This is a genomic window from Niabella aquatica (assembly GCF_054779315.1).
In genome coordinates this window covers 232,990-290,660 of record NZ_BAAGYM010000038.1, presented here as the reverse complement: position 1 = coordinate 290,660, position 57,671 = coordinate 232,990, and the positions used below count along the sequence as shown (strand labels likewise).

The 57,671-nt window shown below is 42.6% G+C and carries 48 protein-coding genes, 1 tRNA gene and 1 riboswitch (2 of these 50 only partly in view); of the genes, 32 read left to right on the top strand and 17 right to left on the bottom strand.

Annotated features, from left to right (window positions below; translation table 11 throughout):
• Positions 1 to 370 carry the 5' portion of a hypothetical protein gene (locus ACYVBM_RS20905; RefSeq protein WP_460687648.1) on the bottom strand. It extends 218 nt beyond the left edge of the window, so the window shows 370 of its 588 coding nt (coding positions 1-370); it begins with the start codon at positions 368 to 370; its stop codon lies off the left edge, out of view.
• Between the two features lie 609 nt (positions 371 to 979).
• Between ACYVBM_RS20905 and ACYVBM_RS20900 the strand changes: the two genes are divergently transcribed.
• On the top strand, positions 980 to 1,351 hold the full coding sequence (locus ACYVBM_RS20900) for a DUF488 domain-containing protein (protein ID WP_460687647.1): 372 nt from the start codon (positions 980 to 982) through the stop codon (positions 1,349 to 1,351).
• Positions 1,352 to 2,572: a trans-sulfuration enzyme family protein gene (locus ACYVBM_RS20895; RefSeq protein ID WP_460687646.1), complete on the top strand. Its 1,221-nt coding sequence runs from the start codon at positions 1,352 to 1,354 to the stop codon at positions 2,570 to 2,572.
• Positions 2,573 to 2,650: 78 nt separating this feature from the next.
• Here ACYVBM_RS20895 and trxA read toward each other — a convergent pair whose 3' ends face one another.
• The 3 genes from trxA to ACYVBM_RS20880 form a co-directional block, all read right to left on the bottom strand.
• Complete coding sequence (gene trxA, locus ACYVBM_RS20890; protein ID WP_460687645.1) at positions 2,651 to 2,971, bottom strand: thioredoxin; 321 nt, start codon at positions 2,969 to 2,971, stop codon at positions 2,651 to 2,653.
• Between the two features lie 164 nt (positions 2,972 to 3,135).
• Positions 3,136 to 4,392, bottom strand: a complete 1,257-nt coding sequence (locus ACYVBM_RS20885; protein WP_460687644.1) for a nucleoside permease — start codon at positions 4,390 to 4,392, stop codon at positions 3,136 to 3,138.
• Between the two features lie 124 nt (positions 4,393 to 4,516).
• A complete protein-coding gene (locus ACYVBM_RS20880; protein WP_460687643.1) occupies positions 4,517 to 5,797 on the bottom strand; it encodes a MutS-related protein in 1,281 nt (426 codons plus the stop codon).
• Positions 5,798 to 5,912: 115 nt separating this feature from the next.
• On the opposite strand from ACYVBM_RS20880, the gene ACYVBM_RS20875 reads away from it, so the two are divergent.
• The 3 genes from ACYVBM_RS20875 to ACYVBM_RS20865 all read left to right on the top strand — a co-directional run bounded on the left by ACYVBM_RS20875 (position 5,913) and on the right by ACYVBM_RS20865 (position 8,041).
• On the top strand, positions 5,913 to 6,251 hold the full coding sequence (locus tag ACYVBM_RS20875; RefSeq protein ID WP_460687642.1) for a hypothetical protein: 339 nt from the start codon (positions 5,913 to 5,915) through the stop codon (positions 6,249 to 6,251).
• Between the two features lie 138 nt (positions 6,252 to 6,389).
• Entirely contained in the window at positions 6,390 to 7,529 is a 1,140-nt protein-coding gene (gene mqnE / locus ACYVBM_RS20870) for an aminofutalosine synthase MqnE (RefSeq protein ID WP_460687641.1), read from the top strand.
• Positions 7,530 to 7,612: 83 nt separating this feature from the next.
• Entirely contained in the window at positions 7,613 to 8,041 is a 429-nt protein-coding gene (locus tag ACYVBM_RS20865; RefSeq protein ID WP_460687640.1) for a CBS domain-containing protein, read from the top strand.
• Here the strand turns inward: ACYVBM_RS20865 and ACYVBM_RS20860 are convergent.
• The 9 genes from ACYVBM_RS20860 to ACYVBM_RS20820 form a co-directional block, all read right to left on the bottom strand.
• Positions 8,038 to 9,204 (bottom strand): carboxypeptidase-like regulatory domain-containing protein, encoded by a 1,167-nt coding sequence (locus ACYVBM_RS20860; protein WP_460687639.1) that lies wholly within the window; start codon positions 9,202 to 9,204, stop codon positions 8,038 to 8,040. The two genes, ACYVBM_RS20865 and ACYVBM_RS20860, sit on opposite strands and share 4 nt — an antisense overlap.
• A gap of 156 nt (positions 9,205 to 9,360) precedes the next feature.
• Positions 9,361 to 10,065, bottom strand: a complete 705-nt coding sequence (locus ACYVBM_RS20855; protein ID WP_460687638.1) for an alpha/beta fold hydrolase — start codon at positions 10,063 to 10,065, stop codon at positions 9,361 to 9,363.
• A gap of 198 nt (positions 10,066 to 10,263) precedes the next feature.
• On the bottom strand, positions 10,264 to 11,586 hold the full coding sequence (locus ACYVBM_RS20850; RefSeq protein WP_460687637.1) for an aspartate kinase: 1,323 nt from the start codon (positions 11,584 to 11,586) through the stop codon (positions 10,264 to 10,266).
• A gap of 137 nt (positions 11,587 to 11,723) precedes the next feature.
• Complete coding sequence (locus tag ACYVBM_RS20845; RefSeq protein ID WP_460687636.1) at positions 11,724 to 12,809, bottom strand: Ldh family oxidoreductase; 1,086 nt, start codon at positions 12,807 to 12,809, stop codon at positions 11,724 to 11,726.
• A 206-nt stretch (positions 12,810 to 13,015) separates the two neighbouring features.
• The gene (locus ACYVBM_RS20840; RefSeq protein WP_460687635.1) at positions 13,016 to 14,794 is read right to left on the bottom strand and encodes a serine/threonine protein kinase; all 1,779 of its coding nucleotides are present in this window, start codon (positions 14,792 to 14,794) and stop codon (positions 13,016 to 13,018) included.
• A 19-nt stretch (positions 14,795 to 14,813) separates the two neighbouring features.
• Positions 14,814 to 15,671, bottom strand: a complete 858-nt coding sequence (locus ACYVBM_RS20835) for a Stp1/IreP family PP2C-type Ser/Thr phosphatase (RefSeq protein ID WP_460687634.1) — start codon at positions 15,669 to 15,671, stop codon at positions 14,814 to 14,816.
• Between the two features lie 20 nt (positions 15,672 to 15,691).
• The gene (locus ACYVBM_RS20830) at positions 15,692 to 16,345 is read right to left on the bottom strand and encodes a hypothetical protein (RefSeq protein WP_460687633.1); all 654 of its coding nucleotides are present in this window, start codon (positions 16,343 to 16,345) and stop codon (positions 15,692 to 15,694) included.
• A 40-nt stretch (positions 16,346 to 16,385) separates the two neighbouring features.
• Positions 16,386 to 18,074 (bottom strand): FHA domain-containing protein, encoded by a 1,689-nt coding sequence (locus ACYVBM_RS20825; protein WP_460687632.1) that lies wholly within the window; start codon positions 18,072 to 18,074, stop codon positions 16,386 to 16,388.
• Positions 18,075 to 18,659: 585 nt separating this feature from the next.
• The gene (locus ACYVBM_RS20820; RefSeq protein WP_460687631.1) at positions 18,660 to 19,670 is read right to left on the bottom strand and encodes a hypothetical protein; all 1,011 of its coding nucleotides are present in this window, start codon (positions 19,668 to 19,670) and stop codon (positions 18,660 to 18,662) included.
• A gap of 226 nt (positions 19,671 to 19,896) precedes the next feature.
• Between ACYVBM_RS20820 and ACYVBM_RS20815 the strand changes: the two genes are divergently transcribed.
• The 15 genes from ACYVBM_RS20815 (at position 19,897) to ACYVBM_RS20745 (ending at position 37,833) form a co-directional block, all read left to right on the top strand.
• The gene (locus ACYVBM_RS20815; RefSeq protein WP_460687630.1) at positions 19,897 to 21,834 is read left to right on the top strand and encodes a tetratricopeptide repeat-containing sensor histidine kinase; all 1,938 of its coding nucleotides are present in this window, start codon (positions 19,897 to 19,899) and stop codon (positions 21,832 to 21,834) included.
• 177 nt (positions 21,835 to 22,011) lie between these two features.
• Positions 22,012 to 22,677, top strand: coding sequence for a response regulator transcription factor (locus ACYVBM_RS20810; protein ID WP_460687629.1), 666 nt, complete (start codon positions 22,012 to 22,014; stop codon positions 22,675 to 22,677).
• A gap of 188 nt (positions 22,678 to 22,865) precedes the next feature.
• Positions 22,866 to 24,191: a sulfite exporter TauE/SafE family protein gene (locus ACYVBM_RS20805; protein WP_460687628.1), complete on the top strand. Its 1,326-nt coding sequence runs from the start codon at positions 22,866 to 22,868 to the stop codon at positions 24,189 to 24,191.
• Between the two features lie 65 nt (positions 24,192 to 24,256).
• Positions 24,257 to 24,371: riboswitch (SAM riboswitch) on the top strand.
• A 145-nt stretch (positions 24,372 to 24,516) separates the two neighbouring features.
• The gene (locus tag ACYVBM_RS20800) at positions 24,517 to 25,695 is read left to right on the top strand and encodes a trans-sulfuration enzyme family protein (RefSeq protein WP_460687627.1); all 1,179 of its coding nucleotides are present in this window, start codon (positions 24,517 to 24,519) and stop codon (positions 25,693 to 25,695) included.
• A gap of 417 nt (positions 25,696 to 26,112) precedes the next feature.
• A complete protein-coding gene (locus ACYVBM_RS20795; protein WP_460687626.1) occupies positions 26,113 to 29,175 on the top strand; it encodes a SusC/RagA family TonB-linked outer membrane protein in 3,063 nt (1,020 codons plus the stop codon).
• 41 nt (positions 29,176 to 29,216) lie between these two features.
• The gene (locus ACYVBM_RS20790) at positions 29,217 to 30,929 is read left to right on the top strand and encodes a RagB/SusD family nutrient uptake outer membrane protein (RefSeq protein ID WP_460687625.1); all 1,713 of its coding nucleotides are present in this window, start codon (positions 29,217 to 29,219) and stop codon (positions 30,927 to 30,929) included.
• Between the two features lie 89 nt (positions 30,930 to 31,018).
• Complete coding sequence (locus ACYVBM_RS20785; RefSeq protein ID WP_460687624.1) at positions 31,019 to 31,483, top strand: DUF4625 domain-containing protein; 465 nt, start codon at positions 31,019 to 31,021, stop codon at positions 31,481 to 31,483.
• A 12-nt stretch (positions 31,484 to 31,495) separates the two neighbouring features.
• The gene (locus ACYVBM_RS20780; protein WP_460687623.1) at positions 31,496 to 31,981 is read left to right on the top strand and encodes a TlpA family protein disulfide reductase; all 486 of its coding nucleotides are present in this window, start codon (positions 31,496 to 31,498) and stop codon (positions 31,979 to 31,981) included.
• Positions 31,978 to 33,552, top strand: coding sequence for a DUF6029 family protein (locus ACYVBM_RS20775; protein ID WP_460687622.1), 1,575 nt, complete (start codon positions 31,978 to 31,980; stop codon positions 33,550 to 33,552). Before ACYVBM_RS20780 ends, ACYVBM_RS20775 begins: the two co-directional genes overlap by 4 nt.
• An 11-nt stretch (positions 33,553 to 33,563) precedes the next feature.
• Positions 33,564 to 34,418, top strand: a complete 855-nt coding sequence (locus tag ACYVBM_RS20770; protein WP_460687621.1) for an Omp28-related outer membrane protein — start codon at positions 33,564 to 33,566, stop codon at positions 34,416 to 34,418.
• Positions 34,415 to 34,780, top strand: a complete 366-nt coding sequence (locus tag ACYVBM_RS20765; RefSeq protein ID WP_460687620.1) for a hypothetical protein — start codon at positions 34,415 to 34,417, stop codon at positions 34,778 to 34,780. The genes ACYVBM_RS20770 and ACYVBM_RS20765 overlap by 4 nt, the downstream gene beginning before the upstream one ends.
• Positions 34,781 to 34,814: 34 nt before the next feature.
• Positions 34,815 to 35,684 carry a DUF5777 family beta-barrel protein gene (locus ACYVBM_RS20760; RefSeq protein ID WP_460687619.1) on the top strand — a complete coding sequence of 290 codons (870 nt, stop codon included), beginning with the start codon at positions 34,815 to 34,817 and terminating at the stop codon, positions 35,682 to 35,684.
• A 309-nt stretch (positions 35,685 to 35,993) separates the two neighbouring features.
• Complete coding sequence (locus ACYVBM_RS20755; protein WP_460687618.1) at positions 35,994 to 36,860, top strand: phytanoyl-CoA dioxygenase family protein; 867 nt, start codon at positions 35,994 to 35,996, stop codon at positions 36,858 to 36,860.
• A 60-nt stretch (positions 36,861 to 36,920) separates the two neighbouring features.
• Positions 36,921 to 37,754, top strand: coding sequence for an SDR family NAD(P)-dependent oxidoreductase (locus ACYVBM_RS20750; protein WP_460687617.1), 834 nt, complete (start codon positions 36,921 to 36,923; stop codon positions 37,752 to 37,754).
• Positions 37,755 to 37,762: 8 nt separating this feature from the next.
• Positions 37,763 to 37,833 (top strand) — tRNA-Cys (locus ACYVBM_RS20745).
• Positions 37,834 to 38,007: 174 nt separating this feature from the next.
• Here the strand turns inward: ACYVBM_RS20745 and ACYVBM_RS20740 are convergent.
• Positions 38,008 to 39,231, bottom strand: a complete 1,224-nt coding sequence (locus ACYVBM_RS20740) for a sterol desaturase family protein (RefSeq protein WP_460687616.1) — start codon at positions 39,229 to 39,231, stop codon at positions 38,008 to 38,010.
• 318 nt (positions 39,232 to 39,549) lie between these two features.
• On the opposite strand from ACYVBM_RS20740, the gene ACYVBM_RS20735 reads away from it, so the two are divergent.
• From ACYVBM_RS20735 to ACYVBM_RS20715, 5 genes are read left to right on the top strand one after another with little or no spacing between them, the layout of a single operon-like run.
• Positions 39,550 to 39,846: a hypothetical protein gene (locus tag ACYVBM_RS20735; RefSeq protein ID WP_460687615.1), complete on the top strand. Its 297-nt coding sequence runs from the start codon at positions 39,550 to 39,552 to the stop codon at positions 39,844 to 39,846.
• A gap of 22 nt (positions 39,847 to 39,868) precedes the next feature.
• A complete protein-coding gene (cysM, locus tag ACYVBM_RS20730; RefSeq protein ID WP_460687614.1) occupies positions 39,869 to 40,750 on the top strand; it encodes a cysteine synthase CysM in 882 nt (293 codons plus the stop codon).
• 19 nt (positions 40,751 to 40,769) lie between these two features.
• Positions 40,770 to 41,606 carry a serine O-acetyltransferase EpsC gene (gene epsC / locus ACYVBM_RS20725; RefSeq protein ID WP_460687613.1) on the top strand — a complete coding sequence of 279 codons (837 nt, stop codon included), beginning with the start codon at positions 40,770 to 40,772 and terminating at the stop codon, positions 41,604 to 41,606.
• Between the two features lie 47 nt (positions 41,607 to 41,653).
• A complete protein-coding gene (locus ACYVBM_RS20720; RefSeq protein ID WP_460687612.1) occupies positions 41,654 to 42,574 on the top strand; it encodes a family 2A encapsulin nanocompartment shell protein in 921 nt (306 codons plus the stop codon).
• Positions 42,558 to 44,639, top strand: coding sequence for a family 2A encapsulin nanocompartment cargo protein cysteine desulfurase (locus ACYVBM_RS20715; protein ID WP_460687611.1), 2,082 nt, complete (start codon positions 42,558 to 42,560; stop codon positions 44,637 to 44,639). The genes ACYVBM_RS20720 and ACYVBM_RS20715 overlap by 17 nt, the downstream gene beginning before the upstream one ends.
• A 201-nt stretch (positions 44,640 to 44,840) precedes the next feature.
• On the opposite strand, the gene ACYVBM_RS20710 is transcribed toward ACYVBM_RS20715, so the two are convergent.
• Positions 44,841 to 45,707 carry a cupin-like domain-containing protein gene (locus tag ACYVBM_RS20710; protein WP_460687610.1) on the bottom strand — a complete coding sequence of 289 codons (867 nt, stop codon included), beginning with the start codon at positions 45,705 to 45,707 and terminating at the stop codon, positions 44,841 to 44,843.
• Between the two features lie 93 nt (positions 45,708 to 45,800).
• On the opposite strand from ACYVBM_RS20710, the gene ACYVBM_RS20705 reads away from it, so the two are divergent.
• The 6 genes from ACYVBM_RS20705 (at position 45,801) to ACYVBM_RS20680 (ending at position 55,670) form a co-directional block, all read left to right on the top strand.
• The gene (locus ACYVBM_RS20705) at positions 45,801 to 46,259 is read left to right on the top strand and encodes a DUF4395 domain-containing protein (protein WP_460687609.1); all 459 of its coding nucleotides are present in this window, start codon (positions 45,801 to 45,803) and stop codon (positions 46,257 to 46,259) included.
• Positions 46,260 to 46,508: 249 nt separating this feature from the next.
• Complete coding sequence (locus tag ACYVBM_RS20700) at positions 46,509 to 47,768, top strand: YeiH family protein (RefSeq protein ID WP_460687608.1); 1,260 nt, start codon at positions 46,509 to 46,511, stop codon at positions 47,766 to 47,768.
• A 539-nt stretch (positions 47,769 to 48,307) separates the two neighbouring features.
• Positions 48,308 to 51,412 (top strand): SusC/RagA family TonB-linked outer membrane protein, encoded by a 3,105-nt coding sequence (locus ACYVBM_RS20695; RefSeq protein ID WP_460687607.1) that lies wholly within the window; start codon positions 48,308 to 48,310, stop codon positions 51,410 to 51,412.
• A gap of 10 nt (positions 51,413 to 51,422) precedes the next feature.
• Positions 51,423 to 52,817 (top strand): RagB/SusD family nutrient uptake outer membrane protein, encoded by a 1,395-nt coding sequence (locus ACYVBM_RS20690; protein ID WP_460687606.1) that lies wholly within the window; start codon positions 51,423 to 51,425, stop codon positions 52,815 to 52,817.
• 51 nt (positions 52,818 to 52,868) lie between these two features.
• Complete coding sequence (locus tag ACYVBM_RS20685; RefSeq protein ID WP_460687605.1) at positions 52,869 to 54,269, top strand: sulfatase family protein; 1,401 nt, start codon at positions 52,869 to 52,871, stop codon at positions 54,267 to 54,269.
• A gap of 84 nt (positions 54,270 to 54,353) precedes the next feature.
• The gene (locus ACYVBM_RS20680) at positions 54,354 to 55,670 is read left to right on the top strand and encodes a sulfatase family protein (RefSeq protein WP_460687604.1); all 1,317 of its coding nucleotides are present in this window, start codon (positions 54,354 to 54,356) and stop codon (positions 55,668 to 55,670) included.
• A gap of 544 nt (positions 55,671 to 56,214) precedes the next feature.
• On the opposite strand, the gene ACYVBM_RS20675 is transcribed toward ACYVBM_RS20680, so the two are convergent.
• Positions 56,215 to 56,658, bottom strand: coding sequence for a single-stranded DNA-binding protein (locus ACYVBM_RS20675; protein WP_460687603.1), 444 nt, complete (start codon positions 56,656 to 56,658; stop codon positions 56,215 to 56,217).
• Positions 56,659 to 56,798: 140 nt separating this feature from the next.
• Entirely contained in the window at positions 56,799 to 57,293 is a 495-nt protein-coding gene (locus ACYVBM_RS20670; protein ID WP_460687602.1) for a DinB family protein, read from the bottom strand.
• 303 nt (positions 57,294 to 57,596) lie between these two features.
• Between ACYVBM_RS20670 and deoC the strand changes: the two genes are divergently transcribed.
• Positions 57,597 to 57,671: the 5' portion of a deoxyribose-phosphate aldolase gene (deoC, locus tag ACYVBM_RS20665; protein ID WP_460687601.1), read on the top strand. 669 nt of this gene lie beyond the right edge of the window; the window shows 75 of its 744 coding nt (coding positions 1-75); it begins with the start codon at positions 57,597 to 57,599; its stop codon lies off the right edge, out of view.

Sequence of the window (57,671 nt, the reverse complement as noted above, 5' to 3'; positions counted from 1 at the left end):
TAAAAAAACTGCCTGAATTATTTAACGTGGATTTATTATTACGCACACGCTTTTTCAGGTTATAGTATTGACGTATCTCCGTAGAAAATGCAGGCGCAATCACTTGCGTTAAATCATCCGACACTTCATTTATCGGGGTTCCATAGAAAGAAAACCTGCTATCTTTCATAGCAAAACCATAGTTAACGGAAGCCTCGAAATTAATGGAGGTTTGCGAAGCTATAGGTATTTCGTAATTAGCACCAACGCCAAATAGCTGAATACCCGCCTTCCAATTTTTTTTTAAGAGTTGCTGTTGTTGAGCGTTTGCCTGCCCAAATAAAAATACAAAAACAAGACAATAAATGAACAAGTTTTTATTACATAACATATCTCACATTTTATAGTTTATTCAAAAGCCTTATCCATCCGAACACCCTTCCATGTTTCATTATACTTTGCCGCACCAAACAGAAGCGCCCAATATTTTATAAGTATATGCTTTACCTGATATATGCTCCCAAAGATTTTCCCAGTTTATACTACTCACATTTGCCGGATCAATTTTGAAAACAACATAAGTATTCCAATCAAAATTTTTATTTATCATGTCGGTATTAGTCTGTTTGTCTTCATACCTGGCCGTCACTACATTAATCTTATTAGGGTAGATGATCCTGAATGCTTGCTTTCAACAAATGGACGCTGCTCATTACTAATTTCTTCAGTGAAATTTTTTGAACAAGAGGAAATAAGAATACTGCTAAATGACAACGCACAAAGCATTAGCCTGGATCGATAATAAGTGTTTTTTTCATATAAATTTTTAATTTTTAAAAGTTGCAAATGTAGTTTGGTATTACATTATACAGGGAGGGTATTTTTCCCGTATTCCTTACGAAAAACAAAACTACAACTACAGAAAAGTTGTGATTTCCAAAAGTCCTAAAACAATAAAAGATAAAAATATCTTTATTTTTACAGGAGAAAAGTTGTTGTTATGAACCCTGATATTCATATAAAAAGGATATACGAACCGTTCTCAAAGGAGGATGGATTCCGGGTTTTGGTTGACCGCGTATGGCCTAGAGGCATCGCTAAAGCTACAGCCCATTTAGACCTGTGGGCAAAGGAAATGGCCCCCGGTACTCCATTGCGTAAATGGTTCAACCACGATCCGGCAAAGTGGGAAGCTTTTAAAACCAGGTATAAAGCGGAGCTTGACGAAAATGATGCAGTTGAGGCATTCATCCGTGAATGCAGCAAGCACCCGGCTGTTACCTTCTTATACGGAGCCAAAGACACTGAACATAACCAGGCCATAGTACTACAGCAATACATCATTCAAAAAATGAAAAATCAACGTTTCTAAATGAACAGAAATACAATAACAGAAATGGCTACAGCCGCCATACATGGTGTACAGGATGATATAGCAGAACACGCCCATCTTATGCCTATATACGCAACTTCTACGTTCACCTTTGACAGCGCCGAGCAGGGCATGGATCGTTTTTCTGGTAGAGCGCAGGGATTTATTTATTCCAGGTTTGGCAATCCCACCACTTCAGCAGCAGCCCAACTGGTGGCGGCCCTTGAAACACATGGGCTAAAAACAGCAGCGAACGGACCTTTGAAAGCGCATGCCTTCCTTACCTCAAGCGGCCAGGCGGCGCTGGCCACCCTGATGATGAGCCTTGTAAAAACGGGCGATACTATTATCTCTGATCATGCTTTATACGGCGGCACTTATGAGTTCTTCAATAACTTTTTGCCGGCATTTGGAGTGCGCACTGTATTTATAAATATGACCGACCCCAGCGCACTTGAGCAGGCACTGAAAAACAATCCCTCTACCCGGCTCATTCATATTGAAACTCCGGCCAACCCTATCATGCAATGCACCGATATTGAAGAGATATGCCAGATAGCCAAAGAGCACCAGGTAATTGTTTCTATCGATAATACTTTTGCTACGCCCTACTTACAGCAGCCTTTCAGATTCGGGGTCGATTATATATTTCATTCCACCACAAAATTCCTCAATGGGCACGGCAGCGCTATCGGCGGTGTTATTGTTGGCCGCCATATTGATTTTATGCGTACCCAAATGGCAAAAACTTATAAACTACTGGGAGGGAACAGCAATCCTTTCGATGCTTTTATGCTGATGCAGGGCATCAAAACATTAGCCATAAGAATGGACAAACATTGCAGCAATGCCGGGCAGGTTGCCCATTATCTCTCTGCCCATCCTGCTGTAGCTAAGGTGAATTACAACGGCCTGCCCGGCCATCCCGGCTATGCCATATCAAAAAAGCAAATGCGTTCAGCAGGCGCTGTTTTGAGCTTTGAGCTGAAGGGGGGATTCGACCAAAGCAGACAGTTTATCAACAAACTGCAATTATGTGTACGTGCTGTGTCCCTGGGAACAGTCGATACACTGATCTCTCATCCTGCCTCTATGTCGCATAGCGGTATGTTAAAAGAAGAACGGCTGGCGGCAGGGATATCAGACGGACTGATCAGAATGAGTGTAGGGCTGGAAGATATTAACGATATACTGAACGACCTTGGGCAGGCGCTGGGCTAAGAATGACGTCAAAAAACAAAAGCCCCGCAACAATAGCAATGCGCGGGGCCAATAAAACAATAAAACAAAACCGAAATCTTAGTTCAGGTGCGCCTCAATTTTCTTTACAAAATTACCTTTAGGCTGGGCACCCACTAATTTATCTACTACCTGACCGCCTTTAATAAATAAGATGGCAGGTATAGAAGTAATGCCGTAGTCCATAGAAACCTGCGGATTAACATCTACATTCAGTTTACCAATGTTCACTTTGCCGTCGTATTCTTTTGCCAGCTCTTCAATTACCGGGCCTATAGCACGGCAGGGACCGCACCATTCTGCCCAGAAATCTACTATAGTCAGTTTATCTGAGTCCAAAACTTCTGCCTGGAAGTTTGCGTCGTTAAATTCTTTTGCCATTATTAAGATAGTTTAAAAGTTGATAATTTTTACATGAACATGACTTCAAAGTTAAGTCCACAAATCAAATAACAGCAATAGTGACATTTTGTTGTGAAGAAAATGTCAATTCACCGCTCATCTACTGCCAGAATACCGCTAACGGCCGTTGGTAAAAGAAAGATTTAATGAGCAATGGGGCCTGCCAGATCAGGATGGTGTCTATGCCTGAACAATAAACCAAATAATAAAGCCACGATCAGGGCATAAATTGAAAAAATAAGCCATATCCCCTGCCAGTCCTTATTACCATCAGGAAGAATATAATACTTATCTATCATCCATCCGCTTATACGTGCCCCCAGGAAAGCACCGAAACCGTTGGTCATCATCATGAAAAGCCCCTGTGCGCTTGACCGGATATGCTTATCTGTTGTTTGCTCTACAAACAGTGAGCCGGAAACATTGAAAAAATCAAAAGCCATTCCATAAACAATGCAGCTCAAAATAATCATCCATAAACCCGATCCCGGATCTCCGTACGAAAATAACAGGAACCGCAGCACCCAGGCCAGCATACTGATCAGCATTACTTTTTTAATGCCAAACCTTTTTAGGAAGAAAGGGATCGCCAGTATAAATAAGGTTTCAGATATTTGTGAAATAGACATAATAATCGTGCTATGCTTCACTACCAGCGAGTCTGCATATTGCGGGTTCCTGGAAAAATCAGAAAGAAATACATCTCCATACATATTCGTTAACTGCAGGGCCGCTCCTAAAAACATGGAAAATAAAAAAAATATGGCCATCTTATAGTCCCTGAACAGCTTAAAAGCATCCAGGCCCAGTATCTGTACCAGGCTCTTTTTATCGTTCCTGGTCTTAGGAGGCGGGCAGGGAGGTAAGGTAAACGCGTATATACCCAGCAAAAAAGCCCCGGCCGCCGCAATATAAAACTGCGCCGCGCTGGCTTTATTCCCTGTTAAATCTGTTACCCACATCGCTGCAATAAAGCCTATGGTGCCCCATACACGTATAGGAGGGAAAGATTTTACACAGTCGTAATTGCTGTTCTTAAGAATAGTATAAGACAGGGCATTACTCAGGGAAATAGTGGGCATATAAAATATCATAACCATTAGCATGGCATAAAAAAACAAATCGGGATCATTCACCTGTGGCAAATAACACAAACTAATTCCATACAAAATATGCAGCAGCCCATACAGTCTTTCTGCATTTATCCACTTATCTGCGATAATTCCGATAACCGGAGGCATAAAGATCGACGCAATAGCAAGTGTGGAAAACACACTGCCAAATGCGGCCGGCCCCCAGCCTTTTGTCGTAAACCAGTAGTTGGCAATGGTAATAAGCCATGCACCCCATACAAAAAACTGGAAAAAGCTTAAAACAGTCAGTCTGAATCTTATCGACATACGTTTATTTTATTTATTGGCCCTACACCGTACTGCTATGGAACAATTTTGTCCCGATAATTATCGGAACACGCTTCAACATCCGGTAATATTTTAAACAGCCCAACGAATCTAAAGAAAAATATCAAATAAGCTCACCCGTTTCTTTCAGTAATTCATCCAGCCCCACTTTCCGGAATAGTACCTGGCCTACTTTTACATCTGACCAGCCCTCTTTTATTTCATACTTAAATACAGGTGCCCCATGCTCTACTTCACAATCCACATAATAAGCGTTGACCTTTTCTGACTTTACCTGCTCTTTAAGCTGGTGCAGGTGTGTTGAAATAATAAAAAAGGAATTTGTAAATTTTGTTAACCCGTTAATGGTAGTCGTGCTTATTTTGACAGCGTCCTCCATATTCGTTCCTTTAAAAAGCTCATCAAAAACAGCAAAGCAACGTTTACCGGCGGCGGCCTCGGTTACAACATTTTTTAGCCGTATTATCTCGTTCATAAAATGGCTATAGCCGTTTGCAAGGCTGTCATTATGGTTAATGGATAAAGCAATATGATCAAAAAAAGGAACAGCCGCCCTGCCAGCGGGTATCGCGAATCCCAAATGAGCCAGATATATACATATTCCCAGCGATTTAAGAAATGTTGACTTGCCCGACATATTAGGCCCGGTAATAAGAAGTACATTTTTGTCAAGGGAAAAATTGTTCTTAACAGGATCGTTTAATAAAGGATGATAGAGCTGCTCCAGGAAAAATTGTTCTTCTGAAAAAGACGGGAAACTGAAACGGCGCTTTATAACGCTCTGGCTGATGGATAAAAAAGCTTCAAACCTGAAAAGCCGTTTATAGAAACCGGTGATTACTCCTTCATTATATTTTACCGCTATTATTTTTGAAAGGGTTATTATATGTTTTGTGTTCAGCTTGCCCTCCCTGATCAGGGTATCATAAAAATCAAGATTAAACAAAGCAATAAAGCTGCTTATTAAACGGATCTCTTCTTTATAGGCTTCGGGAAAAAAGCGGGTATTTATTTTTTTAAAATAATATAAATCGAGTTTAGAGAATAACAAAACAAACTGTATGACCTTTGTTCTCAAAGTATGTCTTTCTTTTTCCAGCAGCATCAGTTTCAGTCTTTCTCCTGGTGTAAAATTCAAAGCAGGCGGATTTGTTAAAAAATGATGCACTTCATAAAAATCCTGCTTTGCATAAGCATAATTACCTACAATCTCAGCGTTTGTAATAAATCCTTTAATAATATGCTGCCGCGTTTCTATTTCACTTACGGAAGTAAGAGGATGGCGAAATAAATAAGCAAGCGCTGTTTTAGCAAAATGCGTAAGGGTAAAATCAAAAAACGGCAGCACTTCTGTCTCCAGGTTCAGATCCGTTGTATTACCCATTTTATTGTTTTTAAGTCTGTTAAGTACCCAGGCGGGAAAATTACATGGTCAACGAATCTAAAGAAATTTTACGAACAACCAGGTGTTATTAAATGTTAAAACTACTTTTACATATATGATCAACTACAACAATAAAGTTTTTAAACCTGTAAGCAATACCGAAAACGGGGAAACTTCGTCAGCAACTATGTTTCACTACCGGCAAATTGAAAATATATTAACCGCCACTTACAGCGGTGGTCCAATAAAGTCCGGCCATTTGATCGGCCTGGTTGATGAGGCAGGACGTATTGATATGCGTTACCACCAGGCAAATAATCATGATGTACTCATGACAGGTGTCTGCCATTTCGTACCGGAAGTGCTACCCAACGGTAAAATCAGGCTGCGTGAAACATGGAGATGGACCAGCGGCGATCTCTCACACGGCACATCGGTCATTGAAGAAGTATAAGGAAAGCTCAGGCGTTGCAGGCCTTTAGCGTTAAAAGCAGTATAGCCAATCATGATAAAACATGATCATAATCAGACAATTTTTGAACCCTTAAACCCAAAATCCGTTTTATCTTTGTAATTTATTAATCTTTACCTGATGAGTATATTCAGCCTTTCCAATATAGATACAGCATTACATACAATAAGCAACAAAGTACACAACGGCCAGAGAATCAGCGATGAGGATGCGCTACATCTTTTTAAACACGCCAGCTTAGGCTTTGTGGGGTCGCTGGCCAATTATGTGCGGGAGCAAAAGCATGGTGATGTAACTTACTTCAACCGGAATTTTCATATCGAACCCACTAATGCCTGTGTATACTCCTGCCACTTTTGCAGCTACAGCCGCGTGTATGCCCATCGTGATGAAGCCTGGGAACTTTCATTGGAGCAAATGATGGATATTGTTAAAAAATATGATAATGAACCTGTAACCGAAGTACATATTGTAGGCGGGGTGCATCCTAAGATGAATTTAGAGTTTTTTGCAGAATTGCTGCGCAGTATTAAAGCGCATCGCCCCGATCTTCATATAAAAGGTTTTACCGCTGTAGAGCTGGATTACATGTTCCGCAAGGCAAAAAAAACCATACCCGAAGGCATGCAATACCTGAAAGAAGCCGGCCTTGAAAGCCTGCCAGGTGGCGGCGCTGAAATTTTTGCCCCCGAAATAAGAAAACAGATTTGTGCCGATAAAGTGGATGGTAAAGGCTGGCTGTACATTCATCAGACAGCACATGAGCTGGGTATGCAAAGTAACGCCACCATGCTTTACGGGCACCTGGAAAACTATCATCATCGTATCGACCACATGAGCCAGCTGCGCAACCTGCAGGACCAAACCGGCGGGTTCAATACTTTTATCCCGCTGAAATTCAGAAACGGCGACAATGATATGAGCCATGTGGCAGAGTCGTCACTGATAGAAGATATGAAAGTGTATGCAATTAGCCGCATTTATTTGGACAATTTTCCACATATAAAAGCCTATTGGCCGATGCTGGGCCGCCAAAATGCACAGCTATCCCTGTCTTTTGGCGTAAACGATATCGACGGCACAATTGATGATACCACTAAAATTTACTCCATGGCCGGTTCTGAGGAGCAAACGCCTTCTATGACTACAGAAGAGCTGGTATTGCTGATTCAGCAGGCGAGAAGAAAGCCGGTGGAAAGGGGCACCCTGTACAACGTAATAAAGGATTATAGCACTACCGAAATGTTCGCATCCGTTTAACTTAACTGCCGTGCCTGGTTTTCTGGATTTGCACTTACGGCTTTTTTTCGCTATATTGCCTGTATAATCAAATCATACGCTTTATGACCAAAGTATCTACTATTCTTGCCCGGAAAGGAAGTCTTGCAGTCACTATTCAAACAGATACCAAAGTTTACGATGCTTTAAAAATCATGTCAGAGAAAAACATAGGCTCTCTGATCGTACTTGATGGGGAAAAATATGCAGGTTTACTTACAGAAAGGGATTATTCAAGAAAAGTGATTCTTTTAGGCAAACATTCGGATGAAACCACCGTAGGCGAAATTATGTCTACTAATTTACCCACCGTACACCCTAATGATACTGTAGAGCGTTGTATGCAACTGATGTCTGATAAAAACATAAGATACCTTCCTGTTTTTGAAAACCATAAGCTTTCAGGCATTATATCCATCAGCGATGTGGTAACGGAAACCATTTTACAGCAAAAAGAAACCATTAACCAACTGCAAAACTATATTCAGGGCTAGTCTTTTGGAGTTTGATACGGGTCAAAATCAAGTGGCAACATGTCCCCAACCTTTTCACTCCATGACCAGTACCACTCAGATATAATAGTGTTTGCCGGCGACCAGTTACCGTTTTTATCAATAATAACAGGCTCAACGTTAAGATGTATGAGCGAACGTATGGGATAAGGTTTTCTTTTTTCATTATAATAATCAAGATAACCTTGTTCCTCCAGCTTGTTCTTATATGTAATAGCCAGGTAATCCGGCCATGACATCATCTTATAATCTGTTCCGGTATTTACCACCAGACTGTTGCTGATGAGCAGGGATGAATCGTATTCATCAGTATAATCCTTCTGTGCCAATATCCTTTCATAATAAGCGCTTGAATCTCCTGTAAGCTTAGGCACAGCTAACAGCACCCTGTTCAACGGGATATTGCAAATAATGCGCACCCTGTCCTTCTCCGTATTCCTTAAACGCTTCATCCGCCGCACCTCAAATCCCTCCTGCTCCAGGTTGCCGTTATAAAGGCTTCTTATAAAATGCATTATTGATCCCTTATAAGCTTCCTCCCTTTTACGCATATTATTTTTACGGGGTGCTTTTCTGCCACCTGATTCAGTAAACAATACATGGCCCGAAAAAAAATTACTGAGCTCCTTAAAGTTGATCTCAAATTCCTGTAAATGATAGGTAAGCTGGTAGCCCAGCGCCTGGTTCTCAATGATCAGCGGCTCTTTGGCGATCACTTCCAGTTTATTTAGCTTTTTATAAAACCTGAACCAAAGCGCTTCCTTATTCTTAATAAAAGTTTTTTTACTGTTGGCGCTCATGCCAATAAAATATTCAAGAAAGGTGCGACCCCATTTCTCCCATGTTTCGGTCACATACCCGCCTACAATAACTGTTTCCATCATAGTAGCCTTGGGCTGCATCACAAACTTTATCTGGCGGGGCATCTGATCCGTTGAAAAGCGGTATGAAGCAGTTTCATAGCTTATGACTGTAGCCACTACCTCATAATTTCCCGGAGGTATATTACCTATCTCAAAATAGCCCTCTTTATTCGTTACCGCTCCCATGGACGTATTGGTAAGAAAAACGCTGCAACCGGCCATCGGCACACTGTCCTTTTCATCTACAACAAACCCTTTAAGAATGAATTGGCCAGTTGCCACTTTAACCTGGAGTAAAAAAAATAGGACCAACACGCGTATCATGCCTGCAAAGATATACGACACAACAAAACATCTACGATATATTCGTATTTATTTTTAACAGAAGCCTTCACTCAATAATCAATATATACTACCTGACAAAAACCGGCTACTTTTTCAGGACAACACAGGCATTTCCCCTAATACCTTGTTGATAATGGTGCTTATCTCATTAGCCCGGTTATAAATCATCATGTGCGTTCCTGACTTTATTACATGGGTGGGACTGATGGTTTTTAAAGGAAAAATTTTATCGCAGTCTCCATGAATGTGGATGGTATGGGACGGGTAGTCTTTATTTTTCCAGTTGAGTATTTTATCAAAGCTCCAGTTCACATACCCGATATCAGCATTGCGCCTGTAAGCGTTGGCAAACGCTTTTTCCTCTGGCGTAAAAGCTCCCAGTCGTTTATTGGCTATTTCATATACTTTTTCGCTCTGCTGTATTTTCCTTACCGGGAAAATTTTATCCAGCCGCAAATGACCAATGCACCTTAAATGAAAAGGCAGCTCCCGCCTGCATTTTACTCCTGAAATAATGATCAGCTGTTTTGCCGGTAAAAATTTATTTATCTCTACAGCTATCATCCCTCCAAAAGAAACACCCAGAATAACCGGCTGCTGCTCTTCTATTTTTACTGCCATACGGCGGGCATAACCTTCTATGCTTTCCTGTTGATAAGGCTTTATCCAGTTAAGGAACTGAAGATCGGCATCAACCTCAAGGTTCGCAAAAATTCCCTCATCCACTCCAAAACCGGGGATACAATACACTTTAGGCCGTTTCAGCCAATGACTTTCGTTGCGCTGTGTTACATTCATTACTCAGTTATTTTACACAAAACGTACGTAAACACTACAAATGCAAAGGTACAAATACCTCTGTGCCTGATACCAAACAAGGTACCCTAAATACAAAAACAAAATAGCAGTGTACAACTGTTTTAAAGCGTTTCATAAAAAAAGTGCGAAGGTTACCCTCCGCACCGTAAAAACATATTCCGCAATCGTTTGAGGCATCTAATTTAACCCAAACATACCCTTATTCAGCTGCTGCAATAACTGTATTTTATGCTCTGCAGCAACCAGTAAAGAGATATTATGACGGCTGCCTCCATAAGAAACCATACGGATAGGTATATTTCTTATGGAGCCGAACAGCTTTTTAATGATCTCTTCAGTTTCGTTGATATTATGTCCTACAACAGAAATAATGGTTTGCCCTTCATCTACCTCAACAGAACCCAGTACTTCAAGTTCTTTTATAATTTGCTTCAGGTGCTCAGGGTTATCAATAGTAATAGAAACCGCAACCTCTGATGTTGTGATCATATCAATAGGTGTTTTATATTTTTCAAACACTTCAAATATTTTCCTTAAGAAGCCATAAGCCAGCAGCATGCGGCCGCTTTTTATCTTTATAGCTATAATATTATCTTTTGCTGCAACCGCCTTAACTCCGGCCGATGCGGCATCCTGTGTTATTAAGGTACCTTTGGCATCCGGCGCCATGGTATTCAACAGCTTTACCGGGATTTTATACTGCTGCGCAGGCCATATAGACGCAGGGTGCAGAATTTTAGCGCCGAAATAAGCCAGCTCAGCTGCTTCATCAAAGCTCAGCTGCACCACAGGCATGGTTTTGTTTACCACCCGGGGGTCGTTGTTATGCATCCCATCAATATCTGTCCATATTTCACAAACAGAAGCATTAATTGCAGCAGCTACAAGTGAAGCCGTATAATCGCTGCCGCCACGTTTCAGGTTGTCTACCTCGCCTCTGGCATTTTTACAGATATAACCCTGGGTAACCAGGATCTTTTTATCTTTATGCTGATGGATGAGCTGTGTAAGCCGGGTACGGATACTGCCAATCTGCGGTTCCTCGTTCTCATCAATGCTCATAAACTCCAACGCCGGGAGCAGGGCGTAAGACGCGCCCATCTCTTGCAGGTAGCAGCAGAATATTTTGGTAGAAAGCAACTCTCCCTGTGCCAGTATATCCTTGCTCAGCGCTTCGCTGAAAGATATTTTAAGAATGATGTTCAGAAAGTCAAAATGCTCTTCCACAATGGCCCGGGCCTTTTTATATGCATCCTCATCAGAAAGCAATTCCCTGATAAAGGTTTTGTAATGGTCATGCAAAGCATTGATATGCTGAGTAGCCGTATGCCGGTCTCCGGCAGCAATATTATCACCAATGGTTACCAGGGCATTGGTAGTGCCGGAAAGTGCAGAAAGTACTACCAGCGCAGGCTCTGTTTGCTGTTGTAGCAGCGCTGCAATATGTTTCATACGCTCTGGCTTTCCCACACTTGTGCCGCCAAACTTCATTACTTTCATACCTGTAAAATATCGTTATTTAATAATCTATAAAATGAATCGGGTTGCAAATATACATCGCATTATCATATAAAGGCGGAAGATCGAAATTGCCATACAGGAAGATAAACACAACCACCCAACCTGCATTCGATGTTTTACATCACAAAGTCAATGCCCAGCTTCTCTCCCACCTGTTTCATATCTTCAATCACAGAAGGCAGCAGTGGGATACCGTGTGCCCTTCTTTCTGTTTCCATTTCTCGTTCAGGATCGCCGGGTATCAAAACCTTTTCATATCCCGGTAAGGTTTTAGCGTTTCTGAATCCACTGATCCAGTCGTCCATATCCTGCTTAAATTCATCAGCCGGTCTGAAAGCATCTATACGCATTGCACCCAAAAAATGCCCGATACCCTTACCTGGCTGCTTTGCAGGCATAGGCACATAGGCAGGGAACGGCGGAACCCAGGGTGCATAATTGGCGCCGCTCAATAAAGCCGAAAAAATATCGACCATTGCACCGAGCGCATAGCCTTTATGGCTGCCGTGCTCACGGTCGCCGCCCAGCGGCAATAAAGCACCACCCTTTTTTAAAATATTCGCATCCGTTGAGGGATTGCCCCCGGCATCCTGTACCCAGCCGTAAGGAGCCTCTTCATTTTTTCTTTGTAAGATTTCGAGTTTACCGTTTGCCGCAGTTGTAGTAGCCAGATCCATTACAAAAGGCGGCTGCAGCCCTGCAGGTGCAGCTACGCAAATAGGATTAGTGCCCAACATTTTTGAAGTAGAAAATGTGGGTGCTACCAAAGGGCTGGCATTGGTCATGGAAATACCGATCATGTCCTCTTCCAGCGCCATCATGGCATGTGCAGCTGCGATACCATAATGGTTGCTGTTTTGTACGCTTACCCAACCGGTACCCACTTGCTTAGCTTTATCAATGGCAACTTGCATGGCAATGGGCGCCACTACCAAACCCAGGCCACTATCGCCATCTATTACAGCAGTAGAGGGCGTTTCATGAATAATTTTGATCTCTGGTGTTGCATTCACTCTTGTTGCTTCCCACAGCCTTACATAGCCGCTCAGCCGTGCTACACCATGCGAATCCACACCGCGCAGGTCGGCCGAGAGCAAAACTGCAGCAGCAGAGGCAGCCTGCTTTGCAGGACAACCTATCTTCTCAAAAACATTTACGGTAAAATCGTATAACTTGCTGTAGCTGAATGTTTGTGTGCTCATATAAACAAAGAAACAATAAAAACACAAGAAAAGATATGATTAAATCCTATACAACGCATTTCATTTGCGAAAGCCAGTATCATGTCAAAGATAAATGTGGTAACGCCTGCCTGTAATCTTATTATTACTTTTAGCTCAATACAAAAAGGGCTCCCTGATATGTGGAGCCCTTAAATCATCACCAATCACAAACAGCCTTTATATTTTTATGGCACCAGTGTGCCGCGCAAACTGGTTTTGAAGCCTTTTCCTGAAAAAACAGTTTCCATACTCGCTCCAATTTCCGAGCGATCAAGGCGGGCTGTACGGCCCCTCGCATTGAGCGAATTAAAAACAATGCTCATCCGTCTCGATCCCAGGCCCTTTATCTTACCATGCAAAACAGTTCCTTTAGGAAGGATCACTTCACCCCGCAACATGCCTGGCTCTAACAATTTAAAAGTTATCTGCTGGCCTTCGATTGCCGTTTCTTTACTTAAATTTTCCCGTAGTGCAATAACCACGGGCATGCCCCTTCCCCGTAATGTTATCGGTCCGCCGGATGCTACATCATCCGGGTCGTTTTCCTCAGCTTCTGCAACATCAGGCCTGGGTGTAACCTGTGGTTGGGGCTTCGGCTTTGTATCTGCCTGGCCGGGTTTTACAGAAGTACTGCTTCCGTTATTTTGAGCAGATGGTCTTTGCTCCGGCTTTTTAGAACCCGTTGAAGCCGCTCCCGGATTAATCACTTTCTGCTGCAACAAGGCAAGCTGGCTCTCATTTTGTTTCTTTTTATTTAAAATAAAGTTGATGGAGTCGTTATTCATTTTGTTTTCAGTAATATCTTCCACCATATTATTGCCAGCAGGGATTTGCTCTGGATCAGTAATTATGCCGTTCTGCAGTTTACTTTCCGGTTCATGAGTATCCGGGAAAAAAGTGATCAATGTAAAAAGAAGAATGATCAATGCAGCAGCAACAGCATACCACCATTTGCTTTTAAATACAGGCAGCAGCTTTTTTTTACGTACCTGATCCATATCCAATAAAGTAGTAGCGGATATTTCTTTATGTTCTTTGTGTAATAGAGTTGCCGGTGCAGCTGCTCTCAACAAGGTAGCTTCCTGTATATCCGGCAACTTTTGTTCTGCAGTAGCTGCTGGTTCTATCAATCCCGGCGGAATTTGTTTCATACCGGGGAAAGCCTCCTGCAAAGACCTTGAAAATGCTTCTACCGTTCTATAACGGTCTGCGGGTTTTTTCTCCAATGCCTTCAGCACAATCTCAGATAGCTGATGGGGGATATTATTATTCCAATTGTCGGGTAATGCCGGTTTTTCTTTTACAATTTCCTGCATCAGCATGTAATCGCTTTTGCCTGTAAAAGGCAGCCTTCCGGTAAGCATTTCATACATCGTTACACCCATCGCGTAAATATCCGAGACCGGTGAAGGCTCCTGGCCTTCGATCAGCTCAGGTGCCAGGAACTCTAAAGTGCCGATCACCCGGCTTACCTGGGTAAGCTTTACCTGGTCCGACATTTTTGCAATGCCGAAGTCCATCAGCTTAATGGTATTATAGGGTGTTAACATAAGGTTAGCAGGCTTAATATCGCGGTGCAATACACCCTTACTATGCGCGTGAGCCAGGCCTTCCAATGCCTGAGCAATCATAGGAACCACAGCGTGACAGGGAATTGTATGATTTCGTTTAATCAGTTGATCCAGGTTCTCGCCTTCTACATATTCCATTATCATGTAGTAATCACCATTGTTTTGCAAATAGTTATATAATACAGCAATATTGGGATGTGTAAGTCGGGCCAGGGTTTTGGCTTCGTTCCGGAAACGCTCCAGGAAAGAAGGCTGGTTGGTTAAAGATGTATTTAAGCTTTTGACAGCAACTACACGCCCGAGGACAGTGTCGGTGGCTTTATATACACGTCCCATGCCTCCTTCGCCCAGCAAAGCTTCTATATAATAGTTTTGTAAGGTTGTTCCGATCATGACTTTAAATTTTCTATCATTAAGGAATTTCAAAATCCCGCGTGCTTTTTAACCGGGGGATAGATGATTGATCTTCGCTGGTTGCTAACAGTACAGTAATATTATCATGGCCTCCTCTTTTTTTTGCTTCAGAAACCAGACTGTTTGCCGCAGCAGTTATATTGCCAGAGGTATTTATAATAGCAGCCATCTCTTCGTCTGCGACCAGGTCATATAAGCCATCGGAGCAGAGCAGCAGGGTGTTCCCGGTATCAAAAGCAATATCAGCTTTCAGGACATCGCCGTTGATAAGCGGCTTTGTTCCTAAAGCGCTTAACAGTACATTACGTTCAGGATGGCTGGCAGCCTGTGCTTCGGTTATCAGCCCCATATCTACCAGTTGCTGCACAACCGTCTGGTCTTTACTCAACCTTAAAAAACCATCCTTTCCCAAAAGATAGGCCCTGCTGTCTCCCACATGTGCCAGGTAAATACTGCTGTCCTTTATCATTACAGCAGTGATAGTAGTACCCATTCCGGAATACTGAGAATCGGTAAGCGATGCCTCAAATACAGCATGGTTGGCCTTTCTCAAGGCATATTTAAGCGATTTGCAAATATTACCGCGATGATTAAAATAGGCCGTTGCAAAAACGCTGAGGGCCATCTCGCTGGCTATCTCCCCGCTGTTATGCCCGCCCATGCCATCTGCGAGCATCAGCAGGCACCCTTTGTTTTTCTGCAATGGCCCTTCAGTAAAACTGATAACCGCCCCGTCTTCATTATTGCTGCGAACATTTCCCTTATCCGTGGCAATAACTGCTGCCAGCCCTTCAAGCACCGCCCTGCTCCGGAACCTGCGAACCTGTATATTATTCCTCTTTAAAAACCAGCTCATATACTAACTTTAAAGAAGCATTATCCGATCTTTCTTCTGAAAGCTATAATAGCAAGCAGCGACAGGCCGCCAAGCGCCAGCAGCGAGTAGCCTGTTGTTTTCATTTTTGCATTGCCCAGCGTGGTGATGCTCTCGGTAGGCATTTTATACTTCACCAGCACATTGTTGAACTCATCCCGGTCGAACTCCATATTGCCGGCGGCAACAGGCAGGGTAACTTTCATGCTATTCTGGATAATCACATTATTACCGCCCATTTGCGACACCACGCAGTTAAAAGAGTTTTCGGTAAGTTTCATGGGCTGCGCATCCCTTAAACCTACCGAGGCTATCCATTTATCTTTTCCCAGGTATTCCACAATTCCTTTAGCTTTATACTGAATAGTAAAAGAACGTTCCATTTCATTAGGCACATACTTAAAATCGTACACGTAATACGGGCTTAAAGATCTTTCAATGCTGCGCTTCACATTGGACGCATTGCCACCGCCATACATATAGTTCCAGTTGATCCACTGCTGGGCAGTCAGCTGCCCCGAGGTTTCAAATATGGCATTTCCTGTTGAATCGATATGGGCTTCGGTATTGATCATCATATTTCCCGAAGTTGACTGAGCTGTTATATTGCCGCTAGCAATAACCGCAAATAAAATAGTATATATTATTTTTTTCATTGTTGTTATGATTTGAGATGATTGATAAATAAGCCACAGGTTATTGCTGTACAGGCTGACCGTTCTGTACCTGCTGCTGCTGATCTTCAAAAACAAACGGCCCGCCTGTTGCAAACCTGGCAGCCATTTCATCTACCTTGGTACGAAGGAATGCATCGTCGGACAATTCCATTTGCTGCACACCCCTTTTATTTAATGCATTTACATCAACCAATGTGTAGCGCGGGTCGCCCTGCTGAACCTTCTGCATAAACTCCCTTATGTTTTTCATGCCTACCTGAAACGCCTCTATAGGGCCAGCAATATTACCCAAGCCTTCACCTCCTACGGCAGTAGCTTCTATTGCATACAGGTTGCCATTGTACCTGATCCCGGGGTAGGCATGGCCGGGAATAAAGAAAATAACAGGCTCCAGCCCCGCAGCCGCGAATACGCTGGCATACAGGAAAGACATTTCTATGCAAAGACCGGTGTTACCGGTTATTACTTCACGTGGTAACCGTATTTTCTGCTTGGTGCTTTGAATATCGCCTATTTGTCCCCAAATGCCGTCTGTAGCACTATACACCATATGCGTACGGCGCGTAGCTTCGTAAACGCCCATCATAAACCGGATCGCTTCCCTGTCGCCACCGCCCACTGCTGCCGTTTCACCACCTAATAATTTTTCCTGGATCTGCTGCGCATAGTATTTTACAATAGGATCCTGTGGCGTTACAAAAACCGGTGCGAGATCATTATTATCTTCCATATCAACCACGCCCCTTACTTCGCTTGCAGGCACATTGGTATATAAAAAGTCATTACGGCTGAGCATTTCAAAAGTATAAGCCTTCTCATATCTTTCGGGTTTACCGTCTGATAAATAAGTGATACGTATCTGTACTCTCTCGGTCGACTCTGTAGTTTTTTCCGTAACCTTTTGAGGAAACTGCGGATAAATAGTAACCACCGCTGAACCTTTGGGAAGGATATGCTTAATTTCAGATGCAGTGGTCCAGTTAATATATCCCGGAACGGCATATTCCACTTTAACATCTTTCAGCTCACCGCCTCCTTTATTATCAATTACCAGTTTTGAAAAATAATACCGTCCGTCCAGCGCCATAGGATTGGCATACACTTTATAGGCCGCAGGCATCATCGCCTGCATCGGAAATATCCTGATATCCATTTCTCCTTCACCAGCCATTTTCGCAATAATGTTTTTTTCCCTGTTTCCCTTCCATAAGGTACCGCCGCCACATAGCAGAAGCACCAAAGGCAGTGCCAGCCAATACATCCATTTAGAAGAAGCATTCTGAACAGGCCGGGATGTAAAGCTCTTTACATCAATTGTTGTAGTAGCCGGAGAAATATTCACTAATTGTGTAGGTAACGGCGCCCTGTAAGGCTTGGGATCGAGGTCGAAAATAAAAGCAGGGCCGTTCTCTCCCAGTTTTATCTCATCGCCGGGCTGCAGCAGTACATTGCCTGTAACTTTTTTACCGTTTACAAAAGTGCCGTTGCGCGAACCGTTATCTACAATAATAAAGCAATCATCGGCTTTCTTAACAATCTTTCCGTGCTCGCGGCTTACGATCAGTTCGGTTTCGGGATCAAACCGGATGTCGTTATTGGTATCGCGCCCGATCAACAGCTCGGGCTTGCTGAAGTCAAATTCCTCTACCTGGCTGTTCTTTACGCCATTGATGTAGCGAATGACATACTTTTCAGTAGTTTGTGACATGATGTGTTTGTTTATGGTGATAGAATTGGTAATCCGTTCACAAATTTCCTCCGGCGATCAGCCCCGTACAATAATCCATTTGGATAGTTTCTGTATCAGCCGCGGACATTTTACCTATACTATCGGGGAAGATGTTAAAAGGTCATCAAAAGGGTTGAGTGAGAAAGTTTAATTTGCCCGGCCCCATAGAGACAGTTACAAATCACCAGTTTCAAGTTTCTGGCAACCTGAAACCAGCAACTAAAAAATCATCAACGGTCACATCCTTCTTCTTTTGCCCATCGCAATAAGCTTACGAGACTGATGAATAACCTATATACTAGTGTACAGCCAGCTACTACAAACACGCGCACAGGAAGCAGAAAGGGCGGAGTAACGCCCAGAAGCCTGGTTCCGGCTGTTTAAGCTGCCATTGGTGTTTCCGGCAGCTTATTCTTTGATATGCGTTGCTTTTTATTGTATAAACCAAAAAATTGCCCATAGCGTTTTTAGCATTATCACTAAAGTATCGGATGGCAAATCGTTTTTTACGGCCGGCATTTCCCGTTTATCCTCACGTATTTTTTATGCCGGCAAGTACATTTCCTAAAACACCGCATTACCCCGGATATATCCGCTTGCTTTCACACCGTTTCCTTTGGGTTTGGCGTTCCACTTATCCATTTCGGTGAGATTGTTAAAAGTGAGAATGAACTGGCTGCGGCCATCAGAAGTTACTGATATCTGCTCTCCATTTGCACCAAATGTACGCTCGCGACTATTATTGATCTGCTCACTGCCATCATAATACCACTGCACATGCATCAGTGTTGTGAAGCCCTGTGCCCCAAACACCATGGCCTGCGGTGGATGTACCTCCTTACCATCCCATCGCACGAACATCTGCATGCGTTCCCCGTTGCGATCTATACCATAACCGTAGATATAAAAACCAGTATTACCATACCTGTCCTGGTTGGCGGCTACCGTGCTTTTGATAAAATAAGCTTGATTGTCAAATGCCAGATAGCCCATCCCCAGCGATTTATTGTACAGGTTAACGAGTTCGAGCGCTATATCTGTATAGTTGCTGGATGTACTTGCCGCTGTTTGGGGGCTGACAGATGCCTGTTGCAAAGCCAGCAATATATTGCCGGTTTTGTTGGTTTGTATTCCTGAGAGCTTTTTATTCACCCGCAGCCGTATCCGCATGCTCTTGCTCTCGGTATTGCTTAATTCGAAATCAAAACTTGCAGGGTTGTCCAGCACAGAGGCATTTTCAACGGTTGCCTGATCGATCTTCAATATCTTATTCCCTTCTTTTCGCCATTTACCTGTAAACTTTCCCAACGGATAAAGGTATCCGTTGCAGTTGCCGTCCGTTTTTAGGGAGAGGTAATCTTTTTCGCTCACATCGATGTTGTATTTATGCTCCGCACCATCATAGAACGCGGTCACCTCATACTTTCCTTCGCCTCCTATTGGTGCCCATACCGTGGCAAAGCCATCTTCGGAATTGCTATTATTGTCTTTTTTGCAGCCAGGCAGGGATAATAACAGGATGCCCCCGAACATTATCATTGCGAATGAGAATACTTTTGAAATCATTTTTTTCATATCTAATTATTTTATTATTTTCATCGGCCCAGCGCGATGCGCGGCAATGAGCTCCAGTTCCTTTTGGAGCTAAAAATCATAACCCGGCAAGCGTTCGGATATCTGCTGATCGAATCGCAAGGCCGTCAACCCGTTCACAAATCTCTTTACAATATTCATCACCGGCAATGCTCCATTTGGATAGTTTTTAAACAAAGTGGATTAGGTATCTTTACAAAAAACTGCTGTGCGGCCATACACCTCTGTAATTACAGTATTATCGATCATCTTTTTTTCCTGTGTCTACGGCCAGACAAAAACCGTAGACAGCCTTTTATATAATATTCATCATAGCTCCACCCCCCATAAAAGGCTTGAGGCTATACTGGCCTTTTGCGGTGAATACCAAAGCATCAACCGTGACACCTTTGAAGTATATAGCAAAGAAGCAATAAAACTGGCCGCTGTATATGGCAATAAAAAACAAAAAGACCTCGCCGATATAGCAATGGCCAATTGCTATTATCGCTGGGGCTGGGCAGACAGCTCAGTTATGATCATCGACCCTGTAATTAAAAGCAATGATGTGCAAAAACCTGATGAACGTGATATCTATTTTAATGCTTCCCGGCAAAAAGCTATGTATCTCGGAGGGAAAAACGAGTTTGCACCGGCACTCGACATACTTTATAAAATAACCGGTGAAGCCGAAAAGCTAACCGATACTATTGTTTACAGTACCAACATTAATACTATCGGATCGATAGCCCTGGCAAGAAAAGCACCCAATATCTCAATGAAATGGTTCCGGCAGGCCCTTTCCTGGCTAACCGCTTCCGAAAAATACGACAAAGTAAAAGCAGCGATATTCGCTAATATGAGCGAGGCCTATAACCAAAACAACAAAACCGACAGCGCACTGTATTTCAGCCAAAAAGCCATCAGCCTTTACCAAAAAATACAACTTTTATACGGGTTGGGAATCGCCTACCAGCGTCAGGCCGGTATATATCAAAAGCTGAAACAATACAACAAGGCTGAAGCCTCGCTGAAAGAAATGATTCGTGTGAGGGCATCGATGAGCGACGGTTCTATGTATACGGATGATAATCTTACGCTCATTGATTTCTACCTGGAAACCGGCCAGGTGGACAGTGCCATAGCATTTTGCCAACGCAACCTTATTTCGGGCAATATATATTCGCCCAGTATTGACAACGGCAAAACATTAATGAATACGCTTAGCTTCAGAATTTCGTTTTATGAAGCTCTTGCCAGATGCTATCAAAAGAAAAAAGACCATGCTTTATACGCTCAAACACTTGCACAAATCATCCATGCCAAAGATTCTTTGTATGCGTTGCAACAGGAGCGGGCCATTGCCGATATCCAGACAAAATACGATGTTCAGAAAAAAGAAACTACGATCGTGCAACAGCAATTGGATATATCCAGAAAAAAAAACCAGCTGGTTCTATATACCAGCATTACGCTATTTATTTTAATGATCAGCCTGCTTTATTTTATCAGCTTCAGAAAAAAGCAAAAGCTAAAGGCAGAAAAAGCCGTGCAGGATGCTGAAGAGAAAGAAAGGAAACGAATTGCTGCCGATCTGCACGATAATCTTGGCGTACAGGCTAATGCTATCTTATATACCAGCGAACTGCTGAAGCAGGAGGAAAGCGCCAACAATGAGCTTACTGCCAACCTCAATGATACGGCAAAAGACATGCTCTTTTTTTTAAGAGAAACCTTATGGGCTTTAAAAACGACCGACACAACAACTTCGGGACTTTGGATGCGCATCATCAATTTTATAAGCCAGATGCGAAGGAACTACAGGTATATTACCTTTACCACACCGGGAGTGGCTCCAGGATCGCAGACAATCCCTTCTGCGAAAGCGCTGAACATTTTAATGATCGTTCAGGAAGCCGTTAACAATGCCATAAAACATAGCCGCGCTGAAAATATTGAAACGAACTCTACAGTTACGGAAAAGGAATGGATTGTTACTATTCGCGATAACGGGAAAGGATTTATTATACAGGACGTACAGGATAAAGCGGACAGTCATGGAATCTACAATATGAAACAGCGGGCACTGGTTTCTAAAATAATGATAGATATAAAAAGTAATGAAGATGATGGTACTGCAATTACTTTAAACGTTCCGTTCAGTTAATATATATTTCATGCAGTTTACATAAAGAAATTGTTATTATCACCAACACCGGCGAAATTATTAAAACTTTTGAACTACTGTTTGCACGTGAAATGGAATGATTATATGCTAATAGATTATCCAAATGGATTATTGATATAAAGACATTTAAAACCCAGTTTTGCTTAAAAGTTTACTATGATAAAAGTTGCCATTGTTGATGATAAAATCACCAACCGCAGAATCGTTGCCGACAAACTTTCACGGCACCCGGTTTTTGAAATCATGTTCCAGGCTGCGGATGGAGAAAATTTTCTAGAGCAGATGAAGGAACGGAGTGAAGAGCAGCATCCCCATATTGTTTTAATGGATATTGAGATGCCCCATGTAAACGGAATCACAGCTATTGCAACGGCATCGTCACTATACCCGGATATAAAATTTATAGTGCTGACCATTTTTGATGATGAGGATAAAATCTTCAACGCTATAAAAGCGGGCGCCTGCGGTTATTTGCTGAAAGAAGAAAGCGGGCCTGTCATTGCAGACATGCTTACCAATCTCTGGGAAAGCGGCGCGGGCCCCATATCACCCAGCATTGCGTATAAAATATTGCAGATGGTACAGGCACCCCACACAGCTACTCCTGTTTTAAAGAACAGTACCGAAATATTTCATCTTTCAGAAAGAGAGCAACAAATACTGGAAATGCTGAGCCAGGGATTTGAATACAAGGACATCGGCAATAAACTATTCATCAGTGCCAACACCGTGAAAAAGCACTGTATCAATATTTACCAGAAGCTGCACGTAAACAGCCGCGCCCAGGCCTTGAGAATAGCCTATACCAAAGGCCTGATTTAGAGCGCCTATCGCTATATGACATCTTGCTGGCCCATATATCGCCGGACTTTTTCGTTCGAGGATAGTGGGGGCACAATTTCAAAATTTGCGTTCCACAACAAATAAATAGTCTACCTAATTGGTAGAATATTAAAATATACTATATATTCGCAACCAATTTTACAAAGTGCTACAGCAAATACAGTTATATGAGTGAAGTTTCAATAAAAAGCAATAATGGTATAACCAGCGGCAGGTCTTTTCAGGCATTTCTAAAAACCGAGGAACTGGATATTCTGATAGTGGGCGGAAAAACGGATGCATTAGACCAATTGAATGTATTGCTGACTAATGCAACACAGGCTACCATAAAGATAGTAGCAGAAGACATCCGCGAGGATATACGGGTTTTAGAGGCCCAATTCGATAACGTAAGCATCGAAGAGCGCGCCTTCGAAAAAAGGGACATCAAAAATGCCGACCTGGTTATTGTAGCAGAAACGAGCCGGCATATTATCGAAAAGGTCATGAACGAAGCTGCTCATACAGGCTTAACAGACATCCATATTTTACAGGGAGACTACAAAGCCTCTTATCCTGCTCAGGCCGGTAAAACGAATAGCCTTAATGATCATTCAGTACAAGAAAGAGCAAAAAGAAAAATTTCTTATAAAAGGATAGCATCTTATGCCCTGACAGCTTTTGCCTTTATGCTTATTGGTCATATCGTTTTTTCTTTCTGGCCTTTTGATGCCATCAAAGAACAGGTTCTGACGCTTTATAATTCTTTGGGGCAGTCTTTCCTCATTATGCTTGCGGCAGGTTTTGTTGCACAATTGGTAGATGGCGCATTAGGCATGGGCTATGGCGTTACCAGCGCTACCATTTTGTTATCAGCAGGTGTAAATCCTGCCGCCATCAGCGGCAGCATACACACAGCCGAAATGTTTGCAAGCGGCGCATCAGGTTACAGTCATTATAAATTTGGAAATGTAAACAAGAAGCTGTTTAGAATGCTGCTGATACCCGGCGTAATCGGGGCCATTGCCGGGGCCGTGTTATTAGTGTACCTCGGTGAGAAATACAGCGACCTGGTAAGGCCGCTGCTTGCCTGCTACACTTTATTCTTAGGATTAAAAATTTTGTACAGCGCGTTCAAAAAGCAGATAGCAAAAAAGAAATTCAAGCACTACCGGGCATTAGCCGGAGCTGGCGGATTCTTTGATTCCTTTGGCGGGGGCGGATGGGGACCTATTGTAACAACAACCCTTATTACTAAAGGACGCAGCCCCAGGTATGTGATCGGTTCTGTAAGCCTTAGCGAATTTTTTGTAACACTGGCCAGCGCTTTTACTTTTTTTATTTTACTAGGTGTGAGCCACTGGCAAACTATACTAGGGCTGATTTTGGGGGGACTGATAGCAGCACCGCTGGCAGCAAAGCTGGCCGGCAGACTACCCAGGAAAACCGCCTTTATACTGGTTGGTATTTTGGTTATTATTTGGAGCCTGCGCATACTGGTAAAACTTTTATAAAAAAAAATCCTACAAATATTGTAGACTAATAAAATAACGCTATATTTGCGTCAGTTCTTTTCCATCTCTTATCAAGAAAGGCTGAGGGTAATGGCCCAATGAAGCCTTGGCAACCTCTTTATACATTCTGTTATAAAAAAGGTGCCAAATCCATCCCGTACATTTCGGGACAGATAAGTCAGTGTATAGCTTAGGATTATTTTTGTTGAATGATAATGAGCTCATCTGGTTTGTCGGGTGAGCTTTTTCGTTATAAAGCCATGCCGGTTTCCTTTCTGATAAGGTTTGAATAAAATATTTATCACCTTAAAAATTAAAGATCGTCATGAGCAGCATTGTAACACAAACCCTCCACAGTATTCCGTCGGATCCGCTAACAGGAGCTATATCGGTTCCTATTTACCAAACCTCCACTTTTGTACAGGAAGCGCCAGGAGTAAATTCTGGGTATGATTATTCCAGGACCAATAATCCCACACGTGCCACGCTTGAAAAAATTGCAGCCGGGCTCGAAAGTGGCCATACAGCAGCAGCATTCTCAAGTGGGCTGGCAGCTATTGACGCAGTCATAAAATTATTGCAGGCAGGCGATGAGATAGTTGCTGTTGATGATATTTATGGGGGCGCCTTCAGGTTGTTTACACATATCTATGAAAAGTTCGGGATAAAAGTAACTTATACAGATAGTACCAATGCCAATAACGTGCTCGAGGCCATCACATCAAAAACAAAGCTGATCTGGATAGAAACACCCACCAACCCTACTCTCAAAATTTCGGATATTGAAGTCATTGCAAAAATCGCAAAAGCACATGGGTGTTTACTCTGCGTAGACAACACTTTTGCATCGCCCGTATTGCAGCAACCATTACTATTGGGAGCAGACCTGGTAGTACATTCAGCAACCAAGTACTTAGGCGGCCATTGCGACCTGATAGCCGGCCTGGTGATTACTGAAAACGAAGCGCTTGGCAGCAGGATAAAATTTATACAAAATGCCAGTGGTGCTGTACTGTCTCCCTTTGATAGCTGGTTGATTATCCGGGGCATTGAAACGCTGCACTTACGGGTAAAACAGCACTGCGAAAATGCTGCTACGGTTGCCCGGTTTTTAAAAACCCATCCTGCCGTAGATAAAGTGTTTTACCCGGGCCTGCAAGATCATCCCAATCATGAAATCGCAAAAAGGCAATCCAAAGGCTATGGAGGCGTTGTTTCTTTTACATTAAAAGAAGATACGGAGGCCGCAGCCACCTCTTTTGTAACATCCACAAAATATTTTAAACTGGCAGAAAGCCTGGGTGGCGTAAAAAGCCTCCTATGCCACCCTGCAGCAATGACGCATAAGAGCATACCATCCGAAAAACGCCGTGCAGCGGGGGTTTCGGATAGCCTGATCCGTTTATCTGTCGGCCTGGAAGATGCGGCAGACCTTGTTGAAGACCTTAACCAGGCTTTTAATACGGTAGCGGAAAAGTCCGAACAGCGATATGCTGTTTCATAAAATCTGGGAAAAATAAAATATTAGTCTACTTTTTTGATAGACTAATATTTTAAGATTATATTTGCTGAAATTTTACATTTTTACAACATACCAACCAAGGATAATGAAATGCAGCTCTCGTAAAATATCTTCTCTGCGATGTTTTGTTTTTAAAAAGCAATGCAGCGATATACGATGTATCAGTTACTTATAGGCTTCTTATATTCAAATACTGCAATAGGATCTTTCTTTTTTTTATGATTGACAACGATACAAGTTAGCCAATGTTGGCTGATTGATAATTTAATAAAACGGCCGGTTTCCGTTGGAGCGAAAACCGGCCTGGAAAAATAAACGGCTTCCCTGGCAGGAACAGTTTGCAAGGCAAACTGCATGGCCTTATTTATTCATCTTAATACAAACATAGTGAAAAGCTTTGTGAAAAAAGGTTTATGTTTCCTTATTAACATAACGTTTCTAACTGCACTTTATGCTAACGCCCAGGAGCAATGGAAGGGTATTATACTGGACTCTCTCAGCAGGGTTCCGGTGGAAAACGCATCTGTCCGTGTAAAGAATGCAGCTACTGGTGTTACCACTAACAGCAATGGCGAATTTATACTTACCAGCCCGCAAACATTGCCTGCTACGTTTTTGATAAGCAGGGTTGGATACGAGCCGAAAGAGGTAACGGTCACAGAATTACCGGCAGTAATACTACTGGCTCAAACGGAGGCCCAACTGGAAGACGTGGTAGTGGTAGGATATGGTACACAGCGCAGGAAAGACCTTACAGGCTCCATCGCGTCCGTATCAAAAAAAATATTGGAGAATAACCTCTCTCCCACTGTTGATGTGCTGCTGGGTGGTGCCGTGGCCGGGGTAAATGTTACGCAAAGCTCGGGGCAGCCGGGAGCGCCAGCGGTAATAAGAATAAGAGGAGGCAATTCCATTAATGCCAGCAACAACCCCCTGTATGTAATAGACGGCTTTTTATTCTTTAGCGATAATGCGGCTACTAAAACAGGCTTCGGAACTATTGAAGGGGAAATGAACCCTTTATCGCTCCTGAACCCCTCGGACATTGAATCCATTGACGTTCTGAAAGATGTATCTGCCACAGCCATATATGGGTCCAGAGGTTCCAACGGTGTAATAGTTATCACTACTAAAAAGGGAAAAAAAGGCCATAGCTCTATAGACTACCAGTATATACAGGGCCATGCGCAATCCGTAAAAAAATTAGACCTGTTGAATGCAACACAATGGGCTCGCCTGCAAAAAGATTATTTTTTAAACAAGCCGGGCTATAGCGATGAGGAGATAGCCACGCTGGGCAATGGATATAACTGGCAGGACGCCGTATTGCGCACCGCCCTTTCGCAAAACCACTCACTTTCCATTAGTGGTGGCGATGCCAAATCGCGATACTTCTTATCGGGCAACTACCTTAACCAGGATGGTATTGTGCTTAACTCCGGACTTAAACGTTTTGCGGGCAGGGCAAATTATGAGCGGGAAATTCTGGACGGGCTTAAAATAGGCGTAAACGTTACCGGCAGCAAAAGCGCCCAAAGCACCTTAACCACATTCGAGGCAGTAAATTACAACAGCTCTCCCTATTCTGCGGGCATTGCCAATTCGCTTACTTATGCTTTGTATATGCCGCCGGTGGTACCGTTTTATGCCAACGGGGGAGGATACAATTATAATAACCCTTTTGAATATGCCTATTTAAGAGAGGGTAGTAAAACGGCCAACCCTATATCAGACCTTAAAAACAGCACCGCACAAACTATTTATACTTCGCTGCTGGGCAACTTTTTCGCGCAGTATACAACCAAAGGAGGGCTTACCGCAAAAGTTAGTATAGGCGGCAATTTAGCGCATACTACCCAGAACTATTTTTCGCCATCCTACACCGCCATCGGCCTGGAGCCGCACGGCATAGGCGGTATAGGCAATAAGCATTCGCAGATCGTACTGTCTGAATATACATTATCATACGCCAGGAAGATAAACGATGTACATGCGTTCGATATATTGGGCGGCTATACTTTTCAGCGCACCAAAGCCAATTTCAACACGACATTGAGCTCTGATTTTACCAATGAAGCCCTGGGAGTAAACAACCTGCAGGATGGAAAGCCTTATGGTGCCCGCCCTATCTTTAGCGGCCTCACAGAAAGCAATTTACATTCTTTACTGGGCAGGATCAATTACTCCCTGCTGGATCGCTACCACCTTACCGCTAATTTCAGAAGCGATTATTCTACCCGGTTTGCGAAGAATCATAAATGGGGTATTTTCCCTTCCATCGGGCTTTCCTGGAATATTAATGACGAGGCTTTTCTTAAAGGCAAAAGCTATTTCAGCAACTTAAAGCTAAGGGCCAGCGCGGGTAGCGTGGGCAACCAGGAAATAGGCGACTATGAATACCTGCAGCTTTTAGACGCGGTGTATTATGGCGGCGATGTGGCTTACCGTGTGGGCAACAGTGGCAACGAAAACCTGAAATGGGAAACCACCGCCCAGTATAACATTGGCCTGGATGCAGGCATCCTTAAAGGCCGTTTATCATTTACCGCAGACCTGTACCGCAAGAAAACCTCCGACCTGCTAATACGCGTTCCACCAAAACTTGGAGAGGAGAATGAGCAGTTGATCAACGTGGGTGACCTTGCCAATTCTGGTGTTGAGTTTTCGGTAAATAGTATAATAATCAATAACAGCCGGTTACAATGGTCGGTAGCTGCCAACGCTGCTTATAATCAAAATAAAATAACCAGCCTTTATGATAATATTACAGAACGGGTGCTGGGCGTTGAGATTTTAAAAGTGGGAGAACCTTTGGGCTCCTTTTACGGCCAGGTGTTTGAAGGAGTGGTACAAAACGGGGAAGATGTGTCGCGCCTGCCCACAACGCCTTCCTATACTACGCCGCAGCCCGGCGACCCTAAGTTCAGAGATGTAAACAGGGACAATCATATTGGCGCGGACGACCGCGTGGTATTAGGCCACAAGCAGCCCCGTTTTATATACGGGTTCAACTCCTCTCTTCATTTTAAAGGCTTCGACTTTTTTGTATTGTTTCAGGGCGCGCAGGGGAATAGCGTGTACAACCAGCTGCGCCGGTACCTGGAGCGTCCTACGGATGCCTACAACGTTTCGGCCGTATTGCTAAACGCCTGGACAGAAACCAACCCATCTAACACAGTGCCCCGGATTACCAGTACGCCTTATTCATCAGAGCTGGACAGCCGTTATATAGAAAACGCATCCTTTTTGCGGGTGAAGACGATAACGCTGGGTTATACCATTGGAAAAGCCTCCTTTATGCTGCCTCACTGGCCCTTAAAGCTAAGATTTTTTGCAGCCGCGCAAAACGTCGCCACCATTACGAAATATAAAGGTTACGACCCCGAAATCGCATCCGGCATTGATCTGGGTACATTTCCCATGCCAAAAATCCTATCGTTTGGCATCAATGTATCCTACTAAAATGATCCTTGTATTTATTTATCCATTTAAAATAAACAATTATGAAATCTAAGTTTAATCATCTGGCAATTGCCTTTATAGCGCTAAGCGCTTTAGGGGCAGTTTCCTGCAAAAAAGACGCAGGCGATACCCCGCCCACAGTAATTACGGGAGAATCCGTATGGAAAACCGACCAGGAAGCGCTGGCACAGGCTAACGCGGCGTTCCCACCCTGGCAACGTTTAAGCTCTTCTTATTCTTTCCTGTTAGAATCAGCAACAGAGCATACCATCAGCTTTGAAGGCGCCGATGACCAGGCAGGGCCATTGGTAAGCCTTTTTAAAACTGATGTAAACAACTGGTATCCCACTAAAATTTTTAATTACCTGTACGTAAGCATTGGCGAGGCCAACCGTACTATTTCCAAGGCCGACTCCAGCCATGCCGGCGGCTCGCTTTCGCAGGCAACCATTGACCTGGCCAAAGCAAGGGCCAAGTTCATCAGAGCGCTGGGCTACTCTTATCTTGTAAACCTGTGGGGCGAGGTACCGCTGATTTTAAGCGTGAAACCTACCCAAGCTGAACAAACCACGCGTAAGCCGATTGATGAAGTGTATACGCAAATTGTAAAAGACCTTACAGAAGCAGAAGCTGCGTTGCCTTCTTTTGACATCATCCGCTCCAACCCCAGCAAAGGCGCGGCAAACGCCATATTAGCCAGGGTGTATCTTGCATGGGCCGGCAAGCCGCTATCGCAAAACGAGGTAGCCGCTATCGCCGGTAACAAAGCAGACCCCGCCGCTACCGCCTGGGACAATGGCAGGCTGCAAAAAGCCGTGGAGTATGCCGATAAAGTAATCAACAGCAGCAATTACAGGCTGGAAGACAATTTTGAAAACAACTTTGGAGTGCCTGCCGAAAACAAATCTCCCGAGCACGTATTTACCATTCATCATGATGGAGATGGTTTGGGAGATGCGCAGGGCAACCACCAAACGCACTGTCCGTTCACCTTCAGGTTCGACCTGTACCAGGACAATCATATAGGGCCTGCCGATGTTACGTTGCTTGCCAGGTTTGCGGATAATGATAAACGTAAGCACTACTCATTGTTTACCCGTTTATACAACCAGGATGAGCCGTTGGTAGCAAGCCCGTCCAAAACCGAAGATTATAAAGTTTATAATTATACCTATCCTGTAACATCCCCACGCATTGGCAAATTTGTGCACCGCAACAGCAAGCTCACAGATGTAGCTCCTGGTTCGGAAGCAGGGCAGCCCAATAATATCAACCGCATAGAAATACGTTATGCCGAAGTATTGCTTACAAAAGCGGAAGCTTTGCTGCAATTAGGCAAAAGCGGAGAGGCAGCACAGGTTGTAAACCAGTTGCGCCAAAGGGCCGGGCTGGCTAATTACAGCACACTTACCCAGGAGCAACTGGAGCACGAATGGTACCTTGAGCTTTTCTTTGAGCAAAGGCACTGGTCGAACCTGGTTCGCTGGAGAAAGCTGATAAAAACAGTGCTTACCGATGTTCCCAAATTTGAATACTACAAATCCGATTACAGCTCGGTAGCATCACAGGTTGCTAAATTTGGCCCTGAAAACGACGGGACGGGCGGCACAAAAACCAATTACCCGTTTTTTGCAAAAGTGTATAAGCACCTTCACTCAAAAACAGATAATATAAGCGGGAAATTTTATCGTTTCCCCATCCCTAAAGGGCTTTCGGGTAATGACCTTGGTATCTCGCAAAACCCAGGCTATTAACACATCTATCCATCAGCAATACCTGCCTGCTTTTTTATAGCGGTCGGGTATTGTCTGATATTTTAAAGAAAAAATAAAACTCAACAAATATGACAAAGCATAACTTTTTTACAGCCGCTCTTCTTTTATCAGGTATAGGATTGCTCACGTTTGCATCCTGCAAAAAAGACGGCACTGACAAGCCCGCAGCGCCCACCATACAACTGTTGCATTTAGGCACTCATGCCAATCCTGATAACAGGATATTTCATCTCGGAGAAGAAAACCATTTTGAAGCCAATATATCCGCGCCCGGGCTGGTGGAAAAAATAGAAGTCATCGTACAGCAAAAAAGCGGCTACGGCACCTATAGCAATACCAAAGAGTACAAGGGCGATTACGTAGGCCAGAAAAATGTGGAAGGCTTTCACGACCATCCTGTAATTCCTGCAGGGCAGGCCATAGGCGAATATCGCTTTACCATAAGGGTTACCGACCAGGCAGGTCAGGTATCAAAAGTAGAAGAAACAATAGACGTTCAGGCATCTGATGGCGGCGGGGGGCATGAACATTAAAAAGAAAGCGTAATGAAAAGAATATGGGCGTTTGCGCTCCTGCTTTTTATGGAACTGGAGGTAACAGCTCAAAAAGAGCTGCCTTCGGTACAGGTTCAGGTGCTGAATGCCGGGAACATCAATACCCGCTCTTTAATAGCCGATAGCATACCGGTAATACTCTCCTTTTGGTCTGTTACCTGCCGGCCGTGCATATGGGAGCTGAACGCGCTGGCAGAGCAGCTGCCGCTTTGGCAAAAAGAGGTTCACTACAAAGTAGTAGCTGTATCCACCGATGATGTACGTTCCGTTTCAAAAGTAAAAGCCATTGTATCAGCCAGCCAGTGGCCCTTCATGGTATTGTTAGACAAGAACCAGGATTTTAAACGGGCTTTTAATGTAAGCGTGATACCGCAGTTATATATTATCGACCCGTCAGGTAAGGTAGTTTTTACAAGAATAGGCTACAGCCCCGGTAGCGAGGCCGAGGTGCTGGAAGTTTTAAAAAACCTCAAATGACGCGCTCCTGCAAAATACTCATCTGCACGTTGGTTTTTATGAACGCCGATCCGTTATCACATGCTCAAAACGGCTTGTCCGGCAGCTTTGAAACCAGCTCTGTTTACTATTCAGATGATGCGAAAACAGGCGCACAGGCCCCGGGCAATCACCTCGGTTCTAACAATTATTTCAAAGTGGATTATCAGTACAAAGCGTTTTCGGCAGGTGTACAGTTTGAGTCATACCTGCCCGTGCTTCAGGGCTTACCATCTGCGCTCAAAGGAAGCGAGCTGGTGCTGAAATACGCTTCTTTTAAAAATGATAACCTGGACATTACCATAGGCGATTTTTATGAGCAGTTGGGTAACGGCCTTATTTACCGGGCCTTCGAAGAACGTTCCTTAGGCCTCAATACCTCGCTGGAAGGAGTGAGAGTGGCGTACAATATAAAAGACATGCTTTTTATAAAAGGACTGGCCGGCAGACCCCGTTATTTTATGGACAAAGCGGAAAGCATTGTAAAAGGAGGCAGCGTTTTTTTTGATATCGGGAATGCTTTGAGATTGAAGCAAAGCGTAGTAAGCGCAGAAGCCAATATCATTAACCGGCACGAAAACTACGCCGGGCAGGAAGCGATAAGCCCTAATGTAAATGCATATTCCTTCAGGGGCAGCTGGGCGGGCAATAAGTTTTCGGCTCAGAGCGAATACGCTTACAAAACTGCGGAGGCCAGCGTGTTCTCTAACAACAAAAATAAAGATGGCAGTGCATTGCTGGTAGAGCTGGGATATAATACAAAAGGGTTCGGCAGCCTGCTCGCCTTCCGCCGCCTGGAGTTTATGCAAATGGGTACCATGCGCAGCGCATCGGGCATTGGAAGGGAACTTAATTATTTACCGGCGCTTACAAAACAGCATGTTTTTTCATTAGCCAGTTTAAACCCGCACAACACTGTAGCCCATGGCGAAATGGGGGGGCAGCTTGACCTGAACTATCAGGTACAGCAGCAAAGCATTTTTGGGGGCAGGTATGGTACTGCCATTTCTTTTAACGCGTCAGCTTATTACAACCTGAACGGCAGCGTGGAAAAAGGTTTCAGCTTTTTCAAAACAGGTGGAAAAAAATATTACCGGGATCTGAATGTGGAAGTAAAAAAACAACTAAGCTCTTCGGTAACAACCCATTTTCTGTTTTCCAGCCAGTTGTATAACCCCGCGGTTATTGGCAAGGAAGACGATCTGTACACTTCTGAAATAGTTGCCGGAGATGCCTTATGGAAAATCTCCAACCGGCAATCATTCCGTTTTGAATTGCAACACCTGTGGAGCAGGGATTATTTGAAAAACTGGGGAGCGGCGCTGGTAGAATATGCGGCCGCATCTGACTGGAGTTGCTTTATTTCGGACATGTATAATTACGGCAGCACCAATGTGCATTACTATAAAGCAGGTGCAAGCTATACCCGTTCGCGTACCCGTTTATCTCTTCAGTATGGAAGAAACAGGGAAGGCATCATCTGCACCGGAGGCATTTGCCTGTACATGCCCGCATATACAGGCACCAGCCTTTCTCTCGTTACCGCATTTTAACATCATCAATCATGAAATATTTTCTCTATTTATCTATCCACTTCTTATTGGCAGCCTCGATAGCATCCTGTGCAAAAGGTAGTGCAGAAGAGGATAACACAGAACAGCCGAATGGACAGCCTGTAACCAAAAATGTGCTGCTGCTGGAATTTGTTTCTTTTGATTGCGTGTACTGTCCGGCGGTAACAAGGGCGATGGAAGATGTTATAAAAAATAAATACCCCGGGAGGATCGACGTGATAAGCGTACATGGCCGTCTTGAAGAAACTGACCCGATGGAATTTAAAAACTACAAACCTTTTCAAAATTATTTCTACGGAGTAACAGGCTATCCCGGCGTCATCATTGACCAGCGGGACGACCTTGTTTCCGTTGGCAGTTTCAACCCGTCGGGGAACGGGTTTACAGAAAGGATCAACGCCACAGCTAAAGTGGGCATAGCTGCTGCCGCCACTTTGCAGGGAAATGGCGCGGTACGCGTGGAAGTACAGTTGCTCAATAAAGGCGAAGCTAACGGAAATTACAGGCTTGCTGCAGCGGTTATTGAAAATGATATTCCTTACAAACAGGCCGACCTTCTGAACGGCGAAACCCAATGGATAAACGATTACCGACACAACCATGTGTTAAGAGCATTTTTAACCACCAGCTATTTTGGTGACCCTGTCGGTGATCTTGCTGTAAACGGCAGCTATGATAAAACATTTACTTACACGGTCCCAAGCGGGTATAAAAAAGAAAACATGCAATTCGTAGTGTATGTGATAGAAGCAAGCGGTTTTGCCAATCGCGTGGCCGTAAACAGCCGTACCGTTGCGGTGGGTAACCCTGTTGGCTTTTATACTATTCAGCATATAAAAAAATGAAAAAAAATATTTTTTACTTACTGTTTGTTGCTTTTTTTCTCCCGGCCTGTTACAGGAACAGCCTGGAAGCGCTTTCGGACAGAGATGAATGCAATACAGCAAATATCACTTATTCAAAAGATATCCGCACCATTATTAGCACCCGGTGTGCCATTAGCTCCTGCCACCAGAACGGCAGCATGGAAACATTTTCTCTTGAAACCTTTGAAGATTTGAAAAATATTGTAGCAAACGGGGAACTGCTAAAAAGCATTAACCACGAGGCAGGCGTAGCAGCCATGCCTAAGAACGTGTCGAAACTACCACTATGTACCATCAGTAAAATAACAGCATGGGTGAACGCAGGGGCACCTGATAACTAATAAGCCCTTTTCCGGTACCACTTAAAATCCACATATGATAAAACATCATCTGATAACATTGTTTTTACTCCTCTTCACAATGGTTGAAACCACTGTGGCACAGACAAGGGATTCGCTCGAAAAAAACATAACGAAACAATACCCCGAAGTGTTGAGCCCCGCTTTCAGCTCTACAAGGATTGCTAATGCGCACACGGTGGAGCAGCTTCAGAAAGGTGTACTGGATGTAAGAATCAATCACCGGTTTGGCAGCATCAGTGATGGCGCTGCTAACTTTTTCGGGCTGGACAATGCCGCCACGCAGATTGGGTTTGACTACGGTATAACCGATAAGCTCATGCTAGGCATTGGAAGAAGCTCTTTGAATAAAGAATACAATGGGTATGGCAAGCTTCGGCTGCTATCGCAAAAAACGGGAGGTGTGCCGCTTACGCTTAGCTACCTGGCGGGCATTTATGTGGTGTCTGAAAAAGCGCCTATATCCAGCCTTTCCTTTTTTAACAGGGTAACCTACCTGCATCAGGCGCTGGCTGCAAGAAGATTTAATGACCGGATCAGCCTGCAGTTAGTGCCAACCTTAGTGCACTTTAATGCTACAGATTTAACTGCAGAAAAAAATACAATTGGCGCGCTGGGGCTTGGCGGCAGGTATAAGCTCACCAAAAAGCTGGCGCTTACCGCGGAATACTTTTGGATTCCGGATGCTTTTAAAAGAACCCGAAACGTAAACCCCTTAACCATTGGCGTAGATATAGAAACTTACGGGCATGTGTTCCAGATGTTTTTTTCAAATGCAGCAGGAAGCAGCGAGCGTGCTCTTTTCACAAGTGCCACTTCAGGGTGGGAGAAAGGAAGACTGCACTTTGGCTTTAATATTTCAAGGGTTTTCAACGTTCGCCGTTAATAATAGCGATGCTTAACACTCATATTACAGAATGACTTCTACCCTGGCAGATGGATAATAGCACCTATAAAAATATTAGTCTACTTTTTTGGTAGACTAATATTTTACACTTATGTTTGCATCACAATTACATAGTATACTATTTTGAACAAACCAGCAACATATAATAAAACTTCAGCTCCGCTAATGCGTTTATACGTTTTAGCTAATAGCATTTGTTGTTGTTGTTGTTGATCTTTCTACTTCGCATAGAAACTGCGCTACCCGTTTCTTTCTCCTTTAATTTTTAACCTCCAATTTCTTATTGTCATGAGTAACGCTACACAACAATTCCATTTTAATGATCAGGTTACACCACTGCACACAACGCATCTGCAAAAACATGGCGTTTTGCATTTCAAGCAATTTGTATCTGCCCACACCGTGAAAGAGTTTTTATATGAGATCTGCTCAGTTGAACGGTTTTTCTTAAAAAAAGGGATAACCGTGGTAAATGGCATCCCGCTTAAATTTGGAAATGATGTGGACGGCTCACCGCTTATTCAGCGTATTGCTTTTACCTCTCAATACAGCACTGTGCTAAGCAATTTTTTGAAGAGCGACCGCGTACAGCAATTGGTTAAACTATTAGCTCCCTTCGATGGCCGCATAGGTGAATTGGAAAAAGACGGCCTAGTGGTAAACCACTATCTGAACACAGAAGACAGCTCTTTTACAAGGTTAGGATGGCATACAGACAGCCCCCGGGACCTGTTTCTGGGCTCCAGGATCAAACCGATGCTAAATGTAGGATTACATTTAGACGATTGCCCATCAAGCAATGGCGGGCTAAAGGTTTTAGCCGGCACCCACAATAAAGGTCTGTTTACACTTTTCTTTAAAAAGAAATATTTTATAGATCATAAACCGGATAAAAAAGAGGTAGGTCTTGATATTGAAGCCGGGGACCTTACCATACACGATGGCCGCCTGTGGCACAGAGTTCAGGAATCTCCTTTTATTGGAGAAAAAAGCAGGCGTCGTGTAATGTATATTCCGGTAGTGACCGGAGCTTATCAGCCAAAAAATGAGAAAAGCAGTACGCCCTTTTACCATAAACTGGCTGCTTTGGTATCAGGCAGTTCTAAAAGAAAACCGGTTCCGGATTATGCTCCACAATTAAATCCAACACTATGATCCCACTATTAATTTTCTCACTGATAAAAAGCTATTTCAGAAAAAAAACTTTTAATTAATATGTCTTACGCACTTATTACCGGCGCCGCCAAAGGTATTGGCGCTGCAATTGCCATAGAACTGGCGCAACAAAAACGCGGGTTAATTCTTATTGATATTGACGAAAGGCAGCTATTGGATACAGCACAATACATCAGGGACAAATATCATGTGGATGTGGCAACCCTCGTGCAGGATCTCTCAGCACCGGATGCCGCTCAAAGAATATTTGAAAAAACAAAATGGTACCACGCCTATCTTGATATTATTGTAAACAATGCTGGTTATGGGCTCAATGCGCCTTTTACACAAACAGGTATTGAGGAGCAATTGAACATCATCGATGTAAATGTTAAAGCGCAGCTACGCATCGCACACACTTTCTTTCCTGTCTTAAAAAAATTCCCGCGTTCGTTCCTGCTGAATGTAGGCAGCACCACCTGCTATCAGTCCGTTCCTTATTTATCAGTATATGCGGCGTCCAAAGCGTTTGTTATTTCATTTACCCGAAGCCTGCGGTATGAGCTGAAAGAAACATCCATATCTGTTAGTTGTCTTATACCGGGTGCTACGGATACAGCCTTCGTAACTAAAGCAGGTATGAAAGCCCACACGCTGAAAACCGCTGAAAAATTTAACATGACACCAGGGGCCGTTGCAAAAACAGCAGTAAAAGGGTTGCTGAAAGGTAAAGCTGAAATCATACCGGGCTTTTCAAATAAACTTAATGCCTTCATTACAAAAGTGGTTCCTAAAAACCTCGTAGAGCGGGTTGCAGCAAATATTTACAAGCCACGGGAAGATGAAGCCGTCATACAACAGACTCTTGCTTCACCGTATAAACTCACCCATTAATGCCAGAAAGCCACGTGGCCGAGCGGCAAGGCAAAGGTCTGCAAAACCTGTTACGAAGGTTCGAATCCTTCCGTGGCGTCAATAGCATCTCGCTATTTTAGAAACTTATAAAATCATTAATGTAACACCTCTGTTTCCCTTATTGTGTTTCACAGAATGAAATACTATCTGCAACTTCTGTACAAGCAGGTCAAACATGATTCCGACGGAATACTTTATGTGGCCTGATTTCCATCGTTTTTGAGTTAAAGGATCAGCTTGTACCCCGGTAAAGATACTTTATAAATAAACGATCAATGTCGCTAAAGTACACGCATGCTAATAAAAAGCCGGCAGTAAAAAAAGTAACGATAAGATGTGATGGATAAAACTGGTAAAGTATCAGAAAGAACAACAGCGCCCGGGCTACTTCCAGGTAACTGATCCAACGACGCTGATCTAAAATAGCGCCGCTGTTGATTAAACTGATAAAGATAAACAGGGAACAAAGACTCAGCGAGGTTACTGAAAGAAATTTTTCGTAGAGCAGCACCAGAAATAACATGATCAATGATAGCGCTGTCTGGACAGTAACATAAGTTCGCATAGCCGCTGATGGCGGACTCTTCGTTTTCCTGTTTTTTAAAAATTTTCTTTCCAGTACCAAACGATACCGCGGATCAAGATCATCCGGCTTGCCAAAAAGGGTTTGCCACTTAGCTTTAAATCCTTTAGCGTAATAAAAATTAAGGCCTATTTCAAGAATAAAATGAAAATGCTGCCATAAAAAACTGTGGCTTTCCAAAGGTTTAGTTAAGCCGTATGTTATTTGTATGTTTTTATCTTCTTCAATAAACGTTCCGAACATTTTATCCCATACTATCAGAACATCGCCATAGTTCTTATCCAGGTATTCGGGATTGGATGCATGATGTATGCCATGATGTGTAGGTGTTACCAGGACTTTTTCGAACCAGCCCCATTTTCCTAATGCCTGTGTATGTACAAAAAAAGGATAAAGTCCATGTATAAGTAAAAGCGTTGAAATCATCACTGGTGGAAATCCCAGTAACGGTATAACAGCCCAAAACAAGCTACGCACAACTGCCTGGAATACTGTGATCCTGGCCGATACGGTATAATTAAAATCCTCACTCTGATGATGAACTACATGTACCGCCCAAAATGCATTGATCTCATGCGCCAGACGATGGTACCAGTACCATACAAAATCGGTAAGAATAAACAGCAATATCCACGTAAAAATATTCGCCTTTATGTACAGTAACGCATAATGCGTATGTATATATTCAAAAAAATAGAAAAACAAACCAGTAGTTACTACATCCAGCAAACGTTCTGCAATGCCTACATTAATGTTAGCTACAGATTCAGCATACTGAAAAAAATTTTTACCGCTCCTTTTGGTATATAAATATTCCCATGCAATAAAAAAAAGAAATAGCGGGATTGCAAATGCTATAAAATTAAAATGCATTATAGAAAATTTATCAGTCTACTTAAATAGTAGACTAACAAAAATAATATATATCCTCCAATAACCTTAACTCAGAAAAAATAAAAAAAATATTAGTCTACTTTTTTTGTAGACTAATATTTATCCCTTATGTTTGTATTACTAAAATATCTTTTGAAATTCTCTTTACCATATCATTTTAATCAACAATTGTGCAAAGACCATTTACTTTGTTGTTTATTTTGTTGAGCTGCGACTAACAATGCTGTTTGTGACCTTTTATTCTGATCAGCTCATATCAGCCACATATTCTTCAATCAAATCATAAATTCTCAAATCATGCCATTATTTATTGCAGACATTACGCTTCACCAGGCTGTAGCAGGAGACAATCTTCTGTTAAACCAGCAACTGGCGCCCAATTTTTTTGAATCAGCGGCCAATAAGCGGCCGGATATTAATCATAACAAAAAAGCCGCTAATGAAAGCACCAACCTGCATATACAGTACTTAAGAAAAGGAGATCTTTCTTTACTAGACGTGATCAATGAAGTGAAAGAAGCCGTTTCAAAAACAGGGAAGCAATTCTCTTTTACTATACGTAAGGAAAAGAGACCTGCTAATCAAAAAGATTAAAGAAAATATATAGTTACCTGCTATGCCTGATATACTTAACCTGGTTGGGAATACTCCGGTTGTAAAACTGAAACGCATTCATCAGCATGATTTGGTAAATATTTATTGTAAACTGGAGGGAGATAATCCTGGGGGCAGTATAAAGGACCGTACCGCCTATGGCATGATAAAAGGTGCAATTGAAAAAGGCATTCTAAACAAAGGAGTAAAACTTGTAGAACCCACAAGTGGAAATACGGGTATTGCGCTTGCCTTAATAGGTTCCCTGTATGGTATTGAGATAGAGTTGGTAATGCCCGAAGATGCTACTAAAGAAAGAATATTGGCCATGAAGGCATTTGGTGCAAAAATCACTTTAACACCTAAGCGAAGAGCTATGGAAGGTGCTATTGACTACGCCAGGGAATTAGTGAAAACCGGGGAATACGTCATGTTGGATCAGTTTTCCAATTCTGATAATCCACGTATACACTATGAAACGACAGGCCCTGAAATCTGGAGCAGTACCTATGGTCTGATAACGCATTTTGTTTCTGCAATGGGTACCACAGGTACAATTATGGGCGTGTCTCAATATTTAAAAGAGCAAAACCCGGATGTAGTGATCGTTGGATGCCAGCCCACTGATAACTCCAACATCCCTGGCATCCGTAAATGGCCCGAAGCGTATGTACCCCGGATCTTTGAAAGGTCGCGCGTAGATAAAATAGTTGAAGTAAGTGAAAAGCAGGCTAAACAAATGACCAAGCGCCTGGCTAAAGAGGAAGGGATTTTTTGTGGAATGAGCAGTGGCGGCGCCGTACATGCTGCCCTTGAAGTAGCGGCTTCTCTTGACAGCGGCAATATCGTTTGTATCATTTGTGATAAAGGAGATCGTTACCTGTCTTCTTATCTTTTTGAGTAATCCTAATTAAAACAATACCATGTTTTGTAGAGATATTCAGCTACATCATAAGTTGCTCCAAATACATCAAAAGTACAGACCCGACCGGAGATCCATACCTTTTAAGGATAATGTGCATCAATGGATAGATCATTTTATATCGGTCCTGTTTCCTGTAAATGGCGACAATATGTTCAGCAAAATAGAAGTTTTAAGATTAGAGCTGGAGTTACGCCAATTGCTATTGCCGTCGCAAAATGAAGACGGTTTTGCAGATGAAGCGGTTACTGATTTCTTTAATACTATACCGCAGGTGTTTGAAATATTACAGGAGGATGCGCAGGCGATTTTATCTTTTGATCCCGCTGCCCATTCTATCGAAGAAGTATTTAGCGCGTACCCGGGTTTTTATGCAGTTGCCGTTTACCGCTTTGCACATGAGCTCTATAAACGGGATATAGCATTATTGCCAAGGTTAATATCCGAGTATGCGCATAGCAAAACAGGAATTGACATTAATCCAGGTGCAGCAATAGGCTCCCGTTTTTTTATAGACCATGGCACGGGCGTAGTGATCGGTGAAACCTGCATTATAGGTAACAACGTAAAAGTGTACCAGGGAGTTACGCTTGGAGCCTTAAATGTATCTAAAGACCAGGCCCATATAAAGCGGCACCCAACCATCGAAGACAACGTAGTAATTTATTCCGGCACCACTATTTTAGGTGGCAATACTATTATCGGGCACAACTCGGTAATTGGAGGTAATGTATGGCTTACAGAAAGCGTTCCCCCTTATTCATTGGTATATCACAGAAGCGAAATAAGAGTAAGGTCCAATAATGATTTTGATGAAGGGATCAATTTTAGTATTTAGCCAAAAAACAGATAAACGTTATCAATTAAACTAAAATTTCATAAAAAATGGCAACACAAAAACAACAACAGACTGCTCTTGGAGATGTAGCAGCACGGCAACTCGCAATTGCCACCAGAACAGTTCCTCAAATGGTAACAATTACACCCCGCTGGCTTACCAGGCTTTTAAACTGGGTGCCGGTAGAATCGGGCGTTTATCGTTTGAACAAAGTGAAGAACGCTACCCAAATTGAAGTAGACTGTTCTTCCCGGGATGAAAAAGTATTACCCCAAACTTTTGTTGATTACATCGAAAATCCCAGGGAATATAATCTTTCGGCCGTACAAACTATTGTGGATGTACATACACGTGTTTCTGATCTGTATAGTAAACCCTATAACCAGATATCGGAACAGTTAAGGCTGGCCATAGAAACCATTAAAGAGCGTCAGGAAAGCGAGCTCATTAATAATCCCGGTTACGGATTGCTACATAGCGTTGCAGATAATCAGCGTATTAAAACCCGCAACGGTGCTCCAACGCCTGATGACCTTGACGAGCTGATCGCCAAAGTATGGAAAGAGCCCGGTTTCTTTTTGCTGCATCCTTTAGCCATTGCGGCCTTTGGCAGAGAATGTACACGAAGGGGGGTACCGCCGCCAACCGCATCGTTATTCGGCTCACAGTTTCTCACCTGGAGAGGTATTCCATTAATTCCGTCAGATAAATTACCAATCCGAAACGGGAAATCAAAAGTCATTTTATTGCGTACCGGCGAAACGCGCCAGGGCGTGGTAGGTCTTTTCCAGCCGGGCTTACAGGGTGAGCAAACTCCTGGCCTGTCTGTACGTTTTATGGGTATTAATGAAAAGGCCATTGCATCTTACCTGGTATCGCTGTACTGCTCATTAGCCGTTCTGGTAGATGATGCGATTGCAGTATTGGATGATGTTGAAATTAATAAATACCATGAGTACAAATACTAACCCATCCGGCGGCCTTCCCCACATAGAGGTATTACAGGATCTGGCCAACCAATACTTTAAAGCTTTACCTGATGAGGTACCTCAGGAAATATCTTTAGACCCTTACGAGCATCCCCATGCTACGGCATTTGCAAAATCGATAACCGGAACCGGCACTACGCCCGCCTTAAGTACACCCACTGAGGAAACGTATACGCGCACGCCCCATCAGTCATTAACAGCAGGGCCTTTGCCTGTTGGTGGACTATCTCATCCGCCTGCTGTTCCTGGTTTAGGCGCTTCATCCACAGCAGGTAACTCTACCGGGCTAGCAGGTATTTACCCGGGAGTAAATCCTTTGCCAGGTAACGGACATTCTTTGTTAGCTCCCTATGTTCCCGGGGCTCCTTCTTTTATAACGGGAAACAGCACTTCTGTATCGTCAGGGAAGGATGGTGGTTCAGGCTATCTATACCCTGGTTCTACTCCCCCCTTTGAACAAATACCCGGTGAGATACAAATTTCCGGCAATAATGGCGTACCTGTGTCTGTTGCAGGCAGCGGTGCTTCTCCGGGCTATACACACCAGCAGGAAAATTTTAGCATCACTGAGCCCGTAACCAGTTTTCCCGATTCTAATATCGATAAAAAAGCTGCCGGTGCGGACAGCGGCCCGTTTGCATTGCCTTTTGTAGAAGAGCAACCTTTCTGGTCAGATATTGAATTGATCTTAAAGCTGGTAAATATCAGCGATGCCGGTATTGCCAGTCCGCAGATTGCACCGACCGTTGCAGCTGTAACAACACCATCTTACTATTTTTTGAGCAACGAAAAGCACAAAGGCATTACTTTACAAGCAGGTAACCTAACTAACAGTTTCGATGCGTATAAAATAAAAAAAGATTTTCCTATATTAAATGAGCACGTAAACGGTAAACCGATTGTTTGGCTTGATAATGCGGCCACCACACAAAAGCCTCAGTCTGTAATAGACAGGATCAATTATTTCTATCAGCACGAAAATTCTAATATCCATCGCGCAGCGCATGAGCTAGCCGCAAGAGCTACAGATGCTTACGAAAGTGCAAGAGAAAAAGTACGTGTATTTTTAGGAGCAAGATCTGCCAACGAAATTATTTTTGTTCGTGGGGCAACTGAAGCCATCAATCTTATAGCACAAAGCTGGGGCGACCAATATTTGAATCCTGGCGATGAAATTATTGTAAGTAACCTTGAGCATCATGCTAATATTGTGCCCTGGAAAAGGCTGGCCGATAAAAAGGGATTAATACTTAAAGTAATTCCTGTTGACGATGACGGCCAAATATTGTTAAACTCCTATGCGAAACTGTTGACGCCAAAGGTAAAACTGGTGGCATTTACGCAGGTATCTAATGCATTGGGTACCGTTACCCCTGCTGAACAAATGGTAGCTATGGCGCACAGCGCAGGCGCCAGGGTGTTGATAGATGGTGCACAGTCTGTATCGCATATCCCGGTGAATGTACAGGAATTAGATGCTGACTGGTTTGTATTTAGCGGGCATAAAGTTTTTGGTCCAACAGGTATTGGTGTTGTATATGGCAAAGAAGAATTGCTCAATGCTACCGAACCCTGGCAGGGTGGTGGCAATATGATACAGGATGTAACTTTTGAACAAATCAAATATCATCATACACCAAATCGTTTTGAAGCTGGTACCGGTAATATTGCCGATGCCGTAGGGCTCGGCGCAGCCATCGACTATGTAATGGCTTTAGGCATGGCTAATATTGGCGTGTATGAACACGCCTTACTGGAGTATGCCACGCAGCATTTAAAATCTATACCTGGCGTTCGATTGATAGGAACCGCAGCCAATAAGGCCAGCGTACTTTCTTTCACCCTTAAAGGTTATTTAAATGATGAGGTAGGGAAAATCCTGAATGATGAAGGTATTGCCGTACGCACAGGCCATCATTGCGCACAGCCTATATTGCGCCGAATGGGCGTTGAAGCAACAATACGCCCTTCATTAGCGTTTTATAATACCTGCGAAGATGTAGATCGTTTTATCTCTGTATTGAAAAAACTTGCTGCCAAGTAAGACATAGCAGTGGTAGAAACTCTTTTTAAAGCGGCTGTCAAAAGGAAACGATAGCCGCTTTTTAGCGCTTTAAAATACTTTTTCACATTTTTTGCTGATTATACTTAAAGTAATTTCTGCCATACATAAACTATCAAAAACGGGCAAATTCTCTTCGGTGGAAGGAGTTTTAACGGATAAAGTGAACAAATAATGCAGGACCTATTTTAATTTCCTGATTGCCCGATCGGCTTTTTTAAAAGCAGCCTTGGTCTTAAATTTAAACCATTTTTCTTTGAAAGCCTTTCTCATAACATTGTCAAAATTCCTCAATATTACCAGGTTTTTAAATCCCCGCCATTTTTCCAGTAAGCTGAACGGCAGCGCACGAAGCGAAACCGAATACCCTTCTGTTTCATACTGAATATAATGCCACCATCCCGACGGTATATAAAGTGTTTCCCCCGGGTTTAAAAGAGCTTCATATCCCTGAAGATATTTTAACCCCGGGAATTTTTTATAATCAGGATCTTTTAGATTGGCGATACTATGAAAGTTAAAGGGCGGCCTGTACAAAAGGGCAGATTGTTCCCATGGAAATAACCAGATACGCTTTATTCCCTTGAATTGAGAAATAAAAACATGCGACATATCGATATCAATGTGATTTCTTGTAACAGAGCCCTGCCCACCAAAAAACATGAAAGGAAGCCATTCAAGAATCTTTCCACTGGTTACATCCCTGTATTTCAGGTCGTTTTTAAGTTCCGGTCTCAGCTTGAGCAGGTCAAAAAGAAAAAGCCTGTTCTCTGTTGGTTGGGAGCTGATCATATCAAGATATACCGCAAATTCCATCTTACCAACCGGTTTGCTGGCAACACGGTCAAGATTTTCAATTTCACCCCCATAAACATTCACAACAATATCACCGGCTAATTCTTTAAAGTACGAATAGTCCCATTTTTTTAACGCCGGGCTCTCCTCATGAATAAAATCCTTCAGAATTACAGGTGTACTCCTTTTCATGAAATTCTTTACAAAGAAAGCTGCTTCAGCGCCTGTTATCCTATTTACAGCCTTTAGTTTCATAAACGGTAAATTATTTTTCAAATATAATTAATATTCTACTAAATCAGTAGACTAATAAATTATTTTATATATTCGCTATCCATAAAAATTAGTATGCATAGTAAAAAAAACGCATCCCTTTATATTGATGAAAATGTTGTAAGGATCATTGCAGCACAAGTGGCTCTGGTTACCATTGTTCTTCTTATTAAACAGTGGTCATGGCTGGCAGTTTTACTTTCCACTGATTTCTTTTTGAGAGCCTTTACAACCCTGCCATCGTTACTTTCCATAAACAGCAAAATGATTGTCAGATGGGCAAATTTCAGATCCGCAGCAATTTATGCACCTCCCAAGAAGTTCGCAGCATCGCTGGGATTTGTTTTGGCCTTGGCTATTGCTGTGTTGCTTTACTTTAATGCAAATACCATTGCTTACTCTGTAACAGCTATCTTATTGCTCTGTACTGTATTAGAATCGGTCTTTAATATTTGCCTGGGGTGCTATATATTCAATTATATCGTTTTACCTGTTAAAAAACAGCTTGACCTCTTTAACCGGGAAAAAAAATGATTATATAATTACCCCATTGCAGATATGATGCTCTATACAAAGTGAAGTTGGCAGTGAAAACACTCTCAAGGACATAAAAGTATAAAACAAGCGATGTTTCGGCCTCATCCTGCTTCTCGGTCCGGTCCCGGCAAACCGGGCTTTATTACCATAGCAACTTTTGGAACTATTAAAAAACTGATGGCGCTATCATTAATGATTTTATCTTTATTATTATAACATATTTATTAAAATAAAAATATACAGAAGTTGAAGCGCATCTATCTTAGCGAAGACTGGACTGTCGTAGTTTTAGGCTTCATCATTATCATCCTGTCTGCTTTGGGATTTATTATTAATGCCCCTGAATTTGACTGGAAAAATATCTCAGACTTATTCACAAAAGTGCTAAGCATAGATAACCTGGTTAAGATACTTTCTCAATTTCTGTATACTTTTCTTATAGCCATTGCCGGTAACTATTTAACCGGCAAATCCATAGGATACGTGTTAAAAGGTTTCCCTGTTCTATACCTGCTTACCATACCGGCATTTATAATTGGCGGCAACAGTACCCTAAAATTATTGAACCTCGAAACAGTTATTTTCTGTTTAGCTTTCGGACTGGTTATCCGGAATCTCTTCACATTGCCTGAATGGCTGACCAGCTCGCTTTCCTCAGAATTTTTTGTAAAAATCGGTTTGATATTATTAGGCACTCATGTCATTTTCTCGGATATACTAAAGGCAGGATCCCTGGGCCTGATACAGGCATTGGTAGTAGTGCTTTCGGTATGGTATTTTTCGTTCTGGCTCTGCAAAAAACTCAAGGTAGATAAAGAGCTTTCGATGATGCTTTCCAGCGCAGTATCCATCTGCGGGGTATCAGCTGCCATTGCCACTTCAGGAGCTATTAAAGGCGATACAAAAAAATTATCATTGGTGGTTTCTTTAGTATTAATTACAGCAGTGCCAATGATGATCATTATGCCCTGGATCGCTAAAACCTTTGGGTTTTCACAGGAAGTAACCGGCGCCTGGCTGGGAGGCACTATTGATACAACCGGCGCCGTGGCAGCATCGGGTACCCTTGTAGGAGAGACCGCATTAAAGATCAGCACTATTGTAAAATTCTCCCAAAACGTATTATTGGGTATCGCAGCTTTTGCAATATCGGTTTACTGGACCTATTCTAAAACTACTTCAGAACAAGCCATTGCTGAAAAGCCTGCTTTAAAAGTAATATGGGAGCGGTTTCCAAAATTTGTTATAGGATTCGTAGCCGCCTCTCTTATTTTTTCATTCTTCATCAGCGCGGATACTATTGCCCTGGTAAAAAGTCCTTTAAAAAACCTGCAGGCATTATGGTTTGCCCTGGCCTTTACCAGTATCGGCCTGGAAACTAACTTTAAAGATCTGGTAGGCGTTCATAACAGGAAACCGGTGATCGCATTTTTAGGAGCACAGCTTTTCAATGTCATCATCACACTCATTATAGCCTGGTTTCTTTTCAGTGGCAACAAACTTTAAACCGTTAGACTGCGGCGCTCTGTGAAAATCTTCATCATCCTCAAATTATTTTTTAAATAAGCATAAAAAATAATTTAAAAGTTTTTTTATACCAAACAGGTTTATTAATTTTGTCCACCAAATAGGTAGACTAATAGCTGTTAACCACCAGCAGTTATATTTAAACTCAAAGTAAAATGAATAGCTCAACAAACGCTGTGTTTAAGCTGCAAAACTGTGCTTCCGTAAGCCAGGTGGTACCTTCTTTACTAATGTTCTATATGAACAGGATCACTACTACCCGTTGTTGTATATAGGTTCCTTTTTTACATTTCATCTGAATAAGCTATAAGCCTGGTATTGCTGTAACCGGCAAAAGGCATCTTATGGCCCATCCACAATAATCGGTGGTTGGTTATAGATGGAGGCCTGGGTGCCTTTTGCTGGTTACGCTTACAGAAATTTCCACAATACATAAACTATACACTATCAAAAGACGAGTACAAAGTACCTGCGGCATTGATATGCCCGGAACGTACCGGATACAAACTACAAATAAAATGCACAAAAAGAGTAATAAACTTTTATATAGCATGGTGCTGTACCTGTTGGTTCTTTTAACCGGCAGCAGTATACTCCATGCACAAAACCCGGCTACTATTAATTCTGTTCTTGAGGGCAGCGTTCTTGATGAAGTAACTAATGAGCCGCTCGACGGAGCTAATGTTATTATTGAAGGGGTCACTAATCAGACTACCACCAATTCCAAAGGGCAGTTTATATTACGAACCGGTCAGAAATTCCCCTACAACATTGTTGTAACTTTTGTCGGGTATGAAAAGAAGACCGTACTGGCAACAGGATCACCTGTTTCTGTAAGATTGAAGCCTACCAACAACAATTTAGATGATGTGGTAGTAGTGGGGTATGGTACGCAGAAGCGCAGGGAAGTTAACGGTGCCGTAAGCAAACTTTCGACTGCTGATTTTAATAAGGGCGCATCCGTTTCATCTATAGACCAGTTAATTCAGGGAGCGGCAGCCGGGGTTAATATTCAGCAAACAAGCGCTGAACCCGGAGGAGGTGTTAATGTTAGGATAAGAGGAATTAATTCAATAAATGCCAGTTCCAGCCCTTTATATGTAATTGATGGCGTTCCAATAGACAATAGCAATAATTTATCAGGATCGTCCGGTTCGGGGTTTGCATCTAATCTCAATCCAAAAAACCCGATATCTTCTATTAATCCCAGCGATATTGAATCTGTTGAGGTATTGAAGGATGCTTCGGCAACAGCCATATATGGTTCCAGGGGCGCCAATGGAGTGATCCTGATTACTACCAAAAAAGGAAAAGCCGGAAAAACGAAGGTAACGCTGGACTATAACACCGGAGTTCAAAGTATCGCTAAGAAGATTGATGTGCTTTCAGCAAGCGAATATATTAAAGCTATTAACGAACTGGCTGTTGCCCGGGGTAATACCATTGTTTTTACAAAAGAAGATAGTTTGCGCATTGGCAATGGAACGGACTGGCAGAATGAAATTGTCAGACAGGCCCCTTTGCATAACGGAAGCGTAACTTTTTCGGGAGGTAGCGAAGCCTTTAACTATTTCACTTCATTGAACTATTTAAACCAGCAGGGCATCGTAAAAAATACAGCTATGGACAGGGTCGGGGCAAGACTAAATCTGGGGAGCCGCTTTTCAGAACATGGAACTATGGGTGTAAACCTTAACGTTAGCAGAATTAAAGACAGGAATTTTGTAGATGGAAACAGTATCAACGAATCTGCAGGCCCTGTAAACACCGCATTATTATATGACCCTACTGAAGCTATTTATAATGAGGATGGGACTTACACTCAGTCTTCGTTTTTAACAATCAACAACCCTTTAAGTGTCCTCAATGGGGTTTCAAGTATAAACATCTCTAACAGAACCACCGGCAATATATTTGTTGAATACGAAATTTTACGCGGCCTGAAAATGAAAATAAACGGAGGAGCAGATCTGCTGTCTCAAAGAAGGGATTTGTATAGCAACCGGGCGACCATATATGGAAAATCCCAAAATGGAATAGCCAATATCGCTACTATTGAAAGGTCGAATATACTGGGCGAATATACCATCAATTATAAAAAGGAGCTTACTTTCAAAAGCACGATAGAAGCCCTTGCTGGTATCACCTACCAATATTTTCAGACAAGGCAGTTTGCCGGATCTATTAGTGGTTTTCCTTCTGACGACCTCGAAACAAACAATTTAGGCCTGGGCGATATTGCTACTGCCGGCCTGAGCAGTTATAAAGGAGATAATAAATTGCTTTCCTATTTGGGCAGGGTAAATTATGCATTGGACAAAAAATATTACTTAACGGCCTCTATACGGGCAGATGGATCTTCACGTTTCGGTGAAAATAAAAAATTTGGCTATTTCCCCTCTGTTGCAGCAGGTTGGTTATTATCTGGTGAAGACTTCCTTCCTTCTTTATTTGATTATTTGAAGCTGCGGGCAAGCTGGGGACTTACAGGTAATCAGGATATTGGGAATTATAACTCGATCAGTACCTACGGTACCGGAGCTAAGTTTGTTACAGGCGATAATATTAGTACAGGTACCTCTCCTTCCCGTATTGCCAATCCCGATTTAAAATGGGAATCTACAGAACAGACAAATATAGGCTTTGATGCCACAGTACTGAATCACAGGCTTGATATCAGTGCCGATTATTTTATAAAAAACACGAAGGATATGCTGGTCAGTCTGCCCATTCCAACAGCCAGCGGGTACTCGTCTATTCTTACCAATATTGGTTCTATACAGAATAAGGGCCTTGAAATATTTATTAAGGGAAAACTGATTGATAAAAGGGATTTCAGCTGGACGTCATCTCTCAATTTTTCTAAAATAGTTAATAAGGTTGTGGACCTGGGAAGTATTGCCAATATCATCACCGGTAACGCCAGCAATATCGGCAATGTAGCAATTATAACAAAAGGCGAGCCCGCGTTTGCTTATTATGGATATAAAGTAACAGGCATTTTCAAAAACCAGGAAGAAGTGGATAATTCTGCTCAACCGTTGTCACGACCTGGTTTCCCGATTTTTGAAGATGTAAACAAAGACGGGCAAATCAACACTGCTGATCAGCAGATAATAGGTACGCCATTCCCCGATTTTACCTATGGATGGCAAAATAGCGTAACCTATAGAAATATGGGTATCTCTTTCCTGTTACAAGGACAAGAAGGAGGCAGCATACTAAACGGTAATATTCTTGAAAGTATGTATCCCAGTAATAACAGGAGGAACATGCTGGCCGAAACAGTATTAAACCGATGGACTCCCGACAACATGAATGCAAAATGGCCTTCGGCAACGTCGCCAACGGCCTATGGAGGTGGGAAGGTAAATACTTTGGCTTTACAAAGCGCCAGCTATGCACGGCTGAAGTATATACAGGTGTATTATAATTTGCCTGTAAAGCCCGGGGCTATAAAATCGGTTTCGGTAAACGCGTCTGCGCAAAATCTGATAACCTTTACAAAGTACATTGGTTACGATCCCGAGGCAAATACATTTGGAAACAGCAATGCAAAAATTGATCTTAACAGTTATCCATTAGCGAGGGTATGGTCGCTTGGTGTCAATCTATCATTTTAAATAATCCGACATGAAACCAATACTTAAATACATCGTCATTTTTTTTATCTTTATATCCGTTTACTCCTGTCAGTCGTCTTTAAAGGAAGAAATTTATTCTGAACTGGGAGATGACTATATAAATACAGATAATGCGCTGAATTCGATATTGACATCGGCCTATGGCAACGCACAGATTCGTCAGTATGCCTACTTTTATACACCGGGCATGGTTTCCGGAGAGACCTGGGGCCAGTACGGCGCAATTGAATCTTTTTTTACGCCACTTGTTAACTATACATGGAATAGCAACCTTGCTTATTTTGGTATTATATGGAACCAATTGTATGCCGTTATACGGGATGCGAATATCGTTATATCAAAAGCTGCCGGCAATTCGGGCAAAGCACAGTTGGTTGCCGAAGCAAAATTCCTCCGTGGTCAAAGTTATTATTTGCTCCATGATTGGTTTGGGCCGGTGCCATTGCACAAAACGCCGTCTGACGACGTATACCTTGCCCGTGCCACAGAAAGCGAAACCATCAACTTTATAGAGCAGGATTTAAAAGAAGCAGCAGCCGTTTTACCAGAAAAGCAGGCACAATATGGAAAAGCTACCAAAGGCGCAGCACTGGCGTTTTTGACAAAACTATATTTAAATGCAAAACAGTGGCAAAAATGCGCGGATGCAGCACAGCAGGTCATTGACCTGAATACCTATTCCCTGTTTGCCGACTATACAAAATTATTCTTAATTGAAAATGAAGCCAACAGCGAGATGATATGGGTAATACAGGGAACACCAAAAGTGGGTACACCATTTATTGCCAATACATATCCCATGGATTATCCGCACTTAAACAACCAAACCTTATACGCCTCAGAAGTTTATTTGTATGACGATTTTGTAAATTCGTTTGAACAGGGCGATCAGCGAAAAAAGCTGATCATTACCTCCTACACGAATACAAAAGGCGTTTTTAAACAGCTTTTGGGAAATAACCGCTCAATTCCAGGCAAATATGAACTCGATAAAAATGCAATCGGCGCATCATACGGAAATGACATACCCGTGATCCGCTATGCAGATATACTCTTATCAAGAGCCGAAGCGCTTAACGAATTGAATGGCCCCAATTCGGAATCGATTGTCCTGATTAATAAAGTAAGATCCAGGGCTGGCCTAGAAAGCCTGGCTTTATCCGGCGTTTCAAAAGAATCTCTGCGTTTGGCAATATTTAAGGAAAGGGAATGGGAATTCTGGTTTGAACAACAGAACAGGACTGACCGCATAAGGCAGGGTACGCTGATCACCAACGCTACAGATCACGGTAGATCGGGAGCAAAACCCTACCATGTACTATTTCCTATACCCCAAACAGAAATAGATGCCAATCCTAAACTTGTCCAGAATAAAGGCTATTAATGCAAACGCTGCTACAGGCAGTAATTATTATAAATTTTAAAAAACAAACAAGTGATAAAAAAATATTACAGGCTGCTTTTACTTACAGCAGTATCCTTTTGGGGATTTGCCAAATCAGAAGCCCAGCAGGCAAATACCGGCAAGCCAAATTTTATTATTATCCTGACCGATGACCAGGGATACGGGGATTTGAGCACTTACGGCAATCCAACCATCCATACTCCAAACATTGACCGTATGGCTGCTGAAGGGCAAAAGTGGTCTAACTTTTATGTGGCTGCAAATGTATGCACCCCATCCAGGGCCGGTTTGCTTACCGGGAGGCTACCTATCAGGAGTGGTATGGCGGGAACAGCCAGCCACCGTGTGTTATTTCCGGGATCAAAAGGCGGTTTGCCTGCAAGCGAGCTCACCATTGCAGAGCTGTTAAAACAAAATGGATACTATACCGCTCATATCGGAAAATGGCATTTAGGCAGCCTGTCACAATATTTGCCAACACGTAATGGTTTTGATCATTACTTTGGTGTGCCCTATAGCAACGACATGGACCGGGTTGATTCCGTACCTTACCTGAAGGCCATTACAGAACCCAAAAATGAATATTTTCAGGTGCCATTAATGCGCAACGAAACAGTAATTGAACGGCCCGCAGTTCAAAATACATTAACGGAGCGTTACACAAAAGAAGCTGTTGCGCTTATCAAAAAAAATAAAAACCACCCGTTCTTTTTATACCTAGCCCATAATATGCCACATGTGCCCCTGTTCCCTAACCCAAAGTTTAAGGGCAAAAGCCAAAGAGGCACTTATGGCGATATCATTGAAGAAATAGACTGGAGCGTGGGAGAAATATTGAGTGCATTGAAGGAAAACGGCGTGGATAAGAACACCTATGTTATTTTTATAAGCGATAATGGCCCCTGGAAGCTTTTTAAAGAGCTGGGAGGGTCTTCCGGTCCATTATATGGCGCAAAAGGGAACAGCTATGAAGGGGGCGTAAGGATACCGGCAATATTCTGGGGAAAGGGGATTGTGAAACCAAGATTTGTTACAGAAATTGGTAGTACACTTGATATTTTGCCAACCTTTTTATCTCTTGCTGGCGGTAAAATACCACAGGACCGTATCTGGGACGGTTATGATCTGAGTAATATTTTAAATGGCAAAGATGATCATAGTCCGCGAAGTGAATTTTACTACTACCATGCTGATGTCTTGGCTGCCGTTAGAAAAGGGCCATATAAATTATTATTTTATAGTTCGAACCCGGTAGGATATCCGGCTGATTTCAGGAAGCTGGATACACCAGAACTGTTTAACCTTAACGAAGATATTTCTGAATCCAATAACATCGCATCCAAATATCCTGAGACTGTTAAAGCACTGGAACTGTTGGCTGAAAAACATTTGTCAACTGTTGAAAAAGTTGAAGACCAGTTATCAAAATAATTAAAAATGTTTATTCGATTTAAACATAGAGTCAAAAAGTTCTTTTCGGGGATAAAAGCTAAGTATCTGTTTTTTCCGGTCTGCATGCTTATGTTATTTTCTTCGGAAGTATATAGCCGGCAAGTAAATGCACTTCCGAATGTCATAATAATATTAGCAGATGATCTGGGTTTGCATGATGTATCATACAGCGGCGCAAAAGATGTATCTACCCCGAGCATTGATGCCTTGTGCAAGGCAGGGCTAAGGTTCGATCGATTTTACTCCAGCTCTTCTGTATGTTCTCCAAGCAGAGCTTCACTATTAAGCGGTTGCTATCCCGAACAGGTAGGTGTACCCGGGCTTATCAGGTCTAAACCGGAAATAAATTTCGGTTACCTGAAACCTGGTGTTGAACTCTTACCGGCATTATTAAAGAAGGCCGGATATCATACTGCTGCGATTGGAAAATGGAACTTAGGTTTGTGTACACCTAACCTTCCCAATCAGAAAGGTTTTGAATATTTTTGCGGGTTTCTAGACGACATGATGGATGATTACTATACACATCTCCGGTGGGGTAAAAATTTCATGCGTGAAGATGAAAAGGTAATTGATCCAAAAGGGCATGCTACAGATTTCTTTACATCAAAAGCTGTAGCATATATTGAAAAGCAAAGTAAAAACAACCAGCCATTTTTCCTATACCTGGCCTATAATGCACCCCACGCGCCCATACAACCGCCGGCATCATGGTTAAAGAAAGTAAAAGCCCGTGTCCCGGGAATTACTGAAAAAAGAGCCGGTATAGTTGCACTCATTGAGCATATGGATGACGGTATTGGTAAAGTGATCAGCGCATTGAAAAATGCCGGGAAGTACGACAATACGCTCATTATATTTTTGAGTGACAATGGCGGCAGCTTGATGTATGGATCGGATAATGGTTTATGGAGAGCTGACAAAGGAACCATGTACGAAGGAGGCCTCAGGGTGCCGGCATGTATTAGCTGGCCCCGGCACATACAGCCCGAGCGGGTATCTAACCAGGCAGTTATCAATATGGATATATATGCAACAATAGCGGATATCGTTTCTATAAAACCTGAAAAACATATCGATGGAGTTAGTTTGCGCACGTTGCTACTATCGCAGGAAGCATTGTTACCTGCGCGACCTCTATACTTCATCAGACGAGAAGGCGGTACGGATTTCGGTGGATTAACCAGCCAGGCAGTAATATCCGGTAATTGGAAATTATTACAGAATAGTCCTTTTGAAGCGCGTGAACTTTATAATATGTCGGTAGACTCCCTGGAACAAAACAACGTAATCGGTAATACATCAGAGGAGCTCAAAAAGATACAAAACATTCTAACAAAACATATACAGCAAGGTGGAAATATTCCCTGGCAGAAATAAATTCATTGACTGTTCCTGGTAGATATTAAAATATAATTTATAATATATCACATCACTATCAGCTATACTTTTATTTTCCCTAGTCATGTTACAAGGGAGTTTTACAGCGCGCGCAGACAAAATATACCATTATGGTGTATCCAAGCAGATTGGTACGAATGACCAGAACGATTCGCATTCCTGGAATCTACGGATTACCCCTATTGGTATCGGGTACCTGAAATAAAAACGGACACTGAAAGATTTCCACTGGAAGTATATTTTCAAACGTATCGCATTGGCCCCGCGACAATCATGAAATAGTAAGCCAGCTTTCGGTAAAATATTTCCAGTGGGCTAAAGCAAATGGTGTGGTAGATTTCGCTTCGCTGGAAGACAGGGACCCCCAGAGTATGAAAGAGTTCAGGAAGAGCAAACTGCAGGAGGTAATACCACCGGGAAGAAGTTTTCCATTTTAATGCCTGAATGCAGCTTATAACCACATAGGTATTCTTCATAACAAAGCCCCGCTATCAAACGCGGGGCTTTAATCATATCCGGTAGTTTAAAAAGGCAGATCATCTACAGGCGGTTCTTCAAAAGAATTTGCTGAAGAACTGCCGGCAGGCATAGACGAAGAGGTACCGGATGCCGGTGCCGAATAATTACCGCCACCCTGTGATGTGCCATCGGCTTTGCTGCCTAAAAGCTGCACTTCACGAACACGCATAGATAATGCAGCACCGGCCGATCCATCATTTTTGGTAAAAGTTCTCACTTCAGGCTGGCCTTCAACAAAAACCTGTGTTCCTTTTATCAAATAAGGTGCGATAGCGGTCCTGTCGGTCCAGTAGGCACAATCCACCCATACGGTTTTTTCCTGCTGAATACCCTGGTTATCTTTGTATCTTTCAGAATGTGCCACCGTAAAATTGATTACACTTCTTCCATTTACATTATTTACCAAACAATCCCTGCCCAGGCGGCCAATAACCTGCATTTTAATCATAGTGCTTAATTTTATTATTTAATTCAAAAAAATTTGGACGGGCAATTTAAGAACAAAAAACAAATATCAAACAGCAATTGATAAATTCATTCTAAATCAACGCTATTCATTTAAAAAGATATATTAAATACATCATAACATCAGAAGCTATGCTCATCCGCTGAAGGGCCATAGCTGCCGGGCACCTTAATATCATTAAGCCTGTAATAAACACCTAATTGTGCACGATGGTGCGTTACCTGGTTGAGCGAATGCCTGATCGCTCCATACTTGGTCCATTCTGCCAGTTTCTGACCTTTATAGGCAAGAGCCCAGTTAGGTTCCAGGGCCGCTTCTGTTACTCCGTTCAATACTTCTACAGATGCGGCATAATTCTTTTCCAGCTCTTCCAGCAGTTGCTGCCTGGTTTCAAATGGTGCAGGCCGCTCGCCATCAGCAAAATCAAGCACTTCTGTTTTTAAAATAATGGGTGCCCAGCCAAACACTTCTGTAATATGCTGGGCAAGCGGCATCAGTTTCATACTTTTAGGATGTGGCGCATAATCATTCTTCCCTTCAGGAAATTCATTCAGGAATTTTTTAGTAATCGCATATTCTTCTCTTAATTCGTCTTTAAGTTGTTGTAGCGTATCCATAATTTTCGTATTTAATTCAGCATTGAAGTTACCAATAAGCGCGTCAATCAAATGTGAAAATTTGGAGTATCCAGGTTTTCGATATTTCCTTTCGCCGATGACTGGTATACGGAAGTGGTTTATTGCAATGGTGATTTTCAAACCGGTTTCATAATTATAAAGCCAGCAATTTGCGGTCCTCTCCCTTCATCCTTCTTTCAATGCCTGCCCAGTCTGCCATACCCTCCGGGAACAGGAACTTTTCTCAATCCGCTCCAGCCGTCCAAACGGTAGACCCAGCGAATGATATGCGATCCTCAAAAAATGTTATACATCAAATCTTTGGTAAAAGATATTTTTACCAATCATACCTTACATTTGATGCATAAATTATTCTTT

Excerpts from the sequence above, each read along its gene's own strand:
- ACYVBM_RS20900 (WP_460687647.1), top strand. The coding sequence starts at position 980 with ATGAACCCTGATATTCATATAAAAAGGATATACGAACCGTTCTCAAAG.
- ACYVBM_RS20895 (WP_460687646.1), top strand. The coding sequence starts at position 1,352 with ATGAACAGAAATACAATAACAGAAATGGCTACAGCCGCCATACATGGT.
- trxA (WP_460687645.1), bottom strand. The coding sequence starts at position 2,971 with ATGGCAAAAGAATTTAACGACGCAAACTTCCAGGCAGAAGTTTTGGAC.
- ACYVBM_RS20885 (WP_460687644.1), bottom strand. The coding sequence starts at position 4,392 with ATGTCGATAAGATTCAGACTGACTGTTTTAAGCTTTTTCCAGTTTTTT.
- ACYVBM_RS20880 (WP_460687643.1), bottom strand. The coding sequence starts at position 5,797 with ATGGGTAATACAACGGATCTGAACCTGGAGACAGAAGTGCTGCCGTTT.
- ACYVBM_RS20875 (WP_460687642.1), top strand. The coding sequence starts at position 5,913 with ATGATCAACTACAACAATAAAGTTTTTAAACCTGTAAGCAATACCGAA.
- mqnE (WP_460687641.1), top strand. The coding sequence starts at position 6,390 with ATGAGTATATTCAGCCTTTCCAATATAGATACAGCATTACATACAATA.
- ACYVBM_RS20865 (WP_460687640.1), top strand. The coding sequence starts at position 7,613 with ATGACCAAAGTATCTACTATTCTTGCCCGGAAAGGAAGTCTTGCAGTC.
- ACYVBM_RS20855 (WP_460687638.1), bottom strand. The coding sequence starts at position 10,065 with ATGAATGTAACACAGCGCAACGAAAGTCATTGGCTGAAACGGCCTAAA.
- ACYVBM_RS20850 (WP_460687637.1), bottom strand. The coding sequence starts at position 11,586 with ATGAAAGTAATGAAGTTTGGCGGCACAAGTGTGGGAAAGCCAGAGCGT.
- ACYVBM_RS20845 (WP_460687636.1), bottom strand. The coding sequence starts at position 12,809 with ATGAGCACACAAACATTCAGCTACAGCAAGTTATACGATTTTACCGTA.
- ACYVBM_RS20840 (WP_460687635.1), bottom strand. The coding sequence starts at position 14,794 with ATGATCGGAACAACCTTACAAAACTATTATATAGAAGCTTTGCTGGGC.
- ACYVBM_RS20835 (WP_460687634.1), bottom strand. The coding sequence starts at position 15,671 with ATGAGCTGGTTTTTAAAGAGGAATAATATACAGGTTCGCAGGTTCCGG.
- ACYVBM_RS20830 (WP_460687633.1), bottom strand. The coding sequence starts at position 16,345 with ATGAAAAAAATAATATATACTATTTTATTTGCGGTTATTGCTAGCGGC.
- ACYVBM_RS20825 (WP_460687632.1), bottom strand. The coding sequence starts at position 18,074 with ATGTCACAAACTACTGAAAAGTATGTCATTCGCTACATCAATGGCGTA.
- ACYVBM_RS20820 (WP_460687631.1), bottom strand. The coding sequence starts at position 19,670 with ATGAAAAAAATGATTTCAAAAGTATTCTCATTCGCAATGATAATGTTC.
- ACYVBM_RS20810 (WP_460687629.1), top strand. The coding sequence starts at position 22,012 with ATGATAAAAGTTGCCATTGTTGATGATAAAATCACCAACCGCAGAATC.
- ACYVBM_RS20805 (WP_460687628.1), top strand. The coding sequence starts at position 22,866 with ATGAGTGAAGTTTCAATAAAAAGCAATAATGGTATAACCAGCGGCAGG.
- ACYVBM_RS20800 (WP_460687627.1), top strand. The coding sequence starts at position 24,517 with ATGAGCAGCATTGTAACACAAACCCTCCACAGTATTCCGTCGGATCCG.
- ACYVBM_RS20790 (WP_460687625.1), top strand. The coding sequence starts at position 29,217 with ATGAAATCTAAGTTTAATCATCTGGCAATTGCCTTTATAGCGCTAAGC.
- ACYVBM_RS20785 (WP_460687624.1), top strand. The coding sequence starts at position 31,019 with ATGACAAAGCATAACTTTTTTACAGCCGCTCTTCTTTTATCAGGTATA.
- ACYVBM_RS20780 (WP_460687623.1), top strand. The coding sequence starts at position 31,496 with ATGAAAAGAATATGGGCGTTTGCGCTCCTGCTTTTTATGGAACTGGAG.
- ACYVBM_RS20775 (WP_460687622.1), top strand. The coding sequence starts at position 31,978 with ATGACGCGCTCCTGCAAAATACTCATCTGCACGTTGGTTTTTATGAAC.
- ACYVBM_RS20770 (WP_460687621.1), top strand. The coding sequence starts at position 33,564 with ATGAAATATTTTCTCTATTTATCTATCCACTTCTTATTGGCAGCCTCG.
- ACYVBM_RS20765 (WP_460687620.1), top strand. The coding sequence starts at position 34,415 with ATGAAAAAAAATATTTTTTACTTACTGTTTGTTGCTTTTTTTCTCCCG.
- ACYVBM_RS20760 (WP_460687619.1), top strand. The coding sequence starts at position 34,815 with ATGATAAAACATCATCTGATAACATTGTTTTTACTCCTCTTCACAATG.
- ACYVBM_RS20755 (WP_460687618.1), top strand. The coding sequence starts at position 35,994 with ATGAGTAACGCTACACAACAATTCCATTTTAATGATCAGGTTACACCA.
- ACYVBM_RS20750 (WP_460687617.1), top strand. The coding sequence starts at position 36,921 with ATGTCTTACGCACTTATTACCGGCGCCGCCAAAGGTATTGGCGCTGCA.
- ACYVBM_RS20740 (WP_460687616.1), bottom strand. The coding sequence starts at position 39,231 with ATGCATTTTAATTTTATAGCATTTGCAATCCCGCTATTTCTTTTTTTT.
- ACYVBM_RS20735 (WP_460687615.1), top strand. The coding sequence starts at position 39,550 with ATGCCATTATTTATTGCAGACATTACGCTTCACCAGGCTGTAGCAGGA.
- cysM (WP_460687614.1), top strand. The coding sequence starts at position 39,869 with ATGCCTGATATACTTAACCTGGTTGGGAATACTCCGGTTGTAAAACTG.
- epsC (WP_460687613.1), top strand. The coding sequence starts at position 40,770 with ATGTTTTGTAGAGATATTCAGCTACATCATAAGTTGCTCCAAATACAT.
- ACYVBM_RS20720 (WP_460687612.1), top strand. The coding sequence starts at position 41,654 with ATGGCAACACAAAAACAACAACAGACTGCTCTTGGAGATGTAGCAGCA.
- ACYVBM_RS20715 (WP_460687611.1), top strand. The coding sequence starts at position 42,558 with ATGAGTACAAATACTAACCCATCCGGCGGCCTTCCCCACATAGAGGTA.
- ACYVBM_RS20710 (WP_460687610.1), bottom strand. The coding sequence starts at position 45,707 with ATGAAACTAAAGGCTGTAAATAGGATAACAGGCGCTGAAGCAGCTTTC.
- ACYVBM_RS20705 (WP_460687609.1), top strand. The coding sequence starts at position 45,801 with ATGCATAGTAAAAAAAACGCATCCCTTTATATTGATGAAAATGTTGTA.
- ACYVBM_RS20695 (WP_460687607.1), top strand. The coding sequence starts at position 48,308 with ATGCACAAAAAGAGTAATAAACTTTTATATAGCATGGTGCTGTACCTG.
- ACYVBM_RS20690 (WP_460687606.1), top strand. The coding sequence starts at position 51,423 with ATGAAACCAATACTTAAATACATCGTCATTTTTTTTATCTTTATATCC.
- ACYVBM_RS20680 (WP_460687604.1), top strand. The coding sequence starts at position 54,354 with ATGCTTATGTTATTTTCTTCGGAAGTATATAGCCGGCAAGTAAATGCA.
- ACYVBM_RS20675 (WP_460687603.1), bottom strand. The coding sequence starts at position 56,658 with ATGATTAAAATGCAGGTTATTGGCCGCCTGGGCAGGGATTGTTTGGTA.
- ACYVBM_RS20670 (WP_460687602.1), bottom strand. The coding sequence starts at position 57,293 with ATGGATACGCTACAACAACTTAAAGACGAATTAAGAGAAGAATATGCG.